Source organism: Pseudalkalibacillus salsuginis (genome assembly GCF_021646685.1).
Taxonomy (GTDB): domain Bacteria; phylum Bacillota; class Bacilli; order Bacillales; family Fictibacillaceae; genus Pseudalkalibacillus; species Pseudalkalibacillus salsuginis.
The window spans coordinates 634,388-692,058 of record NZ_JAKJHW010000001.1 but is presented as its reverse complement, the minus strand read 5'-3'; the positions used below and the strand labels follow the sequence as shown (position 1 = coordinate 692,058).

The 57,671-nt window shown below is 42.0% G+C and carries 52 protein-coding genes and 1 other annotated feature (2 of these 53 running past the window's edge); of the genes, 37 read left to right on the top strand and 15 right to left on the bottom strand.

All coding sequences use genetic code 11. The features are described 5' to 3' along the window. The 3 genes in view from L1611_RS03480 to L1611_RS03470 are tightly spaced (at most 11 nt apart) and all read right to left on the bottom strand, a layout consistent with a single transcriptional unit that may run on beyond the window. Positions 1-723 carry the 5' portion of an acetoin utilization protein AcuC gene (locus tag L1611_RS03480; protein ID WP_236311691.1) on the bottom strand. 438 nt of this gene lie to the left of the window's left edge, so the window shows 723 of its 1,161 coding nt (coding positions 1-723); its start codon is at positions 721-723; its stop codon lies off the left edge, out of view. Further along, a complete protein-coding gene (locus L1611_RS03475; RefSeq protein ID WP_236311690.1) occupies positions 720-1,349 on the bottom strand; it encodes an acetoin utilization AcuB family protein in 630 nt (209 codons plus the stop codon). Before L1611_RS03475 ends, L1611_RS03480 begins: the two co-directional genes overlap by 4 nt. An 11-nt stretch (positions 1,350-1,360) precedes the next feature. Then, the gene (locus L1611_RS03470; RefSeq protein WP_236311689.1) at positions 1,361-1,993 is read right to left on the bottom strand and encodes a GNAT family N-acetyltransferase; all 633 of its coding nucleotides are present in this window, start codon (positions 1,991-1,993) and stop codon (positions 1,361-1,363) included. A gap of 163 nt (positions 1,994-2,156) precedes the next feature. Here L1611_RS03470 and acsA point away from each other — a divergent pair, with 163 nt between their 5' ends. Continuing rightward, a complete protein-coding gene (acsA, locus tag L1611_RS03465; protein ID WP_236311688.1) occupies positions 2,157-3,872 on the top strand; it encodes an acetate--CoA ligase in 1,716 nt (571 codons plus the stop codon). A gap of 147 nt (positions 3,873-4,019) precedes the next feature. Beyond that, positions 4,020-7,130, top strand: a complete 3,111-nt coding sequence (locus L1611_RS03460; RefSeq protein WP_236311687.1) for a GNAT family N-acetyltransferase — start codon at positions 4,020-4,022, stop codon at positions 7,128-7,130. Between the two features lie 60 nt (positions 7,131-7,190). Here L1611_RS03460 and L1611_RS03455 read toward each other — a convergent pair whose 3' ends face one another. Then, positions 7,191-10,001 (bottom strand): transglycosylase domain-containing protein, encoded by a 2,811-nt coding sequence (locus L1611_RS03455; protein WP_236311686.1) that lies wholly within the window; start codon positions 9,999-10,001, stop codon positions 7,191-7,193. A 142-nt stretch (positions 10,002-10,143) separates the two neighbouring features. Continuing rightward, positions 10,144-10,359 (top strand) — a binding site (T-box leader). Positions 10,360-10,436: 77 nt separating this feature from the next. On the opposite strand from L1611_RS03455, the gene tyrS reads away from it, so the two are divergent. Next, positions 10,437-11,678: a tyrosine--tRNA ligase gene (tyrS, locus tag L1611_RS03450; protein WP_236311685.1), complete on the top strand. Its 1,242-nt coding sequence runs from the start codon at positions 10,437-10,439 to the stop codon at positions 11,676-11,678. Positions 11,679-11,957: 279 nt separating this feature from the next. Further along, positions 11,958-12,944, top strand: a complete 987-nt coding sequence (locus L1611_RS03445) for a nuclease-related domain-containing protein (protein ID WP_236311683.1) — start codon at positions 11,958-11,960, stop codon at positions 12,942-12,944. A gap of 77 nt (positions 12,945-13,021) precedes the next feature. Here L1611_RS03445 and rpsD read toward each other — a convergent pair whose 3' ends face one another. Further along, positions 13,022-13,624, bottom strand: a complete 603-nt coding sequence (rpsD, locus tag L1611_RS03440) for a 30S ribosomal protein S4 (RefSeq protein ID WP_236311681.1) — start codon at positions 13,622-13,624, stop codon at positions 13,022-13,024. Between the two features lie 525 nt (positions 13,625-14,149). Here rpsD and megL point away from each other — a divergent pair. After that, on the top strand, positions 14,150-15,352 hold the full coding sequence (megL, locus tag L1611_RS03435; protein WP_236311680.1) for a methionine gamma-lyase: 1,203 nt from the start codon (positions 14,150-14,152) through the stop codon (positions 15,350-15,352). An 81-nt stretch (positions 15,353-15,433) separates the two neighbouring features. On the opposite strand, the gene L1611_RS03430 is transcribed toward megL, so the two are convergent. Then, positions 15,434-15,913: a GAF domain-containing protein gene (locus tag L1611_RS03430; protein WP_236311679.1), complete on the bottom strand. Its 480-nt coding sequence runs from the start codon at positions 15,911-15,913 to the stop codon at positions 15,434-15,436. 148 nt (positions 15,914-16,061) lie between these two features. On the opposite strand from L1611_RS03430, the gene refZ reads away from it, so the two are divergent. After that, a complete protein-coding gene (refZ, locus tag L1611_RS03425; protein ID WP_236311678.1) occupies positions 16,062-16,742 on the top strand; it encodes a forespore capture DNA-binding protein RefZ in 681 nt (226 codons plus the stop codon). Positions 16,743-16,790: 48 nt separating this feature from the next. Here refZ and hisJ read toward each other — a convergent pair whose 3' ends face one another. Then, positions 16,791-17,609, bottom strand: coding sequence for a histidinol-phosphatase HisJ (gene hisJ / locus L1611_RS03420; protein WP_236311677.1), 819 nt, complete (start codon positions 17,607-17,609; stop codon positions 16,791-16,793). A gap of 213 nt (positions 17,610-17,822) precedes the next feature. Between hisJ and ezrA the strand changes: the two genes are divergently transcribed. Beyond that, positions 17,823-19,529 carry a septation ring formation regulator EzrA gene (gene ezrA / locus L1611_RS03415; protein WP_236311676.1) on the top strand — a complete coding sequence of 569 codons (1,707 nt, stop codon included), beginning with the start codon at positions 17,823-17,825 and terminating at the stop codon, positions 19,527-19,529. Positions 19,530-19,820: 291 nt separating this feature from the next. Here the strand turns inward: ezrA and brnQ are convergent, their stop codons facing one another. Next, the gene (brnQ, locus tag L1611_RS03410; protein WP_236311675.1) at positions 19,821-21,167 is read right to left on the bottom strand and encodes a branched-chain amino acid transport system II carrier protein; all 1,347 of its coding nucleotides are present in this window, start codon (positions 21,165-21,167) and stop codon (positions 19,821-19,823) included. A gap of 324 nt (positions 21,168-21,491) precedes the next feature. Between brnQ and L1611_RS03405 the strand changes: the two genes are divergently transcribed. The 5 genes from L1611_RS03405 to L1611_RS03385 all read left to right on the top strand — a co-directional run bounded on the left by L1611_RS03405 (position 21,492) and on the right by L1611_RS03385 (position 27,601). After that, on the top strand, positions 21,492-22,637 hold the full coding sequence (locus L1611_RS03405; protein ID WP_236311673.1) for a cysteine desulfurase family protein: 1,146 nt from the start codon (positions 21,492-21,494) through the stop codon (positions 22,635-22,637). Between the two features lies 1 nt (position 22,638). Continuing rightward, positions 22,639-23,847: a tRNA uracil 4-sulfurtransferase ThiI gene (thiI, locus tag L1611_RS03400; protein ID WP_236311671.1), complete on the top strand. Its 1,209-nt coding sequence runs from the start codon at positions 22,639-22,641 to the stop codon at positions 23,845-23,847. Positions 23,848-23,937: 90 nt separating this feature from the next. Beyond that, positions 23,938-24,129: an alpha/beta-type small acid-soluble spore protein gene (locus tag L1611_RS03395; RefSeq protein WP_225064221.1), complete on the top strand. Its 192-nt coding sequence runs from the start codon at positions 23,938-23,940 to the stop codon at positions 24,127-24,129. A 147-nt stretch (positions 24,130-24,276) separates the two neighbouring features. Continuing rightward, complete coding sequence (mbcS, locus tag L1611_RS03390) at positions 24,277-25,866, top strand: acyl-CoA synthetase MbcS (RefSeq protein WP_236311669.1); 1,590 nt, start codon at positions 24,277-24,279, stop codon at positions 25,864-25,866. Positions 25,867-26,014: 148 nt separating this feature from the next. Then, on the top strand, positions 26,015-27,601 hold the full coding sequence (locus L1611_RS03385; protein WP_236311668.1) for an amidohydrolase: 1,587 nt from the start codon (positions 26,015-26,017) through the stop codon (positions 27,599-27,601). Positions 27,602-27,754: 153 nt separating this feature from the next. On the opposite strand, the gene L1611_RS03380 is transcribed toward L1611_RS03385, so the two are convergent. Beyond that, complete coding sequence (locus tag L1611_RS03380; protein WP_236311667.1) at positions 27,755-28,552, bottom strand: NAD kinase; 798 nt, start codon at positions 28,550-28,552, stop codon at positions 27,755-27,757. Between the two features lie 191 nt (positions 28,553-28,743). Between L1611_RS03380 and sppA the strand changes: the two genes are divergently transcribed. The 9 genes from sppA (at position 28,744) to L1611_RS03335 (ending at position 36,606) form a co-directional block, all read left to right on the top strand. After that, entirely contained in the window at positions 28,744-29,751 is a 1,008-nt protein-coding gene (sppA, locus tag L1611_RS03375; RefSeq protein ID WP_236311666.1) for a signal peptide peptidase SppA, read from the top strand. A gap of 11 nt (positions 29,752-29,762) precedes the next feature. Continuing rightward, positions 29,763-30,254 (top strand): RDD family protein, encoded by a 492-nt coding sequence (locus L1611_RS03370; protein WP_322972506.1) that lies wholly within the window; start codon positions 29,763-29,765, stop codon positions 30,252-30,254. A 116-nt stretch (positions 30,255-30,370) separates the two neighbouring features. Next, complete coding sequence (locus L1611_RS03365; RefSeq protein WP_236311665.1) at positions 30,371-31,072, top strand: DUF2953 domain-containing protein; 702 nt, start codon at positions 30,371-30,373, stop codon at positions 31,070-31,072. Further along, complete coding sequence (ytfJ, locus tag L1611_RS03360) at positions 31,020-31,535, top strand: GerW family sporulation protein (protein ID WP_236311664.1); 516 nt, start codon at positions 31,020-31,022, stop codon at positions 31,533-31,535. Before L1611_RS03365 ends, ytfJ begins: the two co-directional genes overlap by 53 nt. A gap of 363 nt (positions 31,536-31,898) precedes the next feature. Continuing rightward, positions 31,899-32,399 (top strand): thiol peroxidase, encoded by a 501-nt coding sequence (gene tpx, locus L1611_RS03355; RefSeq protein ID WP_236311663.1) that lies wholly within the window; start codon positions 31,899-31,901, stop codon positions 32,397-32,399. A 381-nt stretch (positions 32,400-32,780) separates the two neighbouring features. Next, positions 32,781-33,770, top strand: a complete 990-nt coding sequence (locus L1611_RS03350) for a class I SAM-dependent methyltransferase (RefSeq protein WP_236311662.1) — start codon at positions 32,781-32,783, stop codon at positions 33,768-33,770. A 172-nt stretch (positions 33,771-33,942) separates the two neighbouring features. Next, positions 33,943-35,130, top strand: coding sequence for an acetate kinase (locus L1611_RS03345; RefSeq protein WP_236311660.1), 1,188 nt, complete (start codon positions 33,943-33,945; stop codon positions 35,128-35,130). A gap of 114 nt (positions 35,131-35,244) precedes the next feature. Further along, the gene (locus L1611_RS03340) at positions 35,245-36,081 is read left to right on the top strand and encodes an EcsC family protein (RefSeq protein ID WP_236311659.1); all 837 of its coding nucleotides are present in this window, start codon (positions 35,245-35,247) and stop codon (positions 36,079-36,081) included. A gap of 12 nt (positions 36,082-36,093) precedes the next feature. Next, positions 36,094-36,606: a MogA/MoaB family molybdenum cofactor biosynthesis protein gene (locus L1611_RS03335; RefSeq protein ID WP_236311658.1), complete on the top strand. Its 513-nt coding sequence runs from the start codon at positions 36,094-36,096 to the stop codon at positions 36,604-36,606. Between the two features lie 78 nt (positions 36,607-36,684). Here L1611_RS03335 and L1611_RS03330 read toward each other — a convergent pair whose 3' ends face one another. After that, positions 36,685-36,999: a hypothetical protein gene (locus tag L1611_RS03330; protein WP_236311657.1), complete on the bottom strand. Its 315-nt coding sequence runs from the start codon at positions 36,997-36,999 to the stop codon at positions 36,685-36,687. Positions 37,000-37,152: 153 nt separating this feature from the next. On the opposite strand from L1611_RS03330, the gene L1611_RS03325 reads away from it, so the two are divergent. The 5 genes from L1611_RS03325 to L1611_RS03305 all read left to right on the top strand — a co-directional run bounded on the left by L1611_RS03325 (position 37,153) and on the right by L1611_RS03305 (position 41,641). Then, entirely contained in the window at positions 37,153-37,323 is a 171-nt protein-coding gene (locus L1611_RS03325; RefSeq protein WP_236311656.1) for a hypothetical protein, read from the top strand. 339 nt (positions 37,324-37,662) lie between these two features. After that, a complete protein-coding gene (ald, locus tag L1611_RS03320; RefSeq protein ID WP_236311655.1) occupies positions 37,663-38,787 on the top strand; it encodes an alanine dehydrogenase in 1,125 nt (374 codons plus the stop codon). Positions 38,788-39,234: 447 nt separating this feature from the next. Beyond that, positions 39,235-39,915 carry a metal-dependent hydrolase gene (locus L1611_RS03315; protein ID WP_236311653.1) on the top strand — a complete coding sequence of 227 codons (681 nt, stop codon included), beginning with the start codon at positions 39,235-39,237 and terminating at the stop codon, positions 39,913-39,915. Positions 39,916-40,002: 87 nt separating this feature from the next. Beyond that, positions 40,003-40,248, top strand: a complete 246-nt coding sequence (locus L1611_RS03310; protein WP_236311651.1) for a hypothetical protein — start codon at positions 40,003-40,005, stop codon at positions 40,246-40,248. A 76-nt stretch (positions 40,249-40,324) separates the two neighbouring features. Next, positions 40,325-41,641 carry a CBS domain-containing protein gene (locus tag L1611_RS03305; RefSeq protein WP_236311650.1) on the top strand — a complete coding sequence of 439 codons (1,317 nt, stop codon included), beginning with the start codon at positions 40,325-40,327 and terminating at the stop codon, positions 41,639-41,641. Positions 41,642-41,910: 269 nt separating this feature from the next. Here L1611_RS03305 and L1611_RS03300 read toward each other — a convergent pair whose 3' ends face one another. Next, positions 41,911-42,213, bottom strand: coding sequence for a YtpI family protein (locus L1611_RS03300; RefSeq protein ID WP_236311649.1), 303 nt, complete (start codon positions 42,211-42,213; stop codon positions 41,911-41,913). A 116-nt stretch (positions 42,214-42,329) separates the two neighbouring features. On the opposite strand from L1611_RS03300, the gene L1611_RS03295 reads away from it, so the two are divergent. After that, entirely contained in the window at positions 42,330-43,271 is a 942-nt protein-coding gene (locus tag L1611_RS03295) for a DHH family phosphoesterase (RefSeq protein ID WP_236311648.1), read from the top strand. Between the two features lie 66 nt (positions 43,272-43,337). On the opposite strand, the gene L1611_RS03290 is transcribed toward L1611_RS03295, so the two are convergent. The 3 genes from L1611_RS03290 to L1611_RS03280 form a co-directional block, all read right to left on the bottom strand. Next, the gene (locus tag L1611_RS03290; RefSeq protein WP_225064200.1) at positions 43,338-43,520 is read right to left on the bottom strand and encodes a YtzJ family protein; all 183 of its coding nucleotides are present in this window, start codon (positions 43,518-43,520) and stop codon (positions 43,338-43,340) included. A gap of 103 nt (positions 43,521-43,623) precedes the next feature. Further along, positions 43,624-44,127 carry a sporulation membrane protein YtrI gene (gene ytrI, locus L1611_RS03285; RefSeq protein WP_236311645.1) on the bottom strand — a complete coding sequence of 168 codons (504 nt, stop codon included), beginning with the start codon at positions 44,125-44,127 and terminating at the stop codon, positions 43,624-43,626. A gap of 3 nt (positions 44,128-44,130) precedes the next feature. Next, entirely contained in the window at positions 44,131-44,457 is a 327-nt protein-coding gene (locus L1611_RS03280) for a YtrH family sporulation protein (protein WP_236311643.1), read from the bottom strand. 141 nt (positions 44,458-44,598) lie between these two features. Between L1611_RS03280 and L1611_RS03275 the strand changes: the two genes are divergently transcribed. The 8 genes from L1611_RS03275 to L1611_RS03240 all read left to right on the top strand — a co-directional run bounded on the left by L1611_RS03275 (position 44,599) and on the right by L1611_RS03240 (position 55,454). After that, entirely contained in the window at positions 44,599-47,967 is a 3,369-nt protein-coding gene (locus L1611_RS03275; protein WP_236311642.1) for a DNA polymerase III subunit alpha, read from the top strand. Between the two features lie 239 nt (positions 47,968-48,206). Further along, complete coding sequence (gene ystJ / locus L1611_RS03270; protein WP_236311641.1) at positions 48,207-49,445, top strand: NADP-dependent malic enzyme; 1,239 nt, start codon at positions 48,207-48,209, stop codon at positions 49,443-49,445. Between the two features lie 31 nt (positions 49,446-49,476). Beyond that, positions 49,477-50,112 carry a FadR/GntR family transcriptional regulator gene (locus tag L1611_RS03265; protein WP_236311640.1) on the top strand — a complete coding sequence of 212 codons (636 nt, stop codon included), beginning with the start codon at positions 49,477-49,479 and terminating at the stop codon, positions 50,110-50,112. Positions 50,113-50,249: 137 nt separating this feature from the next. Beyond that, positions 50,250-51,104 (top strand): acetyl-CoA carboxylase, carboxyltransferase subunit beta, encoded by an 855-nt coding sequence (accD, locus tag L1611_RS03260; RefSeq protein ID WP_236311639.1) that lies wholly within the window; start codon positions 50,250-50,252, stop codon positions 51,102-51,104. Next, entirely contained in the window at positions 51,104-52,081 is a 978-nt protein-coding gene (gene accA / locus L1611_RS03255) for an acetyl-CoA carboxylase carboxyl transferase subunit alpha (protein ID WP_236311638.1), read from the top strand. The genes accD and accA overlap by 1 nt, the downstream gene beginning before the upstream one ends. A gap of 140 nt (positions 52,082-52,221) precedes the next feature. Continuing rightward, the gene (pfkA, locus tag L1611_RS03250; RefSeq protein ID WP_236311637.1) at positions 52,222-53,181 is read left to right on the top strand and encodes a 6-phosphofructokinase; all 960 of its coding nucleotides are present in this window, start codon (positions 52,222-52,224) and stop codon (positions 53,179-53,181) included. Between the two features lie 71 nt (positions 53,182-53,252). Beyond that, positions 53,253-55,007: a pyruvate kinase gene (pyk, locus tag L1611_RS03245; RefSeq protein WP_236311635.1), complete on the top strand. Its 1,755-nt coding sequence runs from the start codon at positions 53,253-53,255 to the stop codon at positions 55,005-55,007. A gap of 51 nt (positions 55,008-55,058) precedes the next feature. Then, the gene (locus tag L1611_RS03240) at positions 55,059-55,454 is read left to right on the top strand and encodes an FxsA family protein (RefSeq protein WP_236311634.1); all 396 of its coding nucleotides are present in this window, start codon (positions 55,059-55,061) and stop codon (positions 55,452-55,454) included. Positions 55,455-55,758: 304 nt separating this feature from the next. Here L1611_RS03240 and ytvI read toward each other — a convergent pair whose 3' ends face one another. After that, positions 55,759-56,877 carry a sporulation integral membrane protein YtvI gene (gene ytvI, locus L1611_RS03235; RefSeq protein WP_236311633.1) on the bottom strand — a complete coding sequence of 373 codons (1,119 nt, stop codon included), beginning with the start codon at positions 56,875-56,877 and terminating at the stop codon, positions 55,759-55,761. 99 nt (positions 56,878-56,976) lie between these two features. On the opposite strand from ytvI, the gene L1611_RS03230 reads away from it, so the two are divergent. Further along, positions 56,977-57,438, top strand: coding sequence for a DUF441 domain-containing protein (locus L1611_RS03230; RefSeq protein WP_236311632.1), 462 nt, complete (start codon positions 56,977-56,979; stop codon positions 57,436-57,438). Positions 57,439-57,669: 231 nt separating this feature from the next. After that, positions 57,670-57,671, top strand: a 2-nt sliver of a protein-coding gene (gene citZ / locus L1611_RS03225) for a citrate synthase (protein WP_236311631.1). The gene runs 1,114 nt beyond the window's last position; just 2 of its 1,116 coding nucleotides fall inside the window; only part of the start codon is in view: it crosses the right edge, with 2 bases visible at positions 57,670-57,671; its stop codon lies off the right edge, out of view.

Sequence of the window (57,671 nt, the reverse complement as noted above, 5' to 3'; positions counted from 1 at the left end):
TTCATCGATCGCTTCCTCAAGTATAGGTATCCATGAATCATCCTCAGTAAAGGCGTCTACAGGTAGATTGAAGGAGTATCCATATCCTTTACCGGCTCCTTTTTCGGATACATTCCCAGTACCAGGGAATAGATAACGACCGGTCTCATGAATGGAAAACGTGCATACATCCGGGTCATCGTAAAAAGCCCATTGGACACCATCACCATGATGGGCATCTGTATCAATATACAGGACACGGGCATTATATTTTTGCTTCATGTACTCAATTGCTATGGAACTATCATTATAAATGCAAAATCCAGATGCCCTGCCCCTGAACCCATGATGCAATCCGCCACCTAAACTCAGCGCTTTTTTTGTTTTCCCTTCAAAAACTTGCTCTGTGGCGGTCAATGTCGCTCCGACCAGCCAAGAACTTGCCTCATGCATGTCTTTAAAAATAGGCGTGTCATCTGTATCCAAGCCGAAGCTTGACCGCAGCGACTCGGGAAGTTGCCCTAGGCCAGCCTTTTTTATTGCATTCAGATAATCTTTGTTGTGTACAAGCAGAATTTCTTCATCAGTCGCTTTACGGGGTTTGACGATCTGATCGTCTGAGAGAATCCCTGTTTCTTTTAAAAGCTCATATGCCATTTGAAATCGTAACGGATTGAACGGGTGATGATTACTGAACTTATAGCTCAAAAGCTGATCAGAAAAAACAAAAATCGGCTTTGTCATACGAATTCTCCTGAGGTGTCCGGCCATAATACATTGTATCCCTCCGATTTCAGATGATTGATGATCGGTATAGGGTTCATGGTCTGCACACGAAGGACAAGTACTTTGGTTACATCTGTTTCTCCAGGATAGACGAGAACACTGTTGATATTAACGTTATGATTCCTGATCACAGCTGTCACATCCGCTAACCTGCCAGATACGTTTTCCACTTTAACTTCAAACTGTGAACTTGGCTGATGTGCCCCTGTCAGCTGTATCAACGTATAAAGCATATCCCTTTCAGTAATCATCCCGACGATTTCATTGTCTTTCACAACGGGAATACATCCGATACGTTCTTCATAAAAAATCGATAGCAATTCCTCAACAAAATCGTATGGATGACATGTGATCACCTCTTTGACCATTACCGATTGTACTTCTATATCACTAGGAGATTTTTGGTTGGGAATACGGTCCAAAACCAAATCTCTATCAGAAACGATCCCCACCAGATTTTTTTGCTCATCAACAATTGGAAGATGGCGAATCCGATGGCTTTCCATCAGTTTCTTAGCTTCTTCAATACTGACATTTTTCCTGATGGAAATGACTTCTGTTTTCATCATAGCTTCGACTTTCATCTTTGGACCTCCTAATACATAAAACGATTTTGAAAACGGAGTTGATCAAATCTCTGAATCGATTCACGGTCAACACGGCTCCCGATCCTGGCCATCAAACAATTGGCAGGGTGAGAACTTATTTCCGGATCGTCTGTTGCATACCACTCCAAACCACCCGCATTCATCATTTTTTCCATGACTTTCCGGTAATCCCAAACAGATAATCCGGTGCCTTTCAAATCCCAATGCCAGTAGTATTCGGTTGTGATGACGATGTAGTCTTCCATAGCATCATCCATCATCGATACTTTCAATAGATTTTTACCGATTTTATAGTTGCGGAATTCCGGGATGATTTCAATTGCTCCGAGCTCTATCAAATTCTCCATATTACCTTGTGACCAGCGTTCAAGAGGATCAGGATAGACATATGTGACGTATCCAACAATCGTATTTTGATAGCGTGCAATGATGATTCGCCCCTCTGGCAGTCCTGCTATTTCAATCAACGCTTTATGCTGTTCAGCAGGAGGCCGGAACGCAACGAGGTCTTCATGGAATTCGTAGCTTGCGAGAGTCGTCGGCTTGATCGGCCCTTCTAAAATCAATTTCCCCTTAGGTGTATTCATAGTTTTTGCATTATAGATTTTTGGATGCTTCAAACTCGGGTTCACCACCTGTATTCATTCTCTACTCTTTATTATACATGAAATCATAACAAGTAAGCGTTTTCAAACCAAAATACTAGGAACAGTATTAAAATTGAGAATAATCGAAAATGTTGATATACTTAATCTAAATCTTAAATAAAGGGGAGATCGAATAATGAAAGTGGAAGCGCTTCCTGTTATCAATGGTGAATATAACCTACAAGATTATGAAACTACCTATAATTCTTTTGATTGGTCAGAGGTAGAGAAGAATTTCTCCTGGTCATCCACAGGCAGAGTCAACATGGCTTACGAGGCAATCGACCGTCATGCTGAATCATCAAAGAAAAATCAGGTAGCCCTTTATTTTTCAGACCAAAAACGAGATGAAAAATATACGTTCAAGGAAATGAAGGATTACTCTAATAAAGCAGGTAATGTGCTGAGGAATTTGGATGTAGAAAAAGGGGACCGTGTATTCATCTTTATGCCTCGTTCCCCTGAACTCTACTTCTTATTTCTCGGAGCACTGAAAGTCGGTGCGATTGTTGGTCCTTTGTTTGAAGCCTTTATGGAAGGGGCAGTGACTGACCGGCTTGAAGATAGCGAAGCGAAGGTCCTTGTGACGACTCCTGCTCTTCTTGACCGTGTACCAGTTGAAAAATTACCTGCACTCAAGCACGTGATTCTAGTTGGTGAAAATGTGCAAGAAGATGACACATATGCGGATTACTACAAGCGAATGGAGAATGCAACCAAAGACCTCGATATCGAATGGGTCGATCGTGAAGACGGTATGATTCTCCACTATACTTCAGGCTCTACAGGGAAACCAAAGGGTGTCCTGCACGTGCATAATGCAATGCTTCAGCATTATCAAACAGGGAAATGGGTCCTTGATTTGAAAGATGATGATGTATATTGGTGCACGGCAGACCCTGGCTGGGTGACTGGTACCTCTTATGGTGTCTTCGCTCCATGGTTGAATGGTGCATCGAACGTTATTCGTGGAGGCCGATTCAGTCCGGAAGATTGGTACTCCACCATTGAAAAATATGGAGTATCTGTCTGGTATAGTGCTCCAACGGCATTCCGTATGTTGATGGGAGCAGGTGATGAGGTGGTCAAGCGATTTGATCTCTCAAGCTTGCGTCATATCCTAAGTGTAGGTGAACCATTGAATCCGGAGGTTGTCCGTTGGGGATCGAAAGTGTTCGGACTTCGTATTCATGACAATTGGTGGATGACAGAAACTGGTGCTCAATTGATCAGTAACTTCCCGTCCATGGAGATCAAACCTGGATCGATGGGTAAACCGATTCCAGGTGTAAAGGCAGCGATCATCGATGATCAAGGAAACGAGCTTCCGCCGTTCAGAATGGGTAACCTTGCGATAAAAAAAGGTTGGCCTTCAATGATGAGAGCAATCTGGAACAGGCCTGAAAAGTATGAATCCTATTTCACGACAGGTGATTGGTATATCTCAGGTGATTCAGCCTATATGGATGAAGAAGGATACTTCTGGTTCCAGGGCCGGATTGATGATGTCATCATGACCTCCGGTGAACGTGTCGGTCCGTTTGAAGTGGAAAGCAAGCTCGTCGAGCATCCTGCCATTGCCGAAGCGGGTGTCATCGGAAAACCAGATCCAGTACGTGGTGAAATCATAAAAGCGTTCATTGCACTGCGAACAGGTTATGAACCCAATGATGAACTTAAAGAAGAGATACGCAGCTTTGTGAAAAAAGGATTGGCTGCACATGCTGCGCCAAGGGAAATCGAATTCAAAGATAAGCTTCCTAAGACAAGAAGCGGTAAAATAATGCGCCGGGTCTTGAAGGCATGGGAACTAGACCTCCCGACAGGCGATTTGTCTACGATGGAAGATTAATAATAACGGAGAGATGAACATAATATGGTTTAGAATTAGCATAAGCATGTGATTCCATACGACATCACATGCTTTTTTGTTCTTTCAAACCGTTATTTGTAAAATTATGTTAAAGTAGATGTGTAGGAAGGAAATGGGGGTTGGAAAATGACTCAAATGGTCGATCAGATCAAAATTGTAGAGTATGAACCTAGTTATGCAGCAGCAGTTGCTGAAATGTGGAACAATAGCCAGGATGGTTGGGGAGGCGGGAATACAGTACAGACAGAAGAACAAGTCCTCAAGCAAGAAGCTAATTCGACCAATCTCCACCTATACCTTGCTTTAGAAGGTGAAAAGGTGGTTGGGTACTGCAGTCTTAGTGAATATAGGGAGGATGAGGGAGCTTTATACATTCCCCTACTGAACGTACGAGGTGATTATCACGGTAAAAAAATCGGAAAGAAGCTTGTTCTGAAAGCATTGGAACGTGTTATCGAACTAAAATGGCCACGTCTTGATTTATATACTTGGCCCGGTAATACGAAAGCGGTCCCGTTATACAAAAAATGCGGATTTTTCTGGGAAGAGAGGGACGATGCTACCCATCTGATGAACTTCATGCCGACTGTATTACATACGGAAGCGGTCCAGGAATACTTCAAGGATTTGAATTGGTATGAGTCGAGTACAAGAACGATTGAAATAAAGCCGGACGGCGTAACAGAGAATGATTTCCATTACTATGAATACTCATGGGTCAAACGTGGAGAAATGTTGAAGATGCAATTCGAGCGCTTTGGACGCGGGCTCAGGTCGATCGAGACGGATGATTATAAAATTTCTGTTACAGTAGAGGACTTCAAGTTGGTTTTCGGTTCCCGGTATACAATGCGTTACCACATCAAAAATAAGAGTGGAAATCCTTTGACTGTTTCCCTCCGTGGAAGTGGCAACAAGAACATCCAATTCTCTTTTGAAACGGATTATCTTGATGTAGGGGATGAGGAGGTCATCGAAACGCCATTTTTTGTCGAAGGGATTGAAGAAGAACAGAGCGTTTGGAGAACCCACCCAACCGTCGATACGGATGTATTGATTAACGGAAAAACGGCAAAATTACAGGTCGGAGTACTGCCTAAATTTCCAGCGAATGTGAGTTGTCACATCGATCAGAACCTCTCCTTCATTGGTCAGTCTTCCAGTTTATATGTAGACATTGAAAACAATTACAAAGAAACAGTAACATTTTCATTTACGTTACCTGAAAGTGAATTATTCAGTTCAGTGAAAAATAAGGTTGATGTTACCTTGCAGCCAAAGTCAAGGTGTTCGGTTCCTATCGGGTATACGCTCAAGGGGCACGGATTTTATTCTCCTGAAGTTGAGATTACTGCAGAAAAGGCTGATGGTTCCCAGGTTGTTTTTAAGAGGAAAGTGAGTGTCGCTTTCAAAGGAATCGGAGCCAGGTTCTGCGGTGAGAGTGAAGAGAACTACAATTTCTATAACGGCCAGTACCATATGTGGCTTCAGAAATTCGATAACTGGCTGATCCCAGGGAGAAAGCAGACTAAGGACCAGGATTCTGCGTTCATGTATCCTCGTCTGGGAAAACCTTTTTCTGAAGAATTTTCCAAGGGAAAAGCTGAAAAAGTCGAGTTTATTAAAGATGATCGTTCAATAGGATACAGGGCAACATATCGCTCAAAGTCCTATCCAGGTGTGAAGATCCATGCTATCGCTAAATTATTTTCCGAAGGGTTGATTGAACATCACTACGAAGTGGAAAATACGAATTCCCATACACTGGATGAACAGCTATGGATTAACAATCCGGTCTATCATACGCTAGAAAAAGCAGTCATCCCTTATGAGAATAGATTGATAGAATTGAAGGATTCAATCGGTTCCTATCATCAATATTGGAAAGGGGATTCCGTCACCGAAAACTGGATATTTTCAAGGGATGACGAAAACCCAAGGGGACTAAGCTGGTCAAAGCAGGATAAAATTAACTTTGGCGGTTGGTTCGTTTATTTTGAAAACCGGATCGGCAGGTTAAGGCCACATGAAATCGTGAAAACGGAGCCGGTCCATCTTTCCATCGGAGCATTTCAAGACTGGCGATCCTTCAGGGAATTTGCAACTCAGAATTCATCTGATCATAGGGCTTTGACAGAACACCTTGAAATCAATGTCAATGACCATAATCCATTCATTACTGAGGATTCGATTGAAATTAAGGTATTAGATTACAAAGCTTCTTATCTAAATGGCGTTGTAGAATTTTTTTCAGGTAGTCAAATACTGACAAAGGAAAAGCTACGCTCAGATGAAGCGATTAAGATAAAGGACTTTAAAGTGCCATTGACTGAATTGCCGCAATCAGGAATATTGACGGCGAATCTAAAACTAGATGCAATCGAAACACAGAAATCCTCTCTTTATGTCAAGACTGGAAAAGAAGGAATCCGTTTTGAGACAGCGGTAAAGGAAAGTGTGGGAGTCTTCAAATGCGACAATGGTTTAATGGAGATATCTGTAGCTCCTGACTTCTATCCAGGACTCTATTCATTAAAATGGAACAATCAAGAGTGGCTTGATTGTTCGTTTCCGGAAGTGAAAGCAAAGTCATGGTGGAATCCTTGGTCAGGGGGAATTGAGCATAGACTGCGGGATGTTAGTCAAAGGTCTTTATTAAAAGAGAAGCGGTATACCGAATTCGTTTCATTAGAGGATTCTAAAGGAAATGAATGGAAAGGGATCAAGATTGTCGTTCGACTTGAAGAGAACGAGAAATATAGAGGATTTGAATATCATCAATACTTCTTGCTTTTACCAGGTACGCCTGTCGTATGTCAGACAACGGAAATCATTCAAAGTACCGGGAACTATATGAGCATGAAAAATTGGGATTCGAATTGTTTCTTCAACCCTAGTTCGAAGTTTGAACATAGCTGGGGGTACTTCCAGAATGCAAATGGTGAGTGGAAGAAGATCTATGGTGGAAAAGGGGAGCAGCAAATAACGGTCACACGAAGTGTCTCATTCGGCTCCGATGAGCATGAAGGTCTGCTCCAGATCATAGCGGATTCGAATGATTCTCGTATAAGTTCTTATATCAACAAGGAAGTCATGTTCCTGGAGATCAATACAAAGCTTAATTCAGAAAATGGGATGCGGATGTTTACCAAACCTGTATTCTTCCTCGGCACTCAAACACCTATTCCAGACAGCGCTTTAGATGATCTGAAGTCGATCCGGTTTACTAGCAAATAGCAAAACATTCAAAAAAGACCTTATCAAGTGTTCATTACTTGATAAGGTCCTTTTCGTTCATCAACCGTTTTGACCTTCAGGGTCATTCTCCGGATCAACTTCAGGGTCATCCCCCGGTGGAGGAGGCTCTGGCTTATCCTTTTCTTTCGTTGGCGGTGGATCTTTCGGTTTATCTTCCTTAGGATCTTCTCCCACTTTCACTGGGTCACTGTTCTTCGATTCATTTCCTGATATATCAACCGCGCGGACAATATAAGTGAAGTTTCCGCCTGAAATCTTAAAGCTCGTTTTATTTCCGCCACTCACTTCACCGACTGCAGAATAAGCATCGCTTCCATTTGCTGTACGATAAATTCGATAACCGATAACATCTTTTTCCCCTGAAGCATTCCAGCTCAGCGTTGAGCCACTTCGTTTCAGTGATACTGCCCCAGGTGCTTTGCCATTATCCTTCAGTTCATCATCACCAATGATATTGTCCCAATCGTCTTTGATGAAGTTATCTAAATTGATGCTATCAAAATAATCCTTATTGATCATGACTCCTTCAGAAGTGAATCCTCCAGGTGTATTCCCGGCAGCTTTGTATTTCTTACCTTCTGAATTGACAACATATTTCACTTGTTGCAAGCTGTCGTCCTCTTCTTTAGGCAAATATTTCACGTTAAACAGGTCGGTTTTCACAAGCCCCGCCTCTTTACACAACTTAGACGGAAGTTTACCAGAGATTCCACAGAACGAAGCTGTTGTAATCCCGCTTGGACGTTTATGTTTTTCTGTCGTCAACAATTCAGGTCTCACGTCATATGCCGCGTTCATAAGTGCTGCCCATATCCGTTGGCTTCGAGGGCCATAACCTGTGGCAACTTTTTTAGGAGTATCATAGCCGAGTCTCAAGCCCATCGTTAAAGTAGGGTTGGTCCCAATGAACCAGGCATCATGGAAATCTTGGGTCGTACCTGTTTTACCAGCCCAATCAACGGATGGATGTTTAAGCATGCTTGGTAATCCTGCAGCAGTCCCGCTCCGTACGACATCCCGCATGATATCTAAAGTCAAATAAGCGGTTTGAGGAGAGAAGACCTCTGTTTTCTTCGATTTATGTTCATATACGACCTCGCCATCTTTGGACTTGATCGATTTGATCATATAGGCATCGACGAACTTTCCTTGATTGCTGAAAGTGGTATAGGCATTCGTTGCTTCTTCCACAGTAACACCTGTAGTCATACCTCCAAGGGAAAGTGAAGGGTAATGGCGTTCTTCTTCACTTAAAGTCGTGAATCCCATCTTATAAAGGTATTCAGTCGCTTTTAACCGGTCCATCTTTACATACGTACGAGCAGCAGGGATGTTATAAGACTTTTTCAATGCTTCTCTAGCTGTTACCAATCCATGGTATCTGCCATCGTAGTTATTTGGACTCCATGGTTTAGCTCCACCTTTATTTGCATACGTAAATTTTGTATCTGGTATGATCGATCCGGGTTGCACCAACCCCATCTCCATTGCCGGAGCATATACAAGGATCGGTTTCATTGTGGAGCCGTTCGGTCGATACGACTGTGTCGCGTGATTCAAGTTTTCTTGCTCATAATCACGCCCACCGACGAAACTTAGAATTTCCCCTGTATCATTCTTGAGCAGCATGGCACCTACATCTTCAAGTTCTTTTTCACCTGTTTCAGGGTTTGTTGTATCAGGTCCATATGCGACTTTATTTTTTGTTTTTTGCCATGCATCATAAATCTCTTTATCGATTGTAATATCAATTTTGTAACCATTTTTCCTTAATTCAAGGTCGGCTGCTTTTTGATAGCTGCTCTTTTCAGTCGGAGTCAATTCGGAATATTTCTTACCGTCCTGCTCTGCTAATTTCACCTTCATGACATCAACTGCTCTGCGTTCGATTTCCATCGTCAAATGCGGATAATTTTCAAATGGGCTTGGCGAGTTTTTAGTGAATTCCTTTGTAACATCATGTGCTAGAGCTTCATTGTATTGCTCTTTGGTTATGTATCCACCAGAAAGCATTCTCGACAGTACCGTCTTCATCCTGTTGAGCCCAGGCTCTAAATTCTCTTTGACTTTTCCATCATTCGTGAATGGGGTGTATCCGAATGGACTTTGCGGCATTCCTGCGATAAAAGCGGCCTGTGCAAGGCTCAGATCTTTAGCATCCACACCGAAAATCCCCTGAGCTGCGGCCTGAATCCCAGCAATGTTATGACCTGAAGCATTCCGTCCGAATGGTACGATATTAAGGTATGCTTCTAGTATTTCTTCTTTTTCAAAGAACCGCTCCAATCTTAAAGCGAGAAGCATTTCCTTTGCTTTCCGATCAAAAGAGACCTCCCTAGTCAGCATCTGGTTTTTTACGAGCTGCTGTGTCAATGTGCTACCACCCGTTTGAACTGCCGCACCGGTAACTTCCTGGAAAATTGCACGGGCAATCGCTTTAGGAACAATTCCTTCATGCTCTTGAAAATATTCGTCTTCCGTCGCGATGACTGCATCTACCAAATGAGGTGAAACTTCCTTGATATCCACTTCTTGACGAACGATATCAGAACGGAGATTACCTAACAAGGTTCCATCAGTAAAATATATTTTACTAGTTTCTGTATAGTTGTAGATTTCGCCTCTCATATTGTCATACGTTCTTATTTCTTCGTCTTTGACAAGTGAAGCAAAGTAACCAGCACCAACTCCAGTTGCAAAAAAGCCGCCGGCAACCGCTAAGACTAACAAGACTAAAAACAGGTTCCATACTACTTTCCCTGTTATCCGACTAATTTTAAAAATGTTCTTATCATCTAAAACCTTCATGTAATGTTTCACTTTATTGATGAAGGATGATAGGTGATTCATGGTCATACCCCCCTAAATTTCCAATTTTCATTATAGCACATAGACAACATATGGAATACCTTTCATGTTGATTAACTAGAGGAGTAAATTTGACATTTCGATTATGAATGTGGTACAAAATGATTATACTTTTTTACATACTGATAGAGCATAGACAGGAATAAGTAGCAGTTTCCTCCCTGTAAACAGAGAGCTGGTGTCCGGTGAAAACCAGAACAAAGGAATACTGTGAATTACCTCCTCGAGCACCTTTTGTGAAAAAATAGTAGCAAAAGGCGGTAACCTTTACCGTTATCTGAATGAAGTGGAAGCGATTGATGCTTCAAGAAGGATGGTACCGCGTATATACGTTCCTTTCATTATGAAAGGGGCGTTTTTTATTTACCAATAATCAAATTCCAAAAAAGATAGATAAAAAGGGAAGGATGAAGGAAAGTGGGAAAAGAACATATACTCACAGCTGCACAACAGGAAGAGATTGAAAAGCAGCTGACGATTTTAAAAAGGGGAACCGTTGAAATCGTTCCTGAAGAGGATTTGAAGAAGAAGCTTGAAATGTCGATTGCTACCGGTAAGCCGTTGAAGGTCAAGCTTGGCCTCGATCCATCGGCACCTGACGTTCATGTCGGACATACAGTCGTTTTACACAAGCTTCGCCAATTTCAAGAATTCGGGCATGATATCCAGCTGCTGATCGGTGATTTCACTGGTCGAATCGGAGATCCAACCGGAAAGTCGGAAACTAGGAAACAGCTGACGGATTATGAAATCAGGGAAAATGCAAAAACTTATGTAGAACAATTCGGCAAGATCATCGATATGGATAAAACGGAGGTCCACTTCAACTCGAAATGGTTGTCAACATTAAACTTCGCAGATGTACTCGAGTTAGCAGGAAAGGTTACAGTAGCCCGAATGCTCGAGCGTGATGATTTCGAGAAACGTTATAAAGCGAACCAGCCAATTTCGATCCATGAATTCTTTTATCCGTTGATGCAAGGCTACGACTCAGTGGCACTTGAAAGTGATATCGAACTCGGGGGAACGGATCAGAAGTTCAACTTATTGATGGGCCGCCAACTTCAGGAAGAATACGGGAAAGAGAAGCAAGTGATGATGACAGTACCGTTGATCGAAGGTTTGGATGGAGTCCGTAAGATGTCTAAATCCCTTAACAACTACATTGGAATTGATGAGCATCCGAATGAAATCTTCGGGAAATCGATGTCGATTCCGGATGACTTGATGATTAAATATTTTGAGCTTGCAACACCAGTTCCAATGAACGAAATTAGAGCGATTGAAGAGGGTATCCAAAGTGGAGAACTACATCCAAGAGATATGAAAATCAAACTAGCAAAAACATTTGTGGAGATGTACCATGGCATGGATGAGGCAGAGCTTGCTGAAAAGCATTTCCGGACCGTTTTCTCAAAAGGGGCCTTGCCTGACGATATTCCTGAACATGCCTGGAAGGGCGAAGACGAAATTTGGATTGTCGATATGATTGTAAATCTTGGCTTGTTGAATTCAAAAGGGGAAGCACGCCGTATGATCCAGAATGGCGGAGTGAAGATCAATCAGGAGAAAGTGGATGATGTTCAGCAGCAGATTGCAGTTGAAGACGGCATGATCATCCAAGTTGGTAAACGGAAGTTTGTCAAGATAAAAAAATAAATAGGGAAGAGCCGTCAGTGGACGGCTCTTTTTCCTGTGTTAAGAATTTTTTGCGATTCCTTTTTACTAATTTCTAGGATTCAGTTTGTTTTTTCTAGGATTATGTTCAAAATTTCTAGGATTCAGTTTGTATTTTCTAGGATTCCTCTTCAAATTTCTAGGATTATACTCAATATTTCTAGGATTCCTTTTCTAATAAACAAAGCTCTTACAGCGACTTGAAGGATTTCAGAACCCGGTGTTGAAGTTATATCTATCTAGAAAGAACGGAGGGATTTTTTGAGCCCAAAGATATACTTTAAATCATATAAAATCGAAAAACTGGAAGCCTTAATCAGAAGAATTGTCTCAAACCATTCTGCAAAAGCCAGAGCGGAAAAGTGGTTAGCTACAAGTAAAGCAGGAGACCGTGGGGAGCGGTCATTAGATTATCATTTAAGTTTCCTGGATGACTATGGTCACGACATTTTTCAAGGTTTGCGCTTAACCAGTGGCAAATATCATTTTCAAATCGATATCCTTCTGACCCATCCTAATTTTTTCGTAATTCTTGAAGTGAAAAATTTATCTGGTAAATTGATCTTTGATACTGAATACAATCAGCTTATACGCCAACAAGAGGATAGGGAGGATTATTACAAGGATCCCATCCAACAGGTAAACCACCAGCATTTTCAACTCGAAAACTGGTTGAAACGGCATAGATTCAATGATAGGATCCCGATTTATTCTTTCGTAGTCATAGTAAATGAAAATGCCAAAATAGAACCAAAAAACGAAGACGGTCTGCTCAGCAAAAAAGTGATTCGGGATACCAAGCTATTAGACACAGTAATATCCCTTCATAATACCCATAAAAAGACTTTCTTCACCCATAATGACCTCCAAAATCTTCAGGAACTCCTCATCAAAAAGCATATTCCGAGCGACCCGGAACTACTCAATCTGCTTAAACTGAATAGGGAAGACCTTTTAACAGGGGTATTTTGCCCTGAGTGTTCTCGATGTCCGATGAAAAGAATCCATGGTAGATGGATTTGCCACGATTGCAGTACAATCTCCAAAAATGCCCACCTTCAAGCCCTTCGTGACTATGCTCTGTTGATCAACCCGGCTATCACTAATGTAGAATTAAGAAAATTCCTGCATATAGATTCAGAAGCAGTGGCGAATTACCTTCTCATTTCATTGGATCTTGATTATGAAGGCATTACAAAAAGCCGCATCTACAACTTGAGTCTACTTTTAAAGCGAATAAATGAATGACATGCAATCGGTTTCGTATCATTTAAATCAATAATAAAACCCCTAGACGAGATGCCCAGGGGTAGTTCAAGCTCCTATTAACGTGAGTAGAACTCGACGATAAGTGCTTCTGTGATTTCTGCTGGAAGTTCAGAACGCTCAGGGTAACGAGTGTACGTTCCTTCAAGCTTGTTTTCATCAATTGTAAGATATTCAGGTACGTAGTTGTTTACATCCAGTGCTTCCTTAACTATGTCAAGGTTACGGGATTTTTCACGTAAACCGATCACTTGTCCTGGAGCTACACGGTAAGATGGGATATCTACACGCTTACCATCAACAGTAACGTGTCCGTGACCAACCAATTGGCGAGCTTGACGACGTGTACGTGCAAGTCCTAAACGGTAAACAAGGTTATCCAAACGAGATTCAAGAAGAATCATGAAGTTTTCACCGTGGATACCATTCATTTTACCTGCTTGGTCAAACAAACGACGGAATTGACGTTCGTTAACTCCATACATATGACGAAGCTTTTGCTTTTCTTGAAGTTGCAATCCGAATTCAGAGATTTTCTTACGCTGGTTTGGACCGTGTTGTCCTGGAGCGTACGGACGCTTTTCAAGTTCCTTTCCTGTTCCGCTAAGGGAGATTCCTAAGCGGCGAGATAATTTCCATTTTGGTCCTGTATAACGAGCCATTAATAGCTCCTCCTTCACCATTTTTTTGTTGTAAAAAAAACAGTGCCGGTGTGATCGTTCATGTGTTCATTATGTTTTCATACACCTTCACTTCGACAGCATGAAGCTACGCGATGCACCTTGAAATATTTTATCAGCCGCTATTACAAGGAACATAATGAGAGGGCTCACATGAATTCACATGGCTGTCTTAATTTACACAAAGAACAGTGTATAACGTTTGAGGAGTAAAGTCAAGAGAAAGTCCTGGCATCTGTCTTTCTTTTATACCTCGCATTGTTAATTCCTTAATCGTTAATTTCCTGCGAAAATGGATTGAAGTGATCCAAGACATAAAGAAAATCGGAAGCGGTCACTGCTGGCTCTCGCCTGGCTTGCTTTTCCCGTAGGTTTGTTGCGACTTACTTTTAAACACTTTCTGTGAGGGAAATACAAAAATAATTTAACACAAAATGACATAAGAGTGTGATAGGATAAATTTAGAAAACGCTTTCATTCGCGTATAGAAAAAAGGAGTGTTCAGGAGTGAAAAAAGACAACAGGTTTGAGACAAAAGTTATCCATTCAGGCTACTCGTCTGATCAGCATCATGGCGCGTTAGTCCCTCCAATCTTTCCGACTTCCACCTTCGTCTTTCCTGATGCAGAAACGGGAGAACATCGATTTGCCGGTGACCAAGAAGGATACATCTATTCAAGGCTCGGCAATCCTACGGTGAAAATGCTTGTGGAGCGCATTGCTGTGTTAGAAGGGGGAGACAAAGGTTTGGCCTTCGGTTCAGGAATGGCAGCAGTGTCTGCAGTCCTGATGGGGTTGACTAGATCAGAGGATCACATTTTATGTTCTCAAGGCGTATATGGATGTACATTCGGGCTTCTCCAAATGCTTCGGGATAAATATAATGTAGAACACGACCTTATCGCGATGTCTCATCCGGATGTAATCGAGGGTTATATTCGTCCGAATACGAAAGTCATTTTCATAGAAACGCCGATCAACCCGACGATGGAACTCGTCGATCTTGAAATGATCGGAAGAATAGCTGCTAAATATAATATTAAGGTCGTGGTAGACAATACTTTCTGTACACCTTACCTGCAAAGACCTTTAGAGCATGGTTGTCATATCGTCATCCATAGTGCGACGAAATACATCGGCGGCCATGGTGATGTTATTGCGGGCCTTGTCGTAGGTGACAGGGAAACGATCGACCTTTTCGCTGCTACCACACAGAAGGATATAGGTGGAATCATGTCCCCTTTTGATGCATGGCTATTACTTCGGGGTTTGAAAACACTACCTGTCCGTATGGATCGTCATTGCGATAATGCAATGTATATCACACAAAAACTAAAGGGGCATCCATCAGTGGAAACGGTCCATTACCCAGGTGATCCGGATTTTGCAGATTTTACAATTGCTCAAAAACAGATGACGCGTTTTGGGGGACTTATTTCCTTTAAAATCAAAGGGGATAAGAAAGACGCACAGCATCTCATCAACTCGCTGAAATTATTGAAGATCGCTGTAAGTCTTGGTGATGCAGAAACGTTGATTCAACATCCGGCTACCATGACTCATGCTGTGGTGCCGAAGGATGCTAGAGATCGAATGGGCATTTCCGATAACCTGATCCGTTTATCTGTCGGGCTTGAGGCAAAGGAAGACATATGGGAAGATCTCGAGCAGGCTTTACAACAACACATAAGTAAAACGAAAACGGTATAGAGTAAAAAAACGAGGCGCTCTGATAGAAGCCTCGTTTTTTAAACCAAGGGTATACCCTGGAAAACGTTCTCCTGATTTCTGCTAAAGGAATTCCGTTAAGGCTTGTACGAATCGTTCAAGATGTTTTTTATCGATTTCATCAAAACGTGAAGTAACAGGACTATCAATATCAAGAACACCGATAACTTTCTGATCTTTCAAGACCGGAACGACGATTTCAGACCGGGATGCTGCGTCACAGGCGATATGGCCAGGGAATTGATGCACATCTTCAACAAGCATTGTTTTCTTATCTTTGACTGCAGTCCCGCATACCCCTCTCCCAACTGGAATTCTGACACAAGCCGGCAGTCCCTGAAACGGTCCTAAAACAAGGTCATCCTCTTCCATCAGGTAGAAACCGACCCAATTGACTTCATTAAGGAATTGATTCAAAAGTGCTGAGGCATTTGCAAGGTTCGCAATCTGGCTTGTTTCACCTTCCAATAATGCTTTCAACTGTTTGTTGAGCATTTCATAATTTTCTTCGCGATTTCCTGCGTATGATTCGACGTGAAACATGTTCCTTCTCCTCACAATCCATAGAAATTAGTCCTATGATATCAGAATTTGTTGAAACTTTCATTAGATATGTCGAGAGGTTTTCAAAGGATTTCCATAGAAAATGAAGAAAGTTGTTCAGTAATGAATGTACATTGAGGTGATTGCCATGAAGAAGGCTTTATCCATCACCAAAGAAAAAGTCGCAGAATCAGCCGCCTCCCTTTTCAATAACAATGGTTATGCCGGGACTTCTGTACGTGTTATCGCTGAAAAAGCTGGTGTGAATGTTTCTCTGATCTCTTACTATTTTGGCGGGAAAAGAGGACTGTTGGAATTTTTGATGTCGTCATTCTTGGAAGGGTATCTTCATGTATTGCAAGACGCTTACGATCGACTGGAAAAAGACTCGGCAAGCAATTGTCTAATTCATTTGATCGACGAAGTCATTCTTTATCAACAAAACCGTTCACAAGCTGCAAGGTTGGTTCATCGTGAAATCAGTATCGATACCACGCTTGTCCGTGAAATCATGACTACCTACCTGATGAAAGAGAAATTCTACTTGAATGCCATCCTTGAGCAAGGAGTGAAACAGAAGGAGTTCAAGCCTTGTTCTAAAAACATGGTGACGATGCAATTGAGAAGCATGTTATTCATGCCTTTTCTATATCCGCAATATGTCAGGGAAATCTATCAATTTTCTGTACATGACCGCTATTTTACTTCGAAATATTTAGACGTTTTACATGAGTGGGTGAATGAAACATTATGTATCCAGTATGATTCCAAAACGATTTCTGGAAAAGATAATGAAAACATAGCAAAGCCGAGTCTTGGCACAGGCTGAGCCAGTTTGGTTATCTTTAAAAAGCAAAAAAGCACCGCTTGCGGCCCTTTACATCGGCTGCATCAGCGGTGCTTCTTCCTTTAACTTCCCGAAACCCTGTCCAAGCTCACCAGCCCTGTGGGCATCGGAACCATAAATTAGAGGAATGTTTCTTTTCAAAGCCTCGGATATAATCCATTCTGGTGGATAAGGTTCCCGACATAAAGGTTTATTTACACCCGAACCATTATAGTCTAACTGTAATTTTTGTTTGGCGATCAAATCAATTGTTTCTAAAATTTCGTTCTTGTCGATATCAACATTTGGATATTTTTTCTGGAACTTCATTACGAGGCTGATATGTCCGATCCTTTTTGGTTTATATGCTCCCAGTTCTGCAAGAACAGATTTTTTGACCGTATTGTAGTACAAGGAATATAAATCTTGGATGGAATCAAATTCACGAAGTATTTTACCGAACATATCAGGGCTGTAATCCATACAGTAGTAACCAGTTTTTGCCTTTAAAAAATGGACGGATAAGATTGAGTCATCAAGGTATGGTCCATAACGGTTCAAGAATGAAGCCGTTTCATTTTCGAATCCATCGATATAATCAATCTCTAAACCTGTCTGAATGAGGATATCTTTTCTATATTCTTTTTTCAGCTGATTAATTTGTTCAATATAATTCTCAAGTTCTTCAAGTTGCATACTGCTGTCTTTATCTGGAGTAGGGTCTTCAAACCCGTCAGGCAAAGGTGCATGCTCAGTAAATGTCAAACCCTTGTACCCTAGATTGATTGCACGATCGATGTACAGATGGAATGAGTCTTTCGTGCCATGAGGACAATATGGGGTATGGATGTGACCGTCATAAATGTTCATGGTGTTCCTCCTAAATTGGTACTTTTGTAAGAAAAAAGCAATTTTTTATCTAATTTCAGAAAAAATGTAGTTCTAAAAGTAGTATACATGGTATTATAGTAGTTACGATGAACGCCGAAACTCGATGATATTTAGCGAAAAACGGTTGAATATGTCGATATTTTATATAAGTCTAATATACATAATTGAAAAAGGGAAGAAAGGATGGTCCCTGTGATATATATTTTTATTGTGCTGATCGTATTGCTCTCCGTATTTATTGGGTACGGTACATATATTCGAAAGAAAATTTATGATCAAATCGATCATCTTGAAACACAGAAAGTCAATATTATGAACAGGCCGTTATCTGATGAGATTGCTAAAGTGAAAGCACTTGAGATGATCGGGGAAACCGAAAAAAAATTCGAAGTATGGCGCGAAGAATGGGATGACATCGTAACTGTCCAACTTCCTGGCCTTGAAGAGAATCTATTTGATGCAGAAGATGCAGCTGATAAATACCGCTTCAAGAAAGCGAGGAACATTCTAAGTGACACAAGAAAAACACTCTTCTCCATAGAAGAGAAGATTGATGAAATCTCCTCTGAAATCAATGAATTTGTGGAAAGTGAAGAATTGAACCGAAAAGAAATCGGGAAGCTTAAAGAGAGCTACAAAGATCTCCGGAAGCATCTCCTTACGCATTACCGAGCACTTGGAACGCTTGTAGAGACATTCGAAAAGCGCCTGGAGAACATTTCTGAAGATTTTACGAGCTATAATGAAGAGACGGAAAATGGAAATCATATAGCGGCTCGCACCTATATCATACAGCTTGATAAAAAAATCCGCCGCCTACAATATGAATTAGAAGTCGTTCCTGAGCTTCAATATCAATTGCAGTCTGAAATCCCTGAAACGCTAAAGCAGTTGAAGGAAGGTCTGGAGCAAATGTCTGATCAGGGATTCCGGGTGGAGCAACTTGGTGTTGAAAAAGAACTTGAAGTGATCGACTACGCTTATCAAATCGTCAAAGAGCAAGTGAATGCCGTAAACATTGAAGATGCACAAGAAGAAATAGCTCAAATGAATAAGAAAATTGAGGAGCTTTACGACAGGCTTGAAGCTGAAGTCTTAGCAAAGCAATATGTGATGACAGATGGAAAAGAAGTAAAGGCAGAAGTTGAAGAGCTAGGTGTAGAAATCAACAAGATAAAAGAAGAAACGAATGTCGTTCGTTTGAGCTACCAAATCGAGCAAGAAAACATCGAATTGCAAGAACGGTTGGAATCTTCCTATGAAAAATTAGAAAAGCGGGTAAGAACGATTTTCCATTCTGTAGAGGAAAAAAACCAGACCTATACCTCTGTTAAAGAGATGCTGGAGAGCATAACGAAACAATTAGAAGATTTACGGGTCATGACGGAAGTATATCAAGAGAAATTGCACAACCTGCGTAAAGACGAATTAGAAGCTATTGAAAAGATTCATGAATTCCGAAAAAAGCTGATCGAGGCTAAGAAAGAAATCCATCGAAACAATTTACCGGGTCTGCCGGAACAATATTATGTATCCCTTCATGATGCTGAGAACAAATTACAGACAGTTACAATGAAATTGAATGATAAACCATTACAAATGGGTGAAGTCCTTCACAGGTTGATTGAAGCGGAAGAAGCCATCGTCGAAGTACATGCTAAGACTTACAAGCTGATTGATCGGGCAATATGGGCGGAGCGGCTCATACAACACGGAAATCGATACCGAAGACAGTATGTGACTGTAGCTGTAAAGCTATCAGAAGCTGAACAAGCCTTCCGTACGTATGATTATGAAGAAGCCATGGAGCATGCAGCAGAAGCTCTACAAACGGTCAATCCCCAGATCATAAGGGACCTTGAAGAAAACTATCAACAAGAAATGGAAAAAGTTCATTAAAGAAAAGCGAATCCGTAATTGGATTCGCTTTTCTTTACGTTAAGAAAGTATAAAAATTTTGGTTGCGGTGATGTGATGTCCAGCTCCAACGCTCAACCCCTTGGATCCCTTCAGTCCTCCTGCGGCGGCCGACACATTGATTAGGTCGAAGTGTTACCCACGCAGAACCGAACTTTGTTTGGTTCGAGTCTCCTCGTCGGACTTCCAGTGACCTTCGTGGCTGATCAGGGAGTTTGCGCTTTTCTTTATGCTGAAGATTTTTCATTTACCCAGGGGATTGACAACGCCTCTTTAGGCTTTATTAGGTGTGATGACGTGGTTTTGTGATCGTCCGATGACATATCCTATGATCGCTCCGATCAATGAAGGAATCACCCATCCTACACCTTGCTCGTAAAGCGGCAGATAGGCACTCATGACATTGTTGAACACAGTTATATCAACATTCATTTGCTTTAAGGCATCAAAGATGCTCACAACTCCTGCCCCTAACAGCCCGCCTATATATACTTCTCGATAGCCTCCAAAATGGCGATGCAAGAAGGAATAGGCGACTAATGCAATGGCAAGGGGATAAATGCCGATCAATACTGGCAATGTCAAGTTGATCAATTGGGTGAGGCCGACATTGGCTACAGCTGCACTGAACAAACATAATACAGCGATGATCAATTTATACGATACTTTCGGCATGATTCCATTGAAATATTCGCCACAAGCTGTTACTAATCCGATTGAAGTTGTCAGACAGGCAAATGTAATGGCTATTGCCAGCAACATGATGCCAAATTGACCGAATAAAAGATCTGCGGCTCCAGTTAGGATCGCTCCTCCATTGTCACTTTCTCCTAAAACGTTTCGACTAGTTGCTCCGATATAGGCAAGTGAGAGATATACCAATGCTAATCCGCTGACAGCGATGAACCCTGCTTTTGTTGTGGCCTTAGCAATCTCTTTTTTATCAGTAACCCCTCGGGATTTTACAGCATTGATGACCACAATTCCGAAAACGAGTGCTGCAATCGCATCCATTGTCAAATATCCATTGATGAACCCGGTAAAGAAAGAGTTGGATGCGTACTCACCTGTAGGAGTTGAAAAGTTTCCAATCGGATTGATAATTCCTTTAATCACGATAAGTCCGATCACAAAAATGAGAATCGGTGTTAAAATCTTACCGATCCGATCCACAAGTTTCGTTGGATTCAAAGCAACCCAAAATGTAATCGTGAAAAAGATGACTGTATAGATGAATAATGGCAAGCCGTTCGGATTCATTGTTTCAGGCAAAAAAGGAACTGCACCTATTTCAAATGCAACTGTACCTGTTCGTGGTATTCCGAAAAAAGGTCCAATCGCCAAATAGATTAATGTTGAAAAGATGATGGCAAAAGCAGGATGGACTCGACTAGCTAAATCCTTCAACGTTCCCCCTGTCAGTCCTACGGCAACTATGCCTACAAGCGGCAGGCCGGCACCAGTGATCAGAAAGCCGAAAATGGCAGTCCATACATTGGTTCCTGCAGTTTGACCAAGCAGAGGAGGAAATATCATATTGCCTGCTCCGAGGAATAGAGCGAACATCATAAGTCCGATAGTTAATGTTTCTTTAAAAGGAAGTGATTTTGTTGCTTTCATGCTGTAAAACCTCCGTGCAATTATCGACTGAAATCATTGAGTTTTCTAAAATCGGTTAAAGCTTAACATAATCTTTATATAAAATAGACACTTTAGAAAAAAGTTGAAAAATTGTATCGATTCCCAATGTTTGAACACCTCTTAATTTCTTGCATATATTTCGGCTTTCTTCTGAAACTAGTAGGTGAACGACCTTTAAGAAGAAAAGTATTTTTTGTCATTTTGTGTCGAGTACATACGTTTTATTTCTTGGTTTGGAATCAAGCCTATATATGCTATTATTAAATGATGCAGTAATACGAATATAAAAGGGGTAAAGGAATAATGATTTATTTCGATAATAGTGCAACTACAAAACCTTATCCTGAAGCACTGAAAACATATATGACGGTCTCTGAGAGTTACTTTGCGAATCCTTCATCGATCCACCGCTTAGGAGGAGAAGTGGAAAAGTTGATCAGTACTGCGCGCAATCAAATTGCTGGCCTCCTTCGGGTGAATCCTGGTGAGGTTGTATTCACTTCAGGTGGAACAGAAGCGAATAACCTGGCGATAAAAGGGATTGCAATTGAACATCAGACACGGGGGAAACATCTGATTTCGACTGAAATTGAACATGCTTCCTGTTATGAATCCTTTAGGCAGCTGGAGCATCTCGGCTTTGATATAACGTTTCTACCTGTAGATAGGAATGGTCATGTGTCAATCCAGGACCTTCGGAACGCAATCAGGCATGATTCGATCCTTGTCTCTGTCATGCATGTCAATAATGAAATAGGGACGATTCAACCTGTGGAGGAAATCGGTCAATTTCTAAAAAAACATCCGAAGATCTTTTTCCATGTCGATCACGTCCAGGGAATAGGAAAAGTCCCCCTTCAGTATGTACAATCGGGTGTTGATCTATGTTCTTTCTCGAGCCATAAATTCCATGGGCCAAAAGGTGTTGGAATCTTATATATTCGCAATGGTGTAACGCTATCGCCTCTGCTTCATGGAGGATCGCAAGAATTCAAACATCGGGCTGGAACAGAAAATATACCTGGAATCATTGCAATGGCAAAAGCTCTCCGTTTGACGATGGAAAAATCAAAAAAAGAAATGGATGGGCTTCTTCGATTAAATCGTCTTTTACGGTCAAAATTGGTGGAAATTGAAGGAGTTGTCCTAAATACACCTGAGAAACAAAGTGCCCCTCATATCATCAATTTTTCTGTTCCGGGTATCAAGCCAGAAGTGTTGATCCATTCTTTAGAAGAAAGAGACGTTTTTGTCTCGACAAAATCTGCTTGTTCCTCTAAGTCGACAGAGGTCAGCAGGGTATTGGAAGCTACAGGCTATGAACTTAAACGGGCAAGCAGTGCTATCCGTATAAGCCTGAGTTTTGATAACACAATGAACGAGGGAGAACGTTTTATTGCCATCCTTGAGGATATTCTTAATAATTTAACGAAAGTAATGAGGTACTAATATGATTTACGACCATATCATTGTCAAATACGGTGAGTTGTCACTTAAAGGGAAAAACAGACATCATTTTGTAAACCAGCTTAGGGATACGATCCGAAGAAAATTGAAGCCTTTTGAAGGTGTCACAGTAAAGAAAGCGTTTGATCGTATGTATATTGAGTTGAATGGAGAAGATCATGAACCGGTGGTAGAAAAGTTGCAAGAAGTATTCGGTATCCAAGGATTGACCCTTGCTGTCAGAACCGATCTTGAATTGGAAAACATCCAAAAGACAGCACTTAAGGCTTTGAGAGAAGCAGGTTCTTCAGTAGAGACATTCAAGGTTTCCACCAAACGTAATTATAAGCAGTATCCCCATGATTCACAGGAGTTGAACCATTTGATCGGCGGTTATGTATTGAAACACTCCGAAAACATTACTGTAGATGTCCATCATCCTGATGTAGAGATAAAAGTGGAGATCAAACCGGAAGCAACTTATATCAGTTGTATCGATTATCCCGGCGCTGGAGGGTTGCCGATCGGAAGCAGCGGCAAAGTCATGCTGATGCTATCAGGTGGTATTGACAGTCCTGTCGCTGGATATCTGACAATGAAACGGGGAATCCGCCTGGAAATGGTTCATTTTCACAGTCCCCCTTTTACAAGTGAAAGAGCAAGGCAAAAAGTGGAGGACCTGACGAAAGTTCTTACCAAGTTCGGTGGAACGATCAAAATGCATGTAGTTCCTTTTACAGACATTCAAAAAGCAATCAAAAAACAAATTCCGGATAATTACAGTATGACCATCATGCGGCGGTATATGCTTCGAATCACAGAGCAGTTGGCAGCCCAGAATGATGCTCTGGCGATTGCGACAGGGGAAAGCCTGGGTCAGGTAGCCAGTCAAACCTTATCCAGCATGAATACGATCAATGAGGTGACCAACTTGCCGATCATCAGACCATTGATCACAATGGATAAGATCGAAATCATGGAGATATCAAGGAGGATCGGGACGTACGATATCTCAATCCGACCATATGAGGATTGCTGTACGGTGTTCTTGCCATCTGCTCCCAAAACAAAGCCTCGACGGGAAAAAGCGAATCGATTTGAGCAATTTATGGAAATCGATGCACTTGTCGAGGAAGCTGTGGGTAATACCGAAACAGTTTATTTTAAAGAGGACGCCGAAACCCGTCATGATGCGTTGGAGGACTTGTTTTAACCTTCCTTCTCTTTCAAGATTTACCACCCCCAATCGAGTATGAATTCATCTTTACCTCCGTAACCTATGCATACAAAGGAGGTGAATATCATGGCTCGTCAATCAAACAAATTGGTCGTACCTGGTGCTGAACAAGCTCTTAACGCTATGAAGGCTGAGATTGCTTCTGAATTCGGAGTACAACTTGGTGCTGACTCTCCAGCTCGTGCTAACGGATCTGTTGGTGGTGAAATCACTAAGCGTCTAGTTGCTATGGCTCAAGGTCAACAACCTCAAAAATAATACACCTCTACAATAAGATATTGATGGAATACAGGTCAGCACAATGATGCTGGCCTTTGTGGTGTTTCATCATCCACCCAAAATAGAAATTTTCTAAAGATTATGTATAATAGAAAGTGTAAACGAATGCATAAGGAGGCGTCCACTTTGAATAACCAAGCATTAATTGCTCCTCAACAGTACAATGCAACTGAAGAAATGGAAAAGTTTGCGAATGATCCATCACGTTTAGCGATCAAGTACCGCAGCGAGCAGGGGGTAATAGATGAAATCACATACAAAGAGTTATTTGATCAAGCAAATGATTTAGCAAAGGCTCTTCTATCTTTAGGATTAGGCAAAGGTGACCGTATCCTCGTCTTGATGCCGCGTTTGATTGACACGTACAAAGTATATCTGGCCATTTTGAAATCAGGTCTTGTCGTCATTCCTTGTTCTGAAATGCTCAGGCCTGCAGATTTAAGTTATCGTATCAATCATGGGGAAGTGAAAGCAGTGATCGCTTATGAACCTTTGACTTCTCTCATTGATGAAATTGAGGAACCTGTCGAAAGTTTGGAGCATAAAATTACAGTCGGCGGATATGTTGAGGGATGGTCGACGGCCGAGGAAGTGATCCAATCGCTGGACCCATCTGTTGAAATGCCGAAAACCATACGTGATGATACGGCCTTTCTTTCCTATACATCTGGAACAACTGGCCAGCCGAAAGGTGTCGTCCATACACATGGGTGGACCTATGCTCATATCCGGACCGCAGCTAAATCATGGCTGAATATCAATGAAGGTGATATTGTATGGGCGACCGCCGGTCCTGGATGGCAAAAGTGGATCTGGAGTCCATTCGTATCTGTTCTAGGTACGGGTTCGACAGGGTATGTCTACAACGGCAAATTCGACCCGAATACATATCTAGGTTTGTTGGAGAAGGAACAGATCAATGTCCTTTGCTGTACACCGACTGAGTACCGGTTGATGGCAAAAGTGGATAACCTGAAAGATTACGATCTTTCAAGCTTGAGAAGTGCGGTCTCAGCTGGAGAACCGCTGAACCGTGAAGTCATCGATATATTCCGCAACTATTTCAATGTAACTGTCAGGGATGGTTATGGCCAGACAGAGAACACATTGCTGGTTGGTATTGTGGAAGGGATGGAAGTCCGCCCTGGATCAATGGGCAAACCGACGCCTGGAAACCGTGTAGAAATCATTAATGATGAAGGCAAGCCTGCTCAAGTGGGAGAGGTAGGGGACATCGCTGTCCATCGGGATGTACCAGCACTGTTCAAAGAATATTATAAAGATCATGAACGGACCATAATGGCCTTTCGTGGCGATTATTATCTGACAGGTGACAAAGCGAAAAAAGATGAAGACGGGTACTTCTGGTTCGAAGGCAGAGGGGATGACATCATCATCAGCTCAGGTTATACGATTGGACCGTTTGAAGTCGAAGATGCTCTCGTCAAGCACCCTTCTGTAAAAGAGTGTGCGGTTGTAGCAAGTCCTGATGAGGTTCGCGGCCATGTCGTCAAAGCCTACATCGTTTTGAAAAATCCAGCGGAAGCTTCTTCGGAGGAATTGATACCGGCACTGCAAGACCATGTGAAAGAACTCACCGCACCTTATAAATATCCGCGTAAAATCGAATTCATCGAGGAACTCCCGAAAACGACCTCGGGTAAGATCAGGAGGATCGAATTGAGGATGAAAGAAGCCAACACAACAGTATATTAAAATTGAAGGGCCGTACAGACGGTCCTTTCGATTTTTCTCGAGCAAAAACATGACTTCTCAGCAGGTTTATACTACGTTCTCCATACTAGATTTCCTAGTAAATCTTAGGTATGCTGATACAAACGAGGTTAGTGATTGGAGTGTAAAGATGAATACGTTGTGGACGAACGGTACCATTTATACGATGAAGCATGAATTTGATAAAGTCGAAGCTGTTTTGGTGGAAGACGATAAAATTATTGACAGGGGTGACCGTTCACGCCTTGAAAAGGAATACAAAATTGACCATATCGAGGATCTGCAGGGGGCCATCATGTATCCCGGCTTTGTTGATAGCCACTTACATATGATTGGTCATGGAGAAAAACTGTTACGGTTGGACCTTTCTGAAGTGATGTCAGCTGAAGAGATGAGAACGACTTTAAGGGAGAAAGTGTATTCAACATCAGTCGGGGATTGGATCATGGGCGAAGGATGGAATGAAAATAACTTTGTGGATCGAAAAATATTTCATCGATTTGAACTCGATGAGCTTGCACCACACCACCCGATGATGCTGACCCGGATCTGTCGCCATGCTTTGTTAGCTAACTCAAAAGCCTTGGAGCTTGCGGGTATCACCGAAGATACTGAGGATCCCCCAGGGGGTGTGATCGTCAGGGATTCGAATGGGCGGCCAACAGGATTTTTATTGGATAAAGCACAGGAGTTGGTGAAAAATGCCCTTCCACAAGTAACGGAGGACTATTTACAACGTGCACTGAGAACTTCTGTACAGGATCTGACCCGTCTCGGCCTTGTTGGCGGACATACGGAGGATCTCAACTATTATGGTGGTTTCAAACGGACCTATCAAACTTTCCTCGACGTTCTCAATCCAGGTCAGCTTCAATTCAAAGCGAATTTGTTAGTGCATCACGAAGTAGTTAAGGATATGCATGAGGAAGGGTTGGAATATGGAGATTCAAATGGATTGGTCGAGCTAGGTGCGATGAAGATTTTTGCTGATGGAGCCCTTGGCGGCCGTACAGCTTATTTGAGTAAACCTTATAATGACATGCCAGAGACGTATGGTGTAGCAATCCATTCATTGACAGAGTTGAAGGAGCTGGTCAAAAAGGCACGTCACTATCAAATGCCAGTCGCAATCCATACGATAGGGGATCTTGCTTTGGAATTTGCCCTTTACGCGGTTGAAGAATATCCGCCACCAGAAGGCTTACGCGATCGCTTCGTCCACGGTCAGGTTGTTCGTCCAGATTTACTAGAACGCTTGAAAAGGGTCCCTGTCATCATCGATATCCAGCCTCACTTTGTTGCCTCTGATTTTCCATGGGTGATTGAACGGTTAGGGGAAGCGAGGATGATGTATAGTTTTGCCTGGAAAACGTTATTAAAAGAAGGGATTGCATGTGCTGCTGGCTCAGATGCGCCAATCGAGACGGCGGATCCTTTGTTGACGATCTATGCAGCTGTCATGCGTAAAAAGCAAGGCGATAAACACGAAGGCTATTATCCTGAACAAAAATTATCTGTATATGAAGCTGTTGAACTATATACGAAGGGAAGTGCCTATGCTATCGGAAATGAAAACGGAAATGGGATGATCGAAAAAGGATACAGTGCTGATTTCACAATCTTGAACGGAGACTTGTTCCATATCGATCCAGAAGAAATTCCGAATATTAAAGTAGTAAAGACAGTCGTGAACAACTTGACTGTCTATCAAGCTTAAACGATGATCCGATCAGTTTCTGACTCATTGGGGGGCAGCAGTATCTGGTGATTTAAAAAAATTAGAGGACATCTCTACTGCTGTTCGGCTAGAACCAGTGCTGAAAGTCCATGATTTAAGGTCTCGAGAGTCCTCTAATTTTATAAAGCATGGTTATAAAAAGCTTCGCTTGACCTTGTGCCAGAAGGAGTTGTCTTTAAGCTTGACGGTCTTGATCCTTTTATCGGATAGTTGGATACGGATTGCCCCGGGTTCACGAATACTCAGTGCTTCATTGTCCATGCCGATGATCGGAAAGTTGTTCCCTTCTTTGATGATTTGAATTTCAAGTGCTCTTGATTCACTTAATATGAACGAACTTCCGAGTGTACGGTAATGATTATTATTGAGGGACGCCACTTCACTGATCTGCATACATGGAAGTTTCGGATCGACGATCGCTCCATCCAATGATTTGTTGTAAGCAGTACTTCCGGTTGGCGTCGATATGATCATACCGTCCCCTTTAAATCGCTCAAAAAATAAGTCATCAATATACAAATCCATGGACAGTGTCTTAATGATGCCTGAGCGGATGGAACATTCATTCAAACAATGAAAAGCAGCGTCATTCTCCATGCTTACGAGAATAGTCGGATATCTGCGGACTTCAACTTGTTCATTCATCATCGCATCAATCATACCGGCAATATCTTCTATGTCGAAATCACAATAAAACCCTAACTGTCCAGTACTTACACCGACATAAAGCGCATTGTCCCGAAATCCGGTTTGGCGGACGGCTTGGAGGAAGGTTCCATCTCCCCCGATGCTCGCTATGATGTTTGCATCGTCTGGGTTTTCAACCAATGTAAATCCATTATCGGTCGCTAAGTTTTTCAACTTAAGTATTTGTTCTTCATATTGACTGTCTCTTTTGTGGAAAAAATGGATATTCTTACGATCAGACATTACGAACCTCCTATGAGTTGCTGTGGTATCTAGTTTTACCCTGATTGTTGCGTGACTAAAATTGTACTGCTTATTTTATCTTCGTTTTTCACAAAGTTTTTGTCAAATGTTCATGATTCCATGATGAAAATATGATATTCTTACATGTGCTGGACATAATTACCAAATGAAGATGTGCTAGGAGGCTTTATATGAACGGGAAACGTTGGATTGCACTTGGAATTGCAGCAGTATTGTTCATTGGTTCTATTATGATGAATGTATTATCGTCAGCTGCATCCAACAATTTATCAGGATTACAGAACACTGGACTTTTAGATGAGGATCCTTTTGTAGAGAAGGTCGTTGAAAAAGGTAGCGATAAGCAGAATATTGTTCTGCTCGACGTTGAAGGAGTCATCCAGGATACTGGAGATGCAACCTCATTCTTTCAATCACCGGGATACAATCACCAGAGATTTTTGGATATGTTGAAGCACGCTGGTGAAGACAGGAATGTAGAGGGGATCATCATCCGGGTGAATAGTCCTGGAGGTGGGGTCGTTGAAAGCGCAGAGATCCATGACGCTATAACTTCCATCCAAAAGGAACATAAAAAACCAGTATACATATCGATGGGGAATATGGCTGCATCCGGCGGCTATTATATTTCAGCCCCAGCAGATAAGATTTTTGCCCACCCTTCCACATTGACAGGTTCTCTAGGAGTCATTATCCAATCCATGAATTATGGGGAGCTTGCTGACAAACTAGGTGTAAAATGGGAAACGATCAAGAGTGGCGCTCATAAAGATATTCTATCCCCAACACGTGAGATGACAGATGAAGAAAGGGAGATCTTACAATCGATCGTCGATAATTCTTACAATCAATTTGTCGATGTGATCGCTTCTGGACGTGACATACCTGAAAATAGAGTGAGAGAATTAGCTGATGGACGTGTATACGATGGCCAACAGGCAAAAGAAACGGATCTGGTGGATGAGCTTGGGGATTTGAATGATACCGTAAAAGCGATGAAAAAAGATCTCGGTAATTCACATTTGAATGTCATCAAGTATGAAAACCGCCTTGGTTGGAATTCCTTCTTGAACATGACAGCTCAAAAATTATTCCAACCGAATAAAGATTTGTTGGGGATTCATGAATTGATGAGTCAAACGAATACACCTCAAATCAAGTACTTGTATACGGAATAGGAGGGATTGGAATGGACCATACATTATCAGGTGAAGAACAGGTTGCAGAACCATCCCAACCTATGACACCAACAACTGCTCCTCCCGTCTATGCAGGATTTTGGATGCGGTTTTGGGCATTTCTTTTGGATCTCATTGTCATTTGGAGTTTGAACAGTCTCATTGTGAAACCATTTCTCGTCCTGTTGAATCTCCCTCTCGATGATGGGGGGATGTTTTCACTGAGGGCGATATTGGCGGCAATCTTCTTTTACGGTTATTTCGTATTGATGACACGCTTTTTCGGCCAAACAATAGGGAAAATGCTTTTTGCGATAAAAGTCGTGTCCAAGGATTTGGGTGAAAAGCTGCCCTGGTCTACTGTGCTTTTTCGTGAAGTGGTCGGGCGGTTCATCAGTAAGACCATTTTTTTGATCGGCTATATCGTCACAGCATTTACAAGGGAAAAGCAATCATTGCACGACATATTTGCGGACACTAGAGTCGTCCACATCCGAAAATAAGGTATTGTTATAGACCTGTCAGCACATAATGCTGATAGGTCTTATTTTTTTCGGAAGAAACATAGGTTCATTGAGATACGAATTTCCATGTCTTTCTAGATACCGAGGTGGTCCTCATGTTGTATTGGATTATTGGTATCCTGCTCTGTTTCTGTATAGTGTTCGCCATCATTTTGGTCAGCCGAGTAAGGATCACAATGAAATACATTCATCAAGGAAAAAAGGATACATTTTTGGTCCAAGCCCAATTCTTAAAAGGGTTATTCGACTATGCCTGGGTGATTCCTTTGAATAAAATTGAGCGTGGTAAGGATGGCCTCATGCATATGGAATATGAAACGGAAAAGGAAATCGCTAATCAAAAACAGAAAGATGAGAAAGAATCGACTTTCGAGGCTGAATCGTTGATTGACCGAGCCCGGGAAATAAGGGAATTGCTGGACTCTGTGTATCAACTGAGTAGGATCGTCAGGGGATTTTTAAAGAAAATGACGGTAGAGGAGTTCGAATGGGTCAGTACGATTGGTACAGGAGATGCAGCTTCAACAGGGATATTTGCAGGTTTGCTATGGACGATCAAAGGGAGTGTAGCTGGATTTATCAGTTTTACGACAAATATGATCAAACCGCCGGTCCTCGAGGTTACACCTTCTTTTCAAACACCAGTGGTCCAAACGGAATTATTCTGTATGTTTTCTTTTAGAATCGGGCAAGCTATGCTCGCAGCATATCTGATCGTAAAAAATTGGAAGGGAAGGAAACAGCATGTCAGAACATCCAATTCAGGGCTTGATGCAGACAGCAATGGAAAATATTAAAGAAATGATCGATGTGAATACAATTATCGGTGATCCAGTTGAAACACCGGATGGAAGTGTGATCCTGACAGTTTCAAAGGTTGGATTCGGTTTTGCAGCTGGAGGTAGCCAGTTCAATGGTCAATCAGGAGGGACAGGACAATCAAAGCGAGATTCTTCAGAGGGGGAATCACACCCTTTCGGAGGGGGTAGTGGTGGGGGAGTATCCATCACACCAATCGCGTTTTTGATCGTCAATTCTTCCGGAGTGAAAACGATCCACCTCGATAACAGTACACACTTGTATGAACGGCTGCTGGATTTAGCCCCGCAAGTAGTGGACAGAGTACAGAGAATGATGAGCAACAGCGGGTTTCAGATGAAATCAAATTCTAATAGAAACAACAATCAACAATCGAACAACAATTCACAAATGCAGCAACAACAACCTGAAAGGCGCCAAAAGCAAGACCTTGATTTTTAAAGACCTTGAATGTTGAAGGGCTGGCCGAACATCGCTTGAACCGATGTTCTCGGCCAGCTTTTTTGTACGTTAAGAAAGTATAAAAATTTTGGTTTCTGTGATATTATGTCTAGCTCCAACACCCAACCACTTGGATCACTTCAGTCCTCCTGCGGCGGTCGACACATTGATTTAGGTGGAAGTGTTAGCCCGCGCAAAACCGAACTTTGTTTGGTTCGAGCCTCCTCGTCGGACTTCCAGTGCCTTTGTGGATGATCAGGGGGCTTACGCTTTTCTTGTTCCGGGCAATTTACTTGATAACAAATTTCAGAAAGTTTAACATGAACGATGTGAGAATACTTTAATGAGGAGATGTTTTAAAAAATGGCAGCAGTAACATTTAAACAAAATCCTGTAACATTATTAGGAAATGAAGTGAAAGTAGGGGATACAGCTCCTGACTTCAAAGTATTGGCAAATGACATGTCTCCTGTAACTCTACAAGACACAAAAGGTTCTGTAAGGCTGATCAGTGTGGTCCCATCTGTTGATACTGGCGTATGTGACCAACAAACCCGCCGTTTTAACGAGGAAGCATCTAAGCTTGATAATGTCAAAGTATTGACGGTTAGCGTTGACCTTCCAATGGCACAAAAGAGATGGTGTGCTGCTGCAGGAGTTGAAAACCTTCATACTCTTTCAGACCACAGAGATCTTTCATTTGGAAAAGCATATGGTGTAGCAATTGAAGAGCTGCGTCTTTTGACTCGCGCCGTTTTCGTTGTAGATAGCAACGATAAAGTTACATATGTAGAGTATGTAAACGAAGCAACAAATCATCCGGATTATGAGGCAGCTATTGAAGCAGCCAAGTCTGCCCAGTAATCCTCTACAGCAGAAAGTTTAATAGGAAGGGGTTAACCACAGAAGAGTTGGACATACACTGAAATGTGTCTTATCTCACTGAAAGGTTAACCCTTTTTATTTTGGAAGGATTGACATCACCACCCTTAGAAGTTAACAGATTATTCCTGGAAGCGAACAAATTATGCTGAGAAGTGAACAGAATATTCCTGAGTGTGAACAGATTATGCTGTGAAGTGAACAGATTATCCTGTGAAGTGAACAAATTAATCTTGGAAGTGAACAGAATATCATGACATCATAAGCACCATCCCAGTAACTTCAAATCTAAGGTACTTTGATTCGGTGATTCTACATGTATTTGTTACAATAGGACTAGTGTATGTTAGGAGGAATTATACCATGGCTGATTTTAAGAACGTTGAATCAATCTATAGATTATTACATGAAACGGCTACTATTATTTCTGAGAAGGAACAGGTTTCCTATCTGGACGCTCTGATCATGACGGGGGAAAACCTCGTACAGGGTGGTATACAGGACAAGTATGATGAACAGACGAAGAATGATCTCATTTATAAATATGAATCACTTTCGTTAGATGAATTATCCAAGGAAGAAATCCGGAAAGGATATCAGTTAGCGATTCTGAAGGGAATGCAGGATGGGGTCCAGTCCCAGCATGCGATGACGCCTGATGCAGTAGCGTTATTCGTCGGCTATCTTGTTGAAAAGACGATGAGTAAAAAAGAGCGGATCACCCTCTTGGATCCTGCGATAGGGACAGGAAATCTTGTTTCAGCAGTTCTTAACCAGACAAAAATGAAAGTCTTCAGTTATGGTTCAGAAGTTGATGAAACATTGATCAAGCTAGCGTATGTCAATATGAATGCACAGGAGCACGATATCCAGCTTTATCATCAGGACAGCTTACAATCATTGATGATCGATCCTGTCGATCTCGTTATCACTGATTTGCCAGTGGGGTATTATCCGAATGATGATATGGCTTCAAAATACCGATTGAAGGCAGACACAGGTCATTCATTTTCACATCATCTGATGATTGAACAGGCACTCAACCATACGAAGGAAGGCGGGTTTCTCTTCTTCTTGATTCCGAACTTCCTATTTGCCGGTGATCAAGCACAGAAACTGAATAAATACCTTAGGGAGGAAGCAGTCATCCACGGACTTCTCCAGCTGCCATTGACGATGTTCAAAAAAGAAGAGCAGGCGAAAAGCATCTTTTTCATACAGAAAAAAGGTGAAGAAGTGACAGCGCCTAAGGAAGCATTGATGGCAGAGCTTCCGAGTTTTTCAGATCCCAGGGCTTTGCAATCCATCATGGAGAAAATCGATGCCTGGTTTAAGACTTCGTTTACTGGTTAACTTAAACTTACAAAGGAAGTTCCGGATGAGCTGAGTGAAATCGGATTCAAATCTGAAAATAACAAATATTGACGGAAACCGCTTTTCTTCCTTGCATGAACTCTGGACCGGTGGTTTAATGGTAATTGGTTTTGTGGTAAATGAACTTGAACAACGAAGGAGTTGTCGATATATGCGAAAGGTACTCGCCATTAATGCGGGAAGTTCATCGCTGAAATTTCAATTATTGAAGATGCCGGAGGAAAAGGTCATCACAAAAGGCCTGGTGGAACGCATCGGGATTCCTGAGAGTGTTTTTATAATTGAAGTGAATGGGGAAAAAGTAAAAGAAGTGACAGACATCGGAAATCATGCTGTTGCAGTGAAGATGCTGTTAGATAAACTGAAGTCTCACCATATTATTGAGTCTTATGATGAAATCGAAGGGATCGGACATCGTGTCGTACACGGTGGTGAAAAATTCAACGATGCAGTCCTGATTGATGAAGATATCATCAAAGAGATTGAAGAGGTATCCGACCTTGCACCCCTTCATAATCCTGCCAACATCGTCGGAATCCGTGCTTTCAAAGAAATCCTGCCGGATGTTCCTGCCGTAGCAGTTTTTGACACAGCATTCCATCAAACGATGCCAGAGCAATCTTATTTATACAGCCTTCCCTATGATTACTACAAAGAATATGGTATCCGGAAGTATGGATTCCATGGGACAAGCCATAAGTATGTGTCCCAGCGTTGTGCTGAATTATTAGGAAGACCGATTGAACAGTTGCGATTGATTTCTTGCCATCTTGGGAACGGTGCGAGTATCGCGGCGATCGAAGGAGGAAAATCCATTGATACATCCATGGGCTTTACGCCGCTTGCTGGAGTTACGATGGGAACTCGTTCAGGGAACATCGATCCTGCGCTTATTCCTTATATCATGGAAAAGACGGGGAAAACCGCTGAAGAAGTGATGAACGTCTTGAATAAGGAAAGTGGACTCCTTGGCGTTTCTGGCTTTTCAAGTGACTTACGTGATATTGAACAACAAGCTGAAGCAGGGAATGAAAGAGCCGAGCTAGCACTAGAAGTATTTGGAGGACGAATCCATAAATACATCGGCTCCTACGCATCAAAAATGCACGGCATCGATGCGATCATTTTCACAGCGGGTATCGGGGAAAATAGTGATGTCATCCGTGAACGTGTCCTCCGAGGCCTTGAATTCATGGGTGTCTATTGGGACCCGGCCTTGAACAAGGTTCGTGGAAAAGAAGCATTCTTGAATTATCCGCATTCTCCAGTAAAAGTGTTAATCATCCCTACGAACGAAGAAGTGATGATTGCTAGAGACACAGTGCGGTTAGCTCAGTAAAAAATCCAAAGACAGAACTTCGCCGATTTTCCGGTGGAGTTCTTTTTATGCTCATTATTTTAATCGTGCTAGTTTTGGTATAATGAATGAAAAGTGCTTCTTGGAGGTGTACGTATGGAATGGTCTCAAAATGAAAAGCAAGTATGGTCTTCCATTGAAAAATGGGAGCAAGAATATTTTACCTATGTTCCGACTGACTTCAACAGAGCGTACGAAAAAACATTCGAGGATGTCTTCAACAGGATTTCTCCAAAGATTAGGGAGAAAGCACTTCAAACGATCGACAATCTGCTTTTCCATCTGCATTCGATCATTCTGAATTCACAATTCCAACAAGATACAAAACAGCGGGTGCTGCTTTCAGCTCAATCAATGAACAAAGATGTAGAGGTATGGGAAGATGTCCAGGATTGCCGGATTGAGCAGCTTAGATACATAGCACAGCATCAAGTAGCGAAACATAGACTCCTTTCTTTTGCACAAGGCGGTTTATCAGGGGGAGGAGGGATTTTGTTTCTAGGAATTGATATCCCTGCAAGCATTGCCGCACACTTGAGATCGATCCAAGTACTTGCCCTTTCATACGGATATTCGATCAACCAACCTTATGAAACCATGTTGTCTCTGAAATTGTTTCATGCGGCTACATTGCCGAAGCAACATCAGCTTCAAGGATGGGAACAGTTGATGAGCGAGGTTTTGGAACAGGATATCAATCCATACTTATTCGAGTCAGACGAGCTGGTCGCCGACAGTCAATGGATGCGGCACTTGGTAGGTCTTGTCGGTAAAGGAATGGTTCTTTTCATGCTCCGAAAACGTCTGATCCAAGGGATTCCATTGATGGGGATGGTATATGGAGCAACAGCTAATTATCAACTTTCAAGACAGATCACTGATTTTGCAAACCAGTTCTATCAGAAACGTTGGCTCTTAGAAAAGCATGGCTAAGGAGGATATATGATGAGTGTAGAAGAACACAAACAGGAAGCCCCAGACTATGTTCGTGTCATGGTCATTACAGTCAGTGATACACGAACAAAGGAAACGGACAAGAGCGGAAAGTATATTTTAGGTGCACTTGAGGATAACGGTCATAAGGTCTCTTCATATAAAATCGTAAAAGATGAGTCGATGGTTCTTCATGAGATTTTAAGGAGCGGGGCAAGTGATTCAGGAACAGACGCGATCATCATGAATGGCGGGACAGGCATTGCTAAGCGGGATGTTTCTGTAGAGGTAGTATCGGAGTTATTGGATAAGGAGATTCCAGGGTTTGGAGAGCTTTTCAGGATGTTGAGTTATACAGAGGATATCGGTCCAGCAGCAATACTAAGCAGAGCTATTGCTGGGGTCTATAACGATACAGCGGTTTTTTCGGTACCAGGGTCGACCGGTGCGGTAAAGCTAGCCATGAATAAATTGATCCTCCCAGAAATCAATCATGTCATACGTGAAATCAAAAAAGATTTGTAAGAGAAGATGGCTTATTGAGTCATCTTTTATTTTTACCCAAAAGAAAAAACTCATTTTTAGATGAGTTTTTAACAAATATCAATAAGGGACTTTGCTGGTGATGTGGTTGTTCGTCCTGTACCAGATCCACAAATCATTGATGATGGAGGCTAACTCAGAGATTTCCGAATTCAACTTACATGATCGTTCGAAGTCTTCTTCTTGATAGAGTTGGCTTTGCCTGTCGTTGATTTCATTTTCTAAATCCTTGATCCGATCTGGAATTTTTCCTCGAATCGTTTCCCATTCTGCTAATATCGATTCCTGAGTTTCTTTTGTATAGTTATTCCATGATTGCTCTAATAACGGAAGCTTAATCCCTAAGCGCTCATTATTTGTAAATGTATAGGTCATCGATCCATTCCCCCTACTAACACACATTGTACATAAAATGGGGGATTTCTGCTATCCATATGACGTGGCTTTGGCTCTTATTGGTTTAAATAACGAGTTGGTCTTCTTCACATACTAAAAATGAAACCATAGGAGAAGGAGGCGCAGATTATCATGGAGAAAAAAACTGATAAAAATAGAAAATATCAATTTGAAAAAGAAGGTGAAATGGAAGTTCAAGATCAAATCATGCAGTCCTATCAAAGCGGTGTTGTAGGTCAAGCAGGACCGAATCATATTGATACACCTCACGAAGAGGATGAAAGCCAGAATCAATTGAGATAAGGTCCAGTGAAGACCTCTTCTAAAGCATCTGAAAAGAAGGGGTCTTTAAAAAAGTTCTCGAATTTGTTGGAAAATTAACATTACGACTCAACAAAGACAAAAAAATAAATAAAATGATCCGATAAAACAAACCTTATGATTATAGGCTATCTTCATTTGTGTTTTATGTTATGATGGAAACGTATGGAAAGGTGTGAAGAATACGCTCATTCCAGTGTACACCACGATTTTTCACTTTTTCTTTTTGTCAATTGGTGTTATCTTTAAATGGCAGTCAATTTGGACTGGAACGAGGACACAGTAGTTATTGAAGATTTGTTGATTTAGGAGGTCGTAAAAATGCGTATTGGTGTACCAAGAGAAATTAAAAATAATGAAAATCGTATCGCAATGACGCCTGCTGGTGTAGTTAATCTGAAATCATCAGGACATAAGGTTTTTATTGAAAGAGATGCTGGTCTTGGATCAGGGTTTACGAATGAACAATACCAAGAAGCCGGCGCGGAGATCGTGGATTCTGCAGCAGAAGCTTGGAGCACGGAAATGGTCATGAAGGTGAAAGAACCTTTACAGGAAGAATACCAATATTTCCGCGAAGGACTAATTTTGTTTACATATTTACATTTGGCGGCAGAATCAGAATTGACAAAAGCGCTGATCGAAAATAAAGTTATTGGTATTGCTTACGAAACAGTGCAGCTTCCTAATCGCAGCCTTCCATTGTTGACACCTATGAGTGAGGTAGCAGGCAGAATGGCGACACAAATCGGTGCATCATTCCTTGAAAAACCTCATGGAGGAAGGGGAATTCTGCTCGGAGGCGTTCCTGGAGTACGTAGGGGCAAAGTTACAGTTATCGGCGGTGGTGTAGCAGGTACAAATGCAGCAAAAATCGCTGTTGGTTTGGGTGCAAGTGTGACGGTCATCGACTTGAACCCAGAGAGGCTCCGCCAGTTGGATGATATTTTCGGTTCCGATATCAATACGTTAATGTCCAATCCACTGAATATTGCCGAAGCAGTAGTAGATTCTGACCTTGTTATCGGTGCTGTACTGATTCCTGGCGCAAAAGCGCCTAAGCTTGTCACTGAGGAAATGATCCAGAAAATGAGAATAGGATCTGTTCTCGTTGATGTTGCAATCGACCAGGGAGGAATTTTTGAAACGACCGATCGAATTACAACCCATGATAACCCAACGTATGAAAAGCACGGAGTAGTCCATTATGCTGTTGCAAACATGCCAGGTGCGGTTCCACGAACCTCTACGATTGCTTTGACAAATGTCACCGTCCCTTATGCTTTGGAAATTGCCAATAAAGGTTACGTCAAGGCTTGCAGTAATAATGATGCACTCCTTAAAGGCATCAACACACTTGATGGATACGTGACTTATGAAGCAGTTTCTGAGGCTCATGGTTTAGAGTACAATGATGTTAAAGAGATGCTCTCAAATAAAATATGAATGTTTAATGAACATCGAGACTGGCCTGCAGGTGGCTAGTCTCTTTTTTTCACGTTAAGAACGTATAACTTTTTAGCGAAGTAGCTAACCGGAACAGCAGAAAAGTTTACGAACTAAGTATAAGTGTGTAACTAAGGCTCAGTCTTTCTTCTACGGCGGCGACACATTGATTTAGGTCGAAGGGTTTACCCACCCAGAACCGAACTTTGTTTGGTTAAGCCTCCTCGTCTAACTTCCAGTGGCCTGCGTGGCTGACCAGGGCGCTTGCGCTTTTCTTTATAAATCCAAATCATTTTTTAAATTCGGACCTCATGTGTAAAATGAAGGGTGAGACGGGTACAAGGATGGTATGTATCTTGTGTTTTGTTTCTACTGCCAGAAGGAAACGGAAATACTTTAAAAGAAGGAAATACACAGAAACTAAATTTGAAAGAGGAGAGATCTTGAATGAAAGTAACGTACTATGGCCATTCAGTAGTCGCTATCGAAACAAATGGAAAATCAATTTGGATTGATCCCTTCATCACAGGAAATGAACAATGTCACATTAAAGCAGAGGATGTAAAAGCAGATGTAATTTTACTTTCCCATGGTCACAACGACCATGTAGGAGATACCATCGACATTGCGAAAAGGAACGATGCTTTGGTCGTCGCACCATTTGAATTAGCAAATTACCTAGGTTCTAAAGGTGTAGAGGCCCATGCAATGCATATCGGTGGTGCATACCAGTTTGATTTCGGAAAAGTGAAGTTGACCCAGGCTTTCCATGGTTCGAGCTATGCGGAAGAGGATGGAACTGTCGTTTACACAGGGATGCCCGCAGGGATCCTATTTACAGCTGAGGACAAAACAGTATACCATGCAGGTGATACAGCATTGTTTTCCGATATGAAATTGATTGGTGACCAGAACTATATCAACCTCGCTTTCCTGCCAATCGGTGATAACTTTACGATGGGGCCAGAAGATGCTTCGATCGCTGCAAGCTGGTTGAAAGCAAATTATGTCGTACCGATCCATTACAATACGTTTCCAGTAATTGAACAGGATCCTGAAGCATTTGTAAATGAGCTGGAAGGCAAAAAAGGACGAGCATTGAAATCTGGAGAATCCATCGAACTTTAACGAGCTCATTCTTCTTTCCAAGAGGGTATTTGCATACATTTGATAAAAAGGGACATCCCCTATGCAAATGGAAAGGAGAATGACTTAATGAAAAACAGACTGATTTTATCCTTGCTAGCTGCCCTGGCGCTTGTATATTTTGCTGTTCCCTATCTGCCTGAAATCGGGACAGGATCAGGTGGATGGTTTTCGGCTATCTGGTTATTCTTTGCGCTGCTTGTGATCGGTGGGAATTTTTCAGCGTTGCTTTACAAAAGATATCCACAACAATCCACCGAAAGCACATCTCTTAAACGTGCAGCAAAAGAACGGAAGAGAATCAGACAACATTGATGTAATGGGTCACCCTTAGTATAATAGGAAAGACTTAGCAATTTGGTAGATGGTTTTTAGAAAGCTTGGTGAAAAGATGGCTACAAAACATGAACAAATATTAACGTATATCGAAACATTGGAAATCGGAAGTAAAATATCTGTAAGACAAATTGCAAAAGCTCTTTCCGTTAGTGAAGGTACTGCCTATAGAGCTATAAAAGATGCAGAAAACCAAGGGACAGTCAGCACGATTGAGCGTGTAGGAACGATCCGTATCGAAAAAAAACGTAAAGATAACATCGAAAAACTTACATTTGCAGAGGTTGTCAATATTGTTGATGGACAAGTTCTTGGTGGGAAAAAAGGACTGCATAAGACTCTTAACAAGTTCGTCATTGGTGCTATGAAGCTTGAGGCGATGATGCGTTATGTGGATCCGGATAGCCTATTGATCGTTGGAAACAGGACAAAAGCACATGCACTTGGATTAAAAGCGGGGGCAGCGGTCCTTATAACAGGTGGCTTTGATACCGATGAGACGGTGACGAAGCTGGCAGACGATTTGGAACTTCCAGTCATTTCGACGAGTTATGATACGTTTACCGTGGCTGCAATGATCAACCGGGCCATTTATGACCAGCTGATCAAAAAGGAAATCGTCCTTGTCAGTGACATAACGATCCCAATCGAACAAACGAATTATCTGGTGAACGAAGAGAAGGTCTCTAAATGGTACGAGTTGAACAAGGAGACCAATCATAGCCGTTATCCTGTTGTGGACAGGAAAAAGCGCATTGTTGGGGTCGTCACTTCCAAAGACATTATAGGGAAGGACAACGAATTGACAATCGAGAAAGTGATGACCAAAAATCCAATCACTGTCAGTGGTACTACATCGGTTGCCAACGCAGCTCATATGATGATTTGGGAGGGTATTGAGCTTTTACCTGTCATCGGTTCACATCAAACACTGCAGGGGATCATCAGCAGACAAGATGTGTTGAAGGCTCTACAAATGATTCAAAAACAGCCACAGGTCGGTGAAACCTTCGATGATCTGATAACAAGCCATGTTCAAGATAATGAAAACGAACAGGATGTATTCTTCACCTGTGAAATCACTCCACAGATGACGAGCTATTTGGGGACTCTCTCTTACGGTGTAATGACGACACTGGTATCTGAGGTTGGAAGCAGGGCATTGCGGAAGCGGAAAAAGGGTGACCTGGTCGTTGAAAATATCACACTGTACTTTTTAAAGCCTGTACAGATCGATAGTAAAATTACTATCCGCCCAAAAATTCTTGAACTAAGCAGACGGTATGGGAAAGTAGATGTTGAAATCTACCATGAAGGGGACATCGTCGGCAAGGCGCTAATGATGGCACAACTTATCGAACGCCATCTCTGATTAGAAAAGAAGGGAACTTGGCACATGATTCTATGGTGACGGCTGATAAAAGTTTAATTCGGCTTATAAATCGAAAAGTCCGTTTATTCCAGTGCCAAATCAACAATAATACTCAAAAAACTCTCCGGTGTGAGTAACCATCTTTGCTCCTTCAAAAAACTGATATGGTTTTTAACAAAGCGAAAACGGGATCTCAATTCGAAAAGAGGCATCATGTTTTAACATGTAAGCTATTTTGAATCGTTGAGATCCCGCAGGGGGGCAATAATCTAAGACTCAGATCGTTGATTCTCCTCAACAGCAAGCGGAAGGAAATATTTATAAGCCTTATAACCCATATAAACGTTGATCAAACCTAAGATCAAAAATACGCTGCCTATGACCAAATCATACGTAGATTCATTGATGAATAAACGATTAAGCCCGAACACCCCAATGAAAATACCTAGCGCTATATTAGATTTGGATTTCGTCCATCTCTTCTCATAAGGAGCCTTCACACGAAATTCCTTGACTTTATAGAATATATAAAGGCTTATTGACAATACGATGATAATGATGAAAACGGGCATGACAATCCTCCAATGTTAGTGATTCTTCGAGTTCCATTGTATAGAAAAACGAATAAAAATTCCATAGATTGTACGATTCTAAAGTGAACATTAGGTTACAGTTAAAGGAGTCCAGAATGAAAGAACAAATTACACAGAAGATCAAAGAATATGAAAAAATCATCATTCACCGGCATGTACGTCCTGATCCGGATGCGCTTGGTTCACAAGGAGGTCTGTCAGAAATCTTAAAAGCAAGCTTTCCGGAAAAAACGATCCATGTGGTCGGGGAGGAAGAAGCATCCCTGAAATTCCTGATTGAAATGGATCAGATTTCAGATGAGGTATACGAGGATGCCCTTGTTATTATTTGTGATACAGCGAATCAAGCTCGGATCAGTGACAGCCGCTACTCATCAGGAGACTTTCTTATAAAAATCGATCACCACCCAAATGAAGACCGCTACGGAGATTTGATTTGGGTTGATACAGAAGCAAGCAGTGTCAGTGAGATGATTTATGAGTTCTTTTTATACGGGAAAGAACAGCATCAATTCAAATTATCTGATAAAGGGGCCGGACTCCTTTATGCAGGGATCGTTGGAGACACAGGACGTTTCTTGTTTCCGAATACGACAGAGAAGACGATGAAATATGCTGGGGAATTAAGGAATTACGATTTCGATATCTCGAAAGTCTATGATGAAATGTATAAAGTGAAATTGAATTTAGCCCGGTTAAATGGTTATGTATTGACTAATTTCAAATACATCCAGCCAGGTGTAGGCTATATTTATTTGACGAAAGAAGTAATGGAGAAATTCAATACCACCCCAAATGAATCTTCCTTGCTTGTCAATTCCTTTTCCAATGTTGAAGGCCTTTTGTCGTGGGTTTTCTTTGTAGAAGAACCTGATCAGATTCGTGTGAGACTCCGCTCAAAGGGGCCGATTGTCAATACGATCGCAGCAAAATACAATGGCGGAGGACACCCGATGGCATCTGGTGCCACAGTATATACCATGGAGGAAACTGAGCAGATCATTCAGGATCTTGTGGAAGCATGCCGTGCCCATTAATGATTTCAGCGAAAATAATAGCCCCAATCCTTTTTGTGAAAAGGCTGGGGCTAGGTTTTCGGTAAATTATCGTTTGGCTGGGATGAACCAGGATCCAATTTCTGTCACGTCCTCTACAAATTCGATGTTCAGTTCGGCAGCTTGCTTTTTAATCAGTTCTGCGACCTCTTTTGTTTCAGCAAACGCTGAGTAACCGTTTTTCAGCTTTTCGACTTTCGCCCTCGCCATTTCTTTTCGATTGATGATCATTCACAATCCCCCTTACATGTTTTTTCCTATTTATATTGTATTCGATTTGCGTGTCCTTTGCTAATGGTAGAACCCAAATGTCTCACAATTGTAAAAAACAAGCCTAGTCAGCACGTTCTACTTTTAAATATAGTCGTAATGTTGTATAAAGATGCATCTGATAAACCTTTACATTATACGTTTCTTTCCCAATCAAGAAGTTTTTGTTTTCAAGCGTGCGGATCAATAAATTTGAGTTTTGGCCAACAGATTCGATGTCTTTTGTCAGGACGTCATGTAGCTGTGATTTCACGCTATTTTCTAGTTCAATCAATGGGAGCCCTTTCAATCCGACTTGTTCCCGGTTCAAAAAACTGACTTTAATTTCTTGAATACGCAGCTTCTTTTCATTTTCTTTATTTTTTTCTTCATAATCTTCTCTGAAATGTTTGAATTTCTCATTCAAGTCTTTAATCTTCTCGTCTCTTCGATCGATCTCTGTCATGTAGAAATCCTGTAAACTTCCAAAACTCAATAGAAAGAAAAGCCATCCGCATATGAAGCCAATGACAATACCGGCAAAAAAACGTTGGTAACCTTTACGACGATGTAGGGGAGGAATCCTCATCTTCTAATTCTCCTGGGTTATCCATTGGATGATCACCCCGCCCGCATTCGCACCAAGCAGAGCCGAGACGATATAGAGGATTTGCTTGATGACTTCAATCCAAGCTTCGCTTTCAAACCCTCTTTCAAAATTATCAATGGTGTCAAACGTTCCACCGATTGCTGCGACAATCGCCCAGATCTTTAAACTTCTGGATAATTGAGACATGGAAAGGAATGGGGGCTTTCCAGTCAGCATCATACCGATCGCCCCAACTAAACAGCCTCCCAGTATGATTCCAAAGGCAATAGAGAAATAGATTATTGTGGTTGAAACAAATTCTCTGACCAAAACAGACCCCGCCTTTTCATGAAAATCTGATAAACGCTCTCAGTTTATAAGTATGGACAACTACGGATAAGTATGCTTGATTTCATGTTGTTGCAGTCTTGTATATAATGAAACTAGGATTAAAGGAAGGGAGTGATTCTAGTGGGATTTGTTCATTTGCACGTACATAGTGAGTATTCATTGTTAGAAAGTGCTTGCAGGATCGATCGGCTAACCGAGCGTGCCAAAGAGGTTGGAATGCATGCATTAGCGCTTACCGATCGTAATGTCATGTATGGCATACTCCCGTTCTATACATCTTGTGTTGAGAAAGGTATTAAACCGATCCTTGGACTCGAAGCTGACCTTCAATTCACTTCGGACACAGATTCATCACCCGCAAAGCTTCTTTTATACGCTAAGGACAAAATGGGTTACCGTCAATTGATCAAACTGAGTTCTATGCTCCAGACATATGAAGGTAAACAGCAACCAGCTCTTCGTCTATCGGACATCCACAAGTTCAAGGAAGGTCTTCTCGTTATTTCCACAGGTTTGAATGGAATCATTCAGCGTTTTCTTCAGACTGACAGGCAGATTGCTGATCAGATATGCAGGAAAATGAAGCAGTCGTTCGGGAAGGATTTTTATTTGGGAATAGAGGATCACGGTATCGGAAAGGAGAAAGAACTTAACCTGAATATCAGCCAATTATCCAAACAAACCGATGTTCCGATTGTGGTGACAAATGATATCCATTACATAGAAAAAGGCGACGCAAACGCTTTTGAGGCATTGAGAGCAATCAAGCTTGGTACTAAATTGAACGATGGAGATCATGAACGTTACCCGACAGATGGTTATTATTTCAAATCAGGTTCAGAAATGGAGAGCCATTTCGCACATATTCCTGAAGCGATTCAAAATACAAGAGAAATTGCAGAAAAGTGCAGTGTTGAATTGGAATTCGGAAACCCAATTCTACCACAATATCCTTTACCACCTGAAGAGAGTAGTGGTACATTTTTAAGAAGGCTGTGTAAAAAAGGCGTACATGAAAGGTATGGAAATCCGTCCAACAAGGTAGTCGATCGTCTGGATTACGAGTTGAAGATTATTGAGGAAATGGGTTTCAATGATTATTTCTTGATTGTTTGGGATTTTATGAAATATGCCCGTGAAAACAAGATAATGACAGGTCCTGGACGGGGTTCAGCAGCAGGTTCACTCGTTGCGTACGTGTTATATATCACTCAAGTGGATCCTATCGAAAAAGAATTGCTTTTCGAGCGGTTCTTAAACCCTGAGAGGGTAACAATGCCTGATATTGACATTGATTTTCCCGATACAAAGAGAGACGCAGTCATTGAGTATGTTTCGAATAAATATGGGAAAGATCGGGTTGCTCAAATCATCACGTTTGGTACATTGGCAGCAAAGGCGGCTGTAAGGGACGTCGGCCGTGTTTTGAACCTTGATAACCGTTTAGTGGATAAAGTGGCAAAGCAGATTCCTTCACGGCCAGGAATTACATTGGAAAAGGCGATCACTGAATCTCCGTTACTTAAAAAGACACTAGAACAATCACAAGAGGCTCAGACCTTATGGAATATTTCAAAAACGATTGAAGGACTGCCAAGGCACTCTTCAACTCATGCAGCGGGTATCATCATCAGCAGGGATCCTCTTCATGAAGTCGTACCTACTCAATCTGGAAGTGAATTCCTGGATCTGACTCAATATACGATGGATGGTTTAGAGGAGATCGGACTTCTCAAAATGGATTTTTTAGGCCTTCGAAACTTAACGTTGCTTGAAAATATCACAGCTTCAATAAAGAAGAGTACTGGGGAAGAAATCATCCTGAATGAGTTGGAATTTGATGATGATAAAACCTATCAACTGTTAAGCCAAGGGGATACGACCGGCATATTCCAACTAGAATCAGATGGGATGAGAAAGGTTCTACGGAAGCTGAAGCCTACTGAATTTGAGGATATTGTTGCAGTAAATGCCTTATATCGTCCTGGCCCGATGGAAAACATTCCAACCTATATTGAGCGGAAACACATGGAGACTCAAGTAAACTATCCACATCCTGTTTTAGAGCCGATATTGAACAAGACTTATGGTGTCATCGTCTATCAAGAACAGATCATGCAAATCGCTTCAGCCATGGCGGGATTCTCCTTGGGAGAAGCCGATTTGTTGAGGCGGGCTGTAAGTAAGAAAAAAGCAGATGTTCTCCATGAACAGAGGAAATTCTTTGTTGATGGTGCCATTCGTAAAGGCTATGATGCCGATTCAGCAAACGACATTTATGATCTGATCGTCCGGTTCGCCAATTATGGATTCAATCGATCCCACGCTGTAGCTTATAGTGTAATCGCTTATCAGCTAGCTTACTTGAAAGCGAACTACCCACTCTATTTCCTAGCTGAACTTCTCAGCAGTACGGTAGGAAATCAAGGAAAGACGACAGCATATCTAAGCGAAGCACGGCAAAAAGGGATTGAAGTGTTGCCGCCTTCCATCAATTCAAGTGACGCTGGATTTACAGTCGAAAATGGAGGCTTACGGCTTGGGTTCCTTGTCATCAAGAATGTAGGGTTACGTGCAATCAGGGCTATTTTAAACGAGCGAAGGAAGGGGCCCTATCAGGATGTTTTCGACTTGTGCAGGAGAGTATCCCTTAAAACGTTGAATAAACGATCGTTGGAATCGTTGATACTCGCAGGTTGCCTAGATGAATTTTCAAACAACCGAGCCCAGCTTTTGGCTAATTTAGATATGGCGATCGATTATGGGTCTAAAATTCAAAAGGCTGAAGAGGAAGGTCAAATTGACTTGTTTGAGGCTGATGATCATTCAGATAAACCTGTCATGGAAGATGTACCGCCTTTTCAGGACAAAGAAAATCTTCAGTTCGAGTATGAAGTCCTCGGCTTTTATTTGACAGGACATCCTTTAGAGGAATTTAATTCACTTCTTGATGTTTATAACCGCAAGCAAATTGGAGAGATTGATAATGATGGACAACACATCCGATTAGGTGTCTTGGTCACAAAAGCTAAGCTTATCAAAACGAAAAAAGGAGATTGGATGGCATTTGTCCAGCTAAGTGATGAAACGGGTAAAATTGAGGGGATCGTCTTTCCGAAGGCGTATCAAAAAAATCCTGATCTGTATCAGGAGGGAAGACTCCTGTTTGTTGAAGGAAAGGTGGAAAATTCTGAAGGCCTGAAGGTCATCATCGAAAAAGCGGCTGACATACAAATGCTCCCGAATCCAGGAGAAAAGAAGAATAGAAGTCTATTCCTCAAGGTGGAGCCATCCCAGCAGGAAAGTGGAGTTTTGCATCATATTAAGAAGATTGTCCTGCAATATCCAGGTAACACTGATGTTATTTTATATTATGAGCAAAGAAGAAAGACTGTAAAATTATCAAACGAGTTTTGTATTGACCCTACTCAGGAATGTATTGTAAAGTTTGAATCATTACTAGGAACGGAAAACGTGGTTTTAAAATAAACCGCAATTTCTTTACAGCTTGACGTGGTTTGTTATAATGAATAGGTCAAAAGGTGGTCAGACCACCTCGATTTATCAATTTGTACTACAACAGACAGAGATTATAATCAGGCAGTGTCAATAAATCGTCAGGTTAGTTTAATCATATTTTATATTCCATTTGACTTCGTTTAAGTCTTTGGATCAACCCGTTATATGACAAAGCCTATATATTTTAAAAGGATAAGGGAGATGAACTTATGTCTGTTTCTCGAGAAGAAGCATTGCACATGCACAGAATCAATCAAGGTAAACTAGAATCCAAAGCAAAAGTACCCGTGAGAAATGCGACTGACCTCAGTCTTGCTTATTCTCCTGGAGTCGCAGAACCCTGTAAGGATATTTATGAAGATAAGAACAGAGTCTATGAATATACGATGAAAGGGAATACTGTAGCTGTAGTTTCCGATGGTACAGCAGTACTTGGACTGGGAAATATCGGTCCGGAGGCGGCACTCCCTGTCATGGAAGGGAAAGCGGTCCTTTTCAAAAGCTTCGCTGGTGTAGATGCCTTTCCAATCTGTCTGAATACAAGTGATGTGGATCAGATTGTCCAAACAGTCAAATTGCTGGAACCGACCTTTGGCGGGGTCAATTTGGAAGATATCGCAGCACCAAACTGTTTCATCATTGAAGAGCGCTTGAAGAAAGAAACGAACATTCCGATTTTCCATGACGATCAACACGGAACTGCAATCGTAACTGTTGCTGGGTTGGTCAATGCGCTCAAATTGACACGTAAGACGATGTCTTCAATCAAAGTTGTTGTAAATGGTGCGGGTTCTGCCGGAATTGCCATCATCAAACTTCTGAACAGATTCGGCGTTAAAGACATCATCATGTGCGACTCGAAGGGGGCGATTTATGAAGGCCGCCCTTATGGAATGAATCGAGTAAAAGCAGAAGTTGCACACTTTACGAACCGGCAACAGATAGAAGGATCGTTAGAAGAGGCAGTAAAAGGAATGGATGTTTTCATCGGGGTTTCTGTAGAAGGTGCATTGACACCTGATATGGTAAAAAGCATGAACGAAGATCCGATTATCTTCGCAATGGCGAATCCGGTCCCTGAAATCATGCCTGATGAGGCAAAGGCAGCTGGTGCTAAAGTGATCGGGACAGGGCGTTCAGATTTCGCGAATCAAGTCAATAACGTACTTGCATTCCCGGGGATATTCCGTGGAGCACTTGATACACGTGCTACCCATATAAACGAAGAAATGAAGATTGCAGCCGTTTATGCAATTGCCAACCTTATCCAACCGACCGAACTTTCTGACGATTATGTCATACCTGCACCTTTCGACCCCCGGGTTGCTCCAGCGGTAGCGGCATCTGTCGCAAAAGCCGCGATGGAAACTGGTGTTGCCAGAATCGAGGTCGATCCTGAGGAGATTGCAGAAAAAACCCGCCGACTTGCTCTTATCGATGAAGAATAATAAAGCTTCTGAAAAAGTGGGTGGCGTATAAATGACAACCAAACCTCGTGAAAAGGTGTTTGTAGAAATTTTAAACCAGCTTAAGACAATCATGTTGGATGATCAACTTCAGCCAGGGGACAAACTTCCTTCCGAAAGGGAACTGTCAGAAAGGCTGAATGTTGGCAGATCCTCAGTTCGCGAAGCGTTGAGGGCTATGGAATTGTTAGGGTTGATCGAAACACGGAGAGGCGAGGGAACATTTATAAAGGAACTGAAGAAGCATCGTCTTGTCGAGGTGCTTGCTTCCTTTATCCTTAGCGATACCACAGCAAAAAAGGAGCTGGCGGAAACAAGAAACCTCATAGAAAAGAACGCCATCACGCTTGCTTCTAAAAGAAGAACAGAGGAACAGGTTTCAAAACTGAAGAATTTGCTTTCTCGGATGGAAAAATCCAATACCGATAAAATATCTTCTGCATTGGAATGGGATTTTTTCAAAGTCATTTTTAACGCTGCACAGAACTTTTTATTATACAGACTGTGGATTGAATTGAATGAATACGACGATACGAGCTCTAAGAAAGAATATGCTTATGAATTATCCGATTACAAATATATAACATCGTTGGTCCAATCAGGAATGGGAGAAAATCAGTTGTCTTCCATACATAGGTATCAGCAATAAAACAGATTAGGATTATACTTGGCTCCAGCGCCATTACTCGTTCGCTTCAGCTTGCTCTTCAACGGACAGTCCATGTTCTGTTGTCACTGAGCGTGGCGCTTGTGCTTGTTATTTAGTGTTTATGGAGGTGCAACAACTTGTTAAAAGACTTGTTTGCCAAGAAAAGAAAATATGCGACGATACCTTCTGATCGAGTTAAGCAGGATGTTCCTGAAGGATTGATGACAAAATGCCCGGTATGTAAGTCAATCATGACCACAAAGGAACTGAATAAGGCTAATAAAGTGTGTATTTCTTGTGATCACCATTTCCGCATGACTGCACAAGAGCGCATCAACCTTATCATTGATCAGGGTACGTTTAACGAAACCAACAAAGGAATGCAGACTGAAAACCCCCTGAACTTTCCAAATTACCTGGAAACAATAGAGAAAGATCGGAAAAAGACAGGAATCAATGAAGCTGTTGTGACTGGAAGTGGCGATATTAATGGGCATTCGATCGTTTTCGCCGTGATGGACGCACACTTCAGAATGGGAAGCATGGGTTCTGTTGTCGGTGAAAAAATTACGCGGGCAATAGAAGTTGCAACGGAAGAACGAAAGCCCTTCATCATTTTTACTGCATCTGGTGGAGCTAGAATGCAAGAAGGTGTTCTCAGTCTGATGCAAATGGCAAAAACAAGTGTTGCATTGAAACGTCACCATGAAGAAGGTTTGTTGTTTATTTCTGTGATGACTCATCCTACAACAGGGGGAGTTTCAGCAAGCTTTGCTTCGATAGGAGATTATAATTTTGCTGAACCGCAGGCATTGATCGGGTTTGCTGGGCGCCGGATCATTGAACAGACGATACGGCAAGAGCTGCCGGAGGATTTCCAGACAGCGGAATTTTTGTTGAAGCACGGCCAGTTGGATGCTGTGGTTCATCGGTCGAAAATGAAGTCGACACTATCGACTGTATTGGATATTCACCAAGGAGGTGAAGAGTGATGGTAGGAGATTTAGAGTTTGAACGTCCTGCTAAGGAACTACGCAATAAAATTGCTGAACTCAAAAAATTTATGGATGATAAAGGGATCGATCTTAGTGACGAACTTGAACGGTTGGAGGAGAGGCTTGAGAAAGTGGAAAAAGAAATTTACGGCAATATGACCCCATGGGACCGTGTCCAATTGGCTCGTCATCCTGAAAGACCGACAACCTTGGATTATATCACCACTCTCTTCACCGATTTCCTAGAGCTCCATGGCGACCGTCTTTATGGGGATGATGAAGCGATTGTTGGCGGAATAGCGAAATTCCATGGTAAACCAGTGACTGTGATCGGTCATCAGCGAGGTAAGGATACGAAGGAAAACCTGCGCAGGAATTTTGGCATGCCTCATCCAGAGGGATATAGAAAAGCTTTACGTTTAATGAAACAGGCTGAGAAATTCAACAGACCAATCGTATGTCTTCTTGATACAAAGGGTGCCTATCCTGGTATGTCAGCTGAAGAACGAGGGCAAAGTGAAGCGATTGCTCGCAATCTTGTGGAAATGGCAGGTTTGACGGTACCGGTCATATGTATTGTCATCGGTGAAGGTGCTAGTGGCGGAGCTCTTGCAATTGGTGTAGGGAACCATGTTCACATGCTGGAAAACTCATGGTATTCGGTGATTTCACCTGAGGGTGCTGCAGCATTATTGTGGAAGGATTCAACACAAGCTAAAAGAGCAGCCGACACGATGAAGATCACGGCCCCTGATTTGCTCGATATGGGCATCATCGATCAAATGGTACCAGAGGTAGAAGGCGGGGCTCATCGCGATCTTCCTAAGCAAGCCTCTCTTATTGAAACTGTCCTCAAATCATCATTAGACGAGCTCTCGAAGATGACCAGGGATGAACTCGTAGCGCATCGGTATGAAAAATACAAAAAAATCGGACAATACACCTTTGAAAACGATTCCATTGGTGTGAAATAAAGAAAGGGCTGTCTCATAAGTGTCTGACACTATTGTTTTGGGACAGTCCCTTTTTCTGTTGGATTTTGTCTATTGTCTTCCATTTTGGAACATGATATTTTAAGAACACAACTAACATAACTATGGTCGAGGTGAAAGATATGAAGCGGATTGGAGTATTGACAAGTGGGGGAGACAGCCCAGGTATGAATGCAGCTGTTAGAGCTGTCGTACGTGAAGCTATATATCAAGAAATAGAGGTGTACGGAATTTATCATGGGTATGCAGGTCTCATCCAAGGAAATATCGAAAAAATGGAGCTCGGCTCTGTAGGTGATATCATCCATAGGGGCGGAACGATGTTGTATTCAGCCCGATGCGAAGAGTTCAAAACAAACGAGGGACAAATGAAGGGAGTTGAACAGCTGAAGAAATTCGGTATTAATGGACTGGTCGTCATCGGTGGTGACGGCTCTTATCGAGGTGCCCAAAAACTGACGGAAAATGGGTTCCCGACAATCACTTTACCAGGGACAATTGATAATGATATTTCTGGAACTGATTATACAATCGGATTCGATACTGCCTTAAATACGGTGATTGATGCAATCGACAAGATCCGAGATACAGCCACTTCACACGAAAGAACCTACGTGATCGAAGTAATGGGAAGGAACGCCGGCGATATCGCCCTTTGGTCTGGATTGGCTGGTGGAGCTGAATCAATCCTGATTCCTGAGGAAGACTTTAAAATGGAAGAGATTACTGACCGATTACGCCGCGGCCATGAACGAGGGAAAAAGCATAGTATCATCGTCGTTGCAGAAGGAGTCGGCAGCGGTGTCGATATCGCCAACCAAATTAAAGAATCTACCAATTATGAGACAAGGGTCACCGTTCTGGGCCATATCCAACGTGGTGGTTCTCCTACTGCATTTGATCGCGTGTTAGCTAGCCGACTAGGAGCAAGAGCGGTCCAAATGCTCATCGCCGGAGAAGCTGGTAAGGCAGTCGGGATTCAAAATAACAAAATCGTTGCGCATGACATAAATGAGGTCCTGTCTCAACCACACAAAATCGATAACGAGATGTACAAGCTCTCTCAAGAGCTGTCGATATAGAGATGCTTTGATGGGAGGGTTATGGTTCTCCCTATGCATTTTTAAAAGAGTGATTTTCAAGGAGGAACATAATGAGAAATACCAAGATTGTTTGTACAATAGGACCAGCAAGTGAAACTGTGGAAACATTGACATCATTGATTGATGCAGGGATGAATGTTGCAAGACTGAATTTTTCACATGGAGATTCTGACGAGCACGGTGCCAGGATCTCGAACATCCGGCAAGCAGCAGAAAAAACAGGCAAGACGGTCGCGATTCTCCTTGATACGAAGGGGCCGGAAATCCGTACCGGAACTTTAAAAAATGGTGAGGTCGAATTGAAGGCTGGACAAGACCTGATCGTATCCATGGAAGAAGTAATAGGGGACGAGACCAAGATTTCTGTCACTTATCCTAGACTAGTGGACGATGTCAAGGTTGGTTCGAAAATCCTGCTCGATGATGGCCTTTTTGAGCTGGAAGTGATAAAAGTAGAGGATAAACAGCTGTATACACGTGTATTGAATAGTGGAACATTGAAAAACAAAAAAGGGGTGAACGTCCCGAACGTGTCCGTCAACCTCCCGGGTATTACAGACAAAGATGCACGTGATATCGAGTTTGGTATTCGTCAAGGCGTCGATTTCATCGCCGCTTCTTTTGTACGCAGGGCATCGGATGTTTTAGAAATCCGTGAAATCCTGGAACGTCATAATGCAGAACATATCCAAATCATTCCGAAAATCGAAAATCAGGAAGGCGTTGATAATATCAACGAAATCCTCGCAGTTTCAGATGGATTGATGGTTGCCCGTGGAGATCTTGGTGTTGAAATCCCAGCTGAGGATGTCCCCCTTGTCCAAAAAGAGTTGATCCGTAAGTGTAATGACAAAGGGAAACCGGTTATTACAGCAACCCAAATGCTAGATTCAATGCAGCGTAATCCGCGCCCTACGCGTGCTGAAGCAAGTGATGTAGCAAATGCGATTTTTGATGGGACAGACGCAATTATGCTTTCAGGAGAAACGGCAGCAGGGCTGTATCCAGTTGAGGCAGTCCAAACGATGCACAAGATTGCCCTGAAGGCAGAAACGGCAATGAACCATGCAGATATCCTTCATTCCAGAAGCAAATCAAGTAGGCTGACAGTGACGGACGCAATCAGCCAATCTGTATCTCATACAGCATATAATTTGAATATATCTGCGATCATCGCACCAACTGAAAGTGGTCATACTGCACGGATGATTTCAAAATACCGGCCAGAGGCGGCCATCATTGCGGTAACAAGTTCTGAAGTGGTTTGCAGAAGGATGTCCCTCGTATGGGGTGTGACACCTCAGCTTAGTGAGCAAGCACGATCGACGGATGAACTGTTGGAAATCGCTGTAGATGCTTCCCTTAAGTCCGGTATTGTCAAGCATGGAAACCTCGTCCTTATCACTGCAGGGGTACCAGTTGGTGAAACAGGTACTACTAATCTTATGAAGGTCCACGTTGTCGGGGATGTGATTGCCAAGGGTCAAGGGATCGGTCAAAGTTCGGTTGCTGGAAAAGTGGTTGTGGCAAACAATGCCGAGGACGCAATTGCAAAAATGAATGAAGGAGATATTCTTGTTACCATTGGCACAGATCGGGAAATGATGCCAGCTTTGAAAAAAGCCTCGGCGGTCATTACAGAAGAAGGTGGGTTGACAAGCCATGCAGCAGTGGTTGGTTTGAGTCTCGGGATTCCGGTCATAGTCGGGGTTGAGAATGCTACGGAAATTTTGCAGGATGGTCAAGATATTACTGTTGATGGTTCGCGTGGTGTTGTTTATAGCGGTAAGACAAGTGTGCTATAAGACACTTTTTCGGCTATAATTGTAGTAACCCCGTCCTAAGGAGCGAGTCCTATGTTTCGAATTCTCTTATTATTGCTTATCATCATACCTGCCATGGAAATTGGCATATTGATTTGGTCTGGTAATACAATCGGCGTACCTTTCACAATTCTTTTGATTATCATGACAGGGATCATAGGTGCATGGTTGGCAAAAAAAGAAGGTATACAAGCGCTGAGATTGGTCCAGATCCAATTGCAAAATGCCCAAATACCGAGTGACGTCCTCTTAGATGGGATCTGTATCCTGGTAGGCGGTACATTGTTGTTGACACCAGGTTTCATTACCGATACAGTAGGTTTCTTGCTGCTGATCCCTTATACCCGGACTTTTGTGAAAATCTGGATGAGGCGATTCATAAAAAAGAAGATCGAATCAGGACAATTCACATTCACAATACGTCGTTAACTAAAAAAACTGGACTGACACTAAAAGTCAGTCCAGTTTTAATTACAAAGGATAAGAAAGTATACAATTTTGGTTGCGGCGATATGATGTCTAGCTCCAACGCCTAACCACTTGGATCACTTCAGTCCCCCTGCGGCGGCCCCACATTGATTTAGGTCGAAGGGTTTACCCACGCAGAACCGAACTTGGTTTGGTTCGAGCCTCCTTGCCGGACTTCCAGTGACCTTCATGGTTAGCCAGGGCGCTTGCGCTTTTCTTCGGTTCAGAAAAATGGAGCTGAAATGAGCCTAAATCTTTTTTTATATCATGCTGCTTTTTTACCGATAATAAAATGCCAGAGATCTTCGAAGACATTCGCTTGGCTCAATGCACGAATGACAACGAGGGTAACAGGCCCGATGATCAGGCCAAGGAAACCGAATAACTTGAAACCCACGAATAAAGAGATTAATGTAGCAAGTGGGTCCAAACCGATACTGGATGATAGGATTTTAGGTTCCATGATTTGGCGCTGTATAATGACGACCCCGTATAAGATCGATAATCCGATTGTAAGCGTAAATTCTTCCATGACGAACGAGTAAATGATCCAGGGAACGAATACGGCACCAGTGCCAAGATAAGGCAGGAGGTCGACTATACCGATCAGGATAGCTATGGTGATTGCGTAGTCTACCCGTAAAATCAGAAGTCCGACCAGGACAATCGCTGCAGTAATCGAAATGAGTGTCAATTGCGCTTTTATGAAGCCTACAAGCGCTTTACGAAGCTCAATATAGACGCTGCGCCCGCTCTCGACAGTCCGTTCAGGGGTCTTTTTCTCCAACCATCCTTTGAAACGATACCAATCCTTACTGATGAAAAACGTTGCAAGTAAAGAAAAAATCATAACGGTGACGACATTAGGCAAGCTAAGTAAAAAGTTCTGTAATCCGATTAATACAGATTGTACAAATCCCTTGACGTTTTCAGTTATATTTTCACCAATCGATTGAATATTGGCAATGACTGTATCACGCTGGGACGGGTCCAGGTTTTTGAACATTGCAAGCAGGTCATAATAGACCGGTAAAACCTGCTGGGTGAAATAGGCTTGCCCAAAATGAACGAGTGTCTGCGTATGCTGCGGAATAACTTCTGCCAAATAGCCAAATCCGGATATCATCTCACTAATCAACAAAGTCAAAAATCCTGCAATCAACGCGAGCAGTAAAATCAAAACGATCATGACAGCAATGCCCCTTGGCATCTTTCCTTTCCGTTCTAGAAGGTTTACGAGCGGATTAATCATCAAGGCTAAGAAAAATGCGATGATGAATGGATATGTAACCTTTGCAGTAAGCAATAAGGCATAGCAAGAGAAGATAATGATTGCAATGATGAATAGAAATCTTAGAAAGCTGTATACATAATGAAGATTCAACGGCCTCGATCCTTTCGCAGGGGTCTCCACCCTGTGGAATAGTATTATTTTACAATTCATAGCATGAAGATTCAATGTTAATTAGAAAGGAAGGAAAGAATGTTCAACCAGGCATCCTTATTTCTATTGATTTTATTGGGAATTGCTCTTTGGGCAAAGAACAAGTCATTATTGATCGCTGTCGTGTTTTTGCTCGTGATTAAATGGGTAGGTCTTGGTGATAAAGTCTTTCCTACCTTTCAAAAAAAGGGAATTGAATGGGGGGTCACCATTATTACGATTGCTGTTCTGGTCCCGATCGCCACTGGGGATATCGGGTTCAGGCAATTGGGAGAGGCTTTGAAATCATCCTATGCATGGATCGCCCTTGGATCAGGTATAGCTGTTGCTTTGATAGCCTCAAGTGGGATCAAACTTCTCGCTGAAGATCCACATATCACAACAGCACTTGTTTTCGGTACAATTTTAGCAGTAAGTTTATTCAATGGAATAGCAGTTGGTCCATTGATAGGAGCAGGGATTGCATACTTGGTCATGAAAGTTGTACATCTTATATCATGACCAACCTACAAGAGAATTTCATTGATAGATTAAGGTTTTCGAGTCGTATGCATTCACAAAGTTTAGAAACTTGTTTATAATTGATATGTATGCGTTTTATCCTTCCTTGATTAATGTGTTTACTATGGAGTAAACATTTTCCTTTGATACAAGAAGTTCGTCACTTTTTGGGCGCAGGCTTTATTGTATTAAGAGAACAGAGATTTCAATCTATTAAAAGGAGAGAAGGCCAT

Coding starts and splice junctions, on each gene's coding strand:
- tpx (WP_236311663.1), top strand. CDS start 31,899: ATGGCAGCAGTAACATTTAAACAAAATCCTGTAACATTATTAGGAAAT.
- L1611_RS03350 (WP_236311662.1), top strand. CDS start 32,781: ATGGCTGATTTTAAGAACGTTGAATCAATCTATAGATTATTACATGAA.
- pfkA (WP_236311637.1), top strand. CDS start 52,222: ATGAAGCGGATTGGAGTATTGACAAGTGGGGGAGACAGCCCAGGTATG.
- L1611_RS03305 (WP_236311650.1), top strand. CDS start 40,325: ATGGCTACAAAACATGAACAAATATTAACGTATATCGAAACATTGGAA.
- L1611_RS03315 (WP_236311653.1), top strand. CDS start 39,235: ATGAAAGTAACGTACTATGGCCATTCAGTAGTCGCTATCGAAACAAAT.
- ystJ (WP_236311641.1), top strand. CDS start 48,207: ATGTCTGTTTCTCGAGAAGAAGCATTGCACATGCACAGAATCAATCAA.
- L1611_RS03335 (WP_236311658.1), top strand. CDS start 36,094: ATGAGTGTAGAAGAACACAAACAGGAAGCCCCAGACTATGTTCGTGTC.
- L1611_RS03330 (WP_236311657.1), bottom strand. CDS start 36,999: ATGACCTATACATTTACAAATAATGAGCGCTTAGGGATTAAGCTTCCG.
- L1611_RS03290 (WP_225064200.1), bottom strand. CDS start 43,520: ATGATCATCAATCGAAAAGAAATGGCGAGGGCGAAAGTCGAAAAGCTG.
- rpsD (WP_236311681.1), bottom strand. CDS start 13,624: ATGGCTCGTTATACAGGACCAAAATGGAAATTATCTCGCCGCTTAGGA.
- ald (WP_236311655.1), top strand. CDS start 37,663: ATGCGTATTGGTGTACCAAGAGAAATTAAAAATAATGAAAATCGTATC.
- L1611_RS03310 (WP_236311651.1), top strand. CDS start 40,003: ATGAAAAACAGACTGATTTTATCCTTGCTAGCTGCCCTGGCGCTTGTA.
- ytfJ (WP_236311664.1), top strand. CDS start 31,020: ATGTCAGAACATCCAATTCAGGGCTTGATGCAGACAGCAATGGAAAAT.
- sppA (WP_236311666.1), top strand. CDS start 28,744: ATGAACGGGAAACGTTGGATTGCACTTGGAATTGCAGCAGTATTGTTC.
- pyk (WP_236311635.1), top strand. CDS start 53,253: ATGAGAAATACCAAGATTGTTTGTACAATAGGACCAGCAAGTGAAACT.
- L1611_RS03240 (WP_236311634.1), top strand. CDS start 55,059: ATGTTTCGAATTCTCTTATTATTGCTTATCATCATACCTGCCATGGAA.
- L1611_RS03365 (WP_236311665.1), top strand. CDS start 30,371: ATGTTGTATTGGATTATTGGTATCCTGCTCTGTTTCTGTATAGTGTTC.
- L1611_RS03340 (WP_236311659.1), top strand. CDS start 35,245: ATGGAATGGTCTCAAAATGAAAAGCAAGTATGGTCTTCCATTGAAAAA.
- ytrI (WP_236311645.1), bottom strand. CDS start 44,127: ATGAGGATTCCTCCCCTACATCGTCGTAAAGGTTACCAACGTTTTTTT.
- L1611_RS03475 (WP_236311690.1), bottom strand. CDS start 1,349: ATGAAAGTCGAAGCTATGATGAAAACAGAAGTCATTTCCATCAGGAAA.
- L1611_RS03230 (WP_236311632.1), top strand. CDS start 56,977: ATGTTCAACCAGGCATCCTTATTTCTATTGATTTTATTGGGAATTGCT.
- L1611_RS03455 (WP_236311686.1), bottom strand. CDS start 10,001: ATGAATCACCTATCATCCTTCATCAATAAAGTGAAACATTACATGAAG.
- L1611_RS03380 (WP_236311667.1), bottom strand. CDS start 28,552: ATGTCTGATCGTAAGAATATCCATTTTTTCCACAAAAGAGACAGTCAA.
- L1611_RS03460 (WP_236311687.1), top strand. CDS start 4,020: ATGACTCAAATGGTCGATCAGATCAAAATTGTAGAGTATGAACCTAGT.
- L1611_RS03325 (WP_236311656.1), top strand. CDS start 37,153: ATGGAGAAAAAAACTGATAAAAATAGAAAATATCAATTTGAAAAAGAA.
- L1611_RS03370 (WP_322972506.1), top strand. CDS start 29,763: ATGGACCATACATTATCAGGTGAAGAACAGGTTGCAGAACCATCCCAA.
- L1611_RS03385 (WP_236311668.1), top strand. CDS start 26,015: ATGAATACGTTGTGGACGAACGGTACCATTTATACGATGAAGCATGAA.
- L1611_RS03300 (WP_236311649.1), bottom strand. CDS start 42,213: ATGCCCGTTTTCATCATTATCATCGTATTGTCAATAAGCCTTTATATA.
- L1611_RS03430 (WP_236311679.1), bottom strand. CDS start 15,913: ATGTTTCACGTCGAATCATACGCAGGAAATCGCGAAGAAAATTATGAA.
- L1611_RS03405 (WP_236311673.1), top strand. CDS start 21,492: ATGATTTATTTCGATAATAGTGCAACTACAAAACCTTATCCTGAAGCA.
- refZ (WP_236311678.1), top strand. CDS start 16,062: ATGAAGAAGGCTTTATCCATCACCAAAGAAAAAGTCGCAGAATCAGCC.
- acsA (WP_236311688.1), top strand. CDS start 2,157: ATGAAAGTGGAAGCGCTTCCTGTTATCAATGGTGAATATAACCTACAA.
- thiI (WP_236311671.1), top strand. CDS start 22,639: ATGATTTACGACCATATCATTGTCAAATACGGTGAGTTGTCACTTAAA.
- L1611_RS03345 (WP_236311660.1), top strand. CDS start 33,943: ATGCGAAAGGTACTCGCCATTAATGCGGGAAGTTCATCGCTGAAATTT.
- L1611_RS03295 (WP_236311648.1), top strand. CDS start 42,330: ATGAAAGAACAAATTACACAGAAGATCAAAGAATATGAAAAAATCATC.
- hisJ (WP_236311677.1), bottom strand. CDS start 17,609: ATGAACATTTATGACGGTCACATCCATACCCCATATTGTCCTCATGGC.
- L1611_RS03265 (WP_236311640.1), top strand. CDS start 49,477: ATGACAACCAAACCTCGTGAAAAGGTGTTTGTAGAAATTTTAAACCAG.
- accA (WP_236311638.1), top strand. CDS start 51,104: ATGGTAGGAGATTTAGAGTTTGAACGTCCTGCTAAGGAACTACGCAAT.
- brnQ (WP_236311675.1), bottom strand. CDS start 21,167: ATGAAAGCAACAAAATCACTTCCTTTTAAAGAAACATTAACTATCGGA.
- L1611_RS03395 (WP_225064221.1), top strand. CDS start 23,938: ATGGCTCGTCAATCAAACAAATTGGTCGTACCTGGTGCTGAACAAGCT.